Genomic DNA, 55,605 nt, shown 5'->3' with positions numbered 1-55,605 from the left:
TGCTGATCGGCCCGAAGGACGACCCCGCGGGCGTCAAGGGCCTCGACGTGCTGGGGGCGTTCCGCAAGCTGGCGGCCGCCAAGGCGCCCTTCGTCTCGCGCGGCGACCGCTCCGGCACGCACAACGCCGAGCTCCGCCTCTGGAAGAACGCCGGCGTCGACCTCGCGGCCGTGCGGGGCGATTGGTACCGCGACGTCGGCCAGGGCATGGGCCCGGCGCTGAACACCGCGTCCGCCAGCGACGCCTATCTTTTGGCCGACCGCGGCACGTGGCTCTCGTTCAAGAACCGCGGCGACCTCACGATCCTTGTCGAAGGCGACAAGCGCCTCTTCAACCAGTACGGCGTGATGCTGGTTAACCCCGAAAAGCACCCGACCGTGAAGGTCAAAGAGGGCCAGGCCTTCGTCGACTGGCTGATCTCGAAAGACGGCCAGAACGCGATCGCCGCCTACAAGATCGGCGGCGAGCAGCTGTTCTTTCCAAACGCCCAGGGATCCTAGAGGGCCCAGGCGTCCAGGGCGTCGTCCTGCAGCCAGGCGGTGTGGCCGCTCGACAGCCGACGCCGCAAACTCCGTCCATGGCCGGTCAGAACGACGGATTGCTAGAAAACGTTGGTAGCGGAGGAGGGACTCGAACCCCCGACACGCGGATTATGATTCCGCTGCTCTAACCAGCTGAGCTACTCCGCCCCGGCGCGTGCGCGGCGTTCCGCGGGCGGGCGGATATAAGGAGGGGCTCCGAAGGGTGTCAAGCGCGCCGGAAGCCGCCGCGCCGTCCGCCGTTCAGCGCTTGGCGCGGGGCGCGCGCGACGGCGTCGCGCCGGCGGGGTCGTAGCCGACCAGGATGCGCCAGCCCGCGAAGCGGTTCTCCGGGATCGGCACCACGATGTTGTCCTCGATATGCGAGAAGTCCGCCTGGGTCTGGCCGGCCGGGACTGTGACGTCGATCAGGTGGTTCTGCGAGTAGACCGGACGGTTCTGGTCGTCGACGATCGCGACCCTGAGCGGCAGCCGGAACGCGCCCGGCGCGCCCTTCGGGCCGAGGATGACGCGGCCGACCACGCCGATCCGCACACCCGCCTCGACGCCGAGGCTCGAACACTCCCGCGCCGTGTCGGCGAGCGTCGCCTGGTAGCGCAGCGCGAACGGGTCGGTCGAACCCGGCGTATCGTAGACCGGAAAAGCCGCGGCGCCCTGCAGCACCTCGACCGGCGGGCACTGCCGCTTGATCGCGAGATCCTCCGGCGGGGTGACCGGCGGAGGATTGGCGTTGCCGAGCAGCAGCTTGGTGGCGAAGCCCTCGCTCTTCTGGGCGGGCTTGCCGGCGTCGGCGTCGCCGCCGACTGTGCTGCAGGCGGCGAGCGCGGCGAGGCAGGCCGCAGCCGCCCCGGCGCGGGCGGTCTTCGCCAGGATTGCGTGAACGCGACGCATACGCATGCCCCCGGACTGGCGCCGCCGAACCGCGGCGCTGAGCGTTATAGCAACCGCCCCACGAGCTTGGAAAGGCGCTCGCGGCTTGACAGCGCGCCGGCCGGGTCGCCATCTCCGGGACAGCCGACCGGCCCTTGACGCGCCGCCAGCCGAGCGATCTCCCGATGACAGCAAAGCCGCCCCTCAAGGTCCTGCTCTGCGCGCCGCGCGGCTTCTGCGCCGGCGTGGTGCGGGCGATCGACGTCGTGGAGGCCGCGCTCGAGCGGTTCGGTCCGCCGGTCTATGTGCGCCATGAGATCGTGCACAATCGCTATGTGGTCGATGCGCTGAAGCGCAAAGGCGCGGTGTTCGTCGAGGAGCTCGACGAGGCGCCGGACGGCGACGCCCCCGTGGTGTTCTCGGCGCATGGCGTCGCCAAGTCGGTGCCGGAGGCGGCGCGCGCCCGCAACCTGATCGCGATCGACGCCACCTGCCCGCTCGTCACCAAGGTGCATCGCGAGGCCGAGGTGCATTTTCGCCGCGGCCGGCTCGTGGTGCTGATCGGCCATGCCGGCCATCCTGAAGTCGTCGGCACGATGGGCCAGCTGCCCGACGGCGCCGTGCTGCTGGTCGAGACCGAGGCCGACGTCGCCGCGCTTGGCGTCCCGGAGGGCCGCGAGCTCGCCTATGTGACGCAGACGACGCTCTCGATCGACGACACCGCCGCCGTGGTGGCGGCGCTCAAGACGCGCTTCCCGGCCATCGTCGGGCCGCACCGGGAAGACATCTGCTACGCCACCACCAACCGGCAGGAGGCGGTCAAACGCGTCGCCCCCGACTGCGACGCGCTGATCGTGGTCGGCGCCGCGAACTCGTCGAACTCGCAGCGGCTGCGCGAGGTCGCGGAGCGCGCCGGCTGCCCGGTGGCGCGGCTCGTCGCCCGCGCCGACGACATCGACTGGAGCGAGTTCGGCGGCATCCGCACCCTCGGCGTCACCGCCGGGGCCTCGGCGCCGGAGGTTTTGGTCGAAGAGATCATCGACGCCTTCGCGGCGCGCTACGCGGTAGAGGTCGAGACCGTCTCGACGGCGGACGAGAACGTGTTCTTCCCGCTCCCGCGAGAGCTTCGCCCGGCGGCGGAGTGACGCGGCCCGCGATGCGGCGCGACCCGGCGGCCGCCGGCGTTGCGGACGGGGTCTCGAGCCCGTAAGCAGCCCCGGTCCTCTCCGCGCGCTCCCGAGTCCCGCATGGCCGTCTACACCGAAGTTCCCTATGACGAGCTCGCGGCCTTCCTGCGCGCCTACGACATCGGCGACGTGCTCTCCTTCAAGGGCATCGCGGAGGGCGTCGAGAACTCCAACTATCTGCTCGACGCCACGCGCGGCCGCTTCATCCTGACGCTCTATGAGAAGCGGGTGAACCGCGACGACCTGCCGTTCTTCCTCGGCCTGCTGGAGCATCTGTCGGCGAACGGCCTGACCTGCCCGCAGCCGGTAGCGGCGCGCGACGGCCAGGCGCTGCGTGAGCTGTGCGGCCGGCCCGCCGCGCTCGTCACCTTCCTGGAGGGCGTCTCGGTCCGCCGGCCGACGGCGCGGCACTGCGCGGCGCTGGGGACCGCGCTCGCCCGGCTGCACGAGGCCGGCCGCGGCTTTCCGCTGAGGCGGCCGAACGCGCTTTCGGTCGGAGGCTGGCGGCCGATGGCGGAGGCGGCGCGCGGCCGCAGCCACGCGGTCGCGCCCGAGCTCGACGAGGCGATCGCCGCGGAGCTCGATTTCCTCGAACCCGCCTTCGCGGCGCTCGACCTGCCGCAGGGCGTGATCCACGCCGACCTGTTTCCGAACAACGTGTTCTTCCTCGGCGACGAGCTTTCGGGCCTGATCGACTTCTACTTCGCCTGCGACGACGCCTTCGCCTATGACGTCGCGATCTGCCTCAACGCCTGGTGCTTCGAGGCCGACCAGTCGTTCAACGTCACCAAGGGGCAGGCGCTGCTGTCGGCCTATCACGCGGCGCGGCCGTTCCTGCCGCAGGAGATCGCGGCGCTGCCGACGCTCGCGCGCGGGGCCGCGATCCGCTTCCTGCTGACGCGGCTGGTCGACTGGCTTGACACGCCGCCGGGCGCGCTGGTCAAGAAGCTCGACCCGCTCGAATATCTGAAAAAGCTGCGCTTCCATCAGAGCGCGGCGGACGCCTCCGCCTTCGGGTGGCGGCCGTGAGCGCGCCGGCCGCGACGCCCGACGCTCCGCTCTCGGCGCCGGAAGGCGCGCCGGTCACGCCGGGCGCGGTCGAGATCTTCACCGACGGCGCCTGCTCGGGAAATCCCGGCCCCGGCGGCTGGGGCGCGATCCTGCGCTTCGGCGCGGCCGAGAAGGAGATTTCGGGCGGCGAAGCGCTCACCACCAACAACCGGATGGAGCTTCTCGCCGCCATCACGGCGCTCGAGACGCTGACGCGGCCCTGCACGGTCGCGGTTCACACCGACAGCCAGTATCTGCGCGACGGCGTCACCAAATGGATCGCCGGCTGGAAGCGCAACGGCTGGAAGACCGCCGACAAGAAGCCGGTCAAGAACCAGGACCTGTGGATGCGCCTCGACGCGGCGCTCAAGACCCACCGCATCGAATGGCGCTGGGTGAAGGGCCACGCCGGCCACCCCGAAAACGAGCGCGCCGACGAACTCGCCCGCGCCGGCATGGCGCCCTTCAAGAAGAAGCGCTAGCGCGGGGCGGGAGGCCAGGCGGCTGCGCTTGCAGGACCCGCGCGCTCCTTCATCATCAGCGAATGGACTGGATCGCACATTTCCGCGCGGCGGCGCGCGGGCTCGAGGTCTCGCACGTCTGGCGCGGCTATGGCTCTGCGCTGTTCCTTGAATTCGGCTCGCTGACGCCTACGACGCGGCGGGACGGACGTCCTGGCAATCCTGACGGCGAACTCGGGCTGATGATCCAGTGGAGCTGGCGGATCGAGGACGGCCGGTCCATCGCGTGCGGCAGCTGGAGCAACGAGGCGCTGTGGCCGTCGATCTTCGCCCGCCTCGTCGGGCGCCGCGTCACGGACGTCTCCATATTCGGTCGCCTGCCCGAACTCCTGCTCTCGCTCGAAGGCGATCTGCACGTGGCGTCCTTCATGACGGCCGAGGGCGATCCGGAGTGGACCTTGTTCGACCGGCGCGGCGGCGGGTGCATCGCCGTGGGCTGCAAGTCGGGCTTGCTCGTCGCTGAATAGGAACGCCCCCGCCGCCCATCCTAGCGGTCAGGCGGCGCCGCGCGCGCCTTCCGCGGCGGGAGCCTCCTCCGTCGCCAGCGTCGCGCGGTTCTGCTCGCGGATCTTGGCGGCCGCGTCGTCGTAGAGGAACGGCAGGAAGGCGTAGCGCACGCCGCGCGTCACCCGCGAGACGGCGTGCAGATAGGAGCACGAGAACACCACCGCGCCGCCGGCCGGCGGCTTGAAGCTGCGCGGGCCGAATTCCGGAAAGCTCAGCTCTCCGCCTTCGAAATCGGAATTGAGGTTGACCGACACCGCGAAGCGGCGGTGCGCGGTGCCCGAAGTGGTGTTGTCGCGGTGGGCGCGAAAATGGCCGCCGTCCTCGGCCGAATAGCAGCCGACGATGTAGCGCTCCATGCGGTTCGCCACGAAGCAGTGCGCCTTGAGGATTTCCGGCGCCACGCGGCGGCGGATGCGCTGCTGGATCATCCGGACCAGCTCCGGATCGTCGATCTCGGCGTCCTTGCGGCGCTTGTGCGAGGCGTCGTGCATCGGAACGGTGCGGCCGTCGATCTGCCGCATGAAGCCGGATTCCTGACCGCCGCGGGCCTCGTAGTTTTCGATCAGGCGGCCGCAGAGCTCCGGCTCGAAAACATTCGGCAAAAACAGCACCGGCGCCTGCAGCTCGACGCCGGCGTGGCGCGCCGGCTCCGGCAGGGCGGCGACGAGGTCGAACAGGCGGGTCCTGTCGGAACCGTCGGGCGCGAACGGGATGCTGGCGATGACGCGCATCGTCGGGTCGAGCACCAGCCAGAAGCGGCGCGCCTCGACGGGCTCTTCGCGCGGCCGCGCCTCGCGCGGGATCGCGCCGTAGAGCCGGCTCACCGCGCCGTCGACGTCGAAGAAGTGACGCAGGCCCGGCAGCAGCATGCGGGCGCGGCCCTCGGACTCGTCGCGCGGGTCGAGGCTCACGCCGAAGAAGCAGGCGCGGACGTCGTCGAACAGCGCGCGGTTCGCCTCGACGGCCTCGATCGCGGCGGCCGACTGCGGGTCGGCGAGCGTGGCGTAGAAGCACATCACCAGATAGCGCCCGGCGGCGGTGTCGAAGGCATAGCGCGGATTGCCGGTGGCGCGCTGCGAGAACCAGGGGGCGGGGTCGCCCCGCGACAGCTGCACGAAGGAGCGCGGTTCGGACATCGGCGGGTCTCGGCGGCCGGTCCGGCGCCGGCGGGTCCGTCGCAGGATGTGGCCGATCGCGCGGGTGCGAAAGTCCGGGTTCACCCTTACGCGAAGGCCGGCGAGTTTCGGCCGGGCGCCTTTCGGCCGTGGACTGCCGCCGCCATATGCCGGTGCGGACGCGCGCAGCCGGGGGGATCACACGTGAGCGAAGCGAGCTTTCTGGGCGATCTGCTGCAGACCATCGCTGAGCGGGGCCGGCGGCTGCTGGCGCGCGGCGGCGGGCCAGATGACGGCCGGAACGGCGCGCTGGCGGCGCTCTGCGAGCGGCTGATCGCAAGCCGCGGCGAAGCCTCGAGCCTCGCGCTGTCGCAGGAGATTCTCGAACGCTGGGCGGCGCTGTCGGAGGCCGACCGCAGGGCCTTCATGACGATGCTGCTGGAGTCGTTCGGCCCGGACCGCGCGAAGCTCGACGCGGCGGTCGAGGCTTATCGGGGCGCGCCGACCCCGAAGGCCGCGCAGCGGCTGCACGAGGCGTCCGAGCCGCGCCGCCAGGAGCTGATCCGGCGGCTCAATTCGGCGCCCGACGGCATGGCGGCGCTGGTGCGCATGCGCGAGGCGCTGATCGCCCTGAAGGCGGACGACCCCGGCCTTGCAGTCGTGGACGACGATTTCGCGCATCTGTTCGGCTCGTGGTTCAACCGCGGCTTCCTGGTTCTGAAGCCGATCGACTGGGCGACGCCGGCCAATGTGCTGGAGAAGATCATCCGCTACGAGGCGGTGCACGAGATCCGCGACTGGGAGGAGCTGCGGCGCCGGCTGGAGCCGCCGGACCGGCGCTGCTTCGCCTTTTTCCACCCGCGGCTGGTCGATGAGCCGCTGATCTTCGTGGAGGTCGCGCTGACGACTGACATGCCCGCGACCGTCGCGGAGGTGCTGGCGCCGGACCGCGCGCCGATCGCGGCCGAGCAGGCGAGCGCCGCGGTGTTCTATTCGATCTCGAACTGCCAGGAGGGGCTGCGCGGCGTCTCCTTCGGCAATTTCCTGATCAAGCAGGTGGTCGAGGATCTCCGCCGCGATCTGCCGGAGCTCGCGACCTTCGTGACGCTGTCGCCGGTTCCGGGCTTCGCCGCCTGGCTCGCGCGCGAGCGGGAGGCGCCGGACTCCGAGGCGCTTAGCGCCGAGGACCGCGCGGCGCTCGCCGTCCTCGATGACCGCGGCTGGATGGACGACGCCGAGGCCGTCGAGACGGTCAGGCCGGCGCTGACCCGCGCCTGCGCCTGGTATCTGGTGAACGCCCGCACCAGCCGCGGCGCCCCCGTAGACCCGGTCGCGCGCTTCCATCTCGGCAACGGCGCGCGGCTCGAACGCGTCAATTTCCTCGCGGACCGCTCGCCGCGGGCGATGCGGCAGGCGCATGGCATGATGGTCAACTACCTCTACGAGCTCGACGACATCGAGACCAACCACGAGGCCTTCTTCGACCGCGGCGAGGTCGCGGCCTCGTCCTCGGTGCGGCGGCTCGCCCGTCGCGCCCGCGCCGCCGACGCGAAGCCGGCGGAGCTTCCGGCCAAATGAAGGTTGCGGACGCCGCGGACGGCGCCCAGATCGCGTAAGCGCGCCAACGGCGCGCAATCGCAGGCGAGGAGGCATCATGACCATGACGCGTGAGGACGTGATCGGCGTGATCGGCCCGGCCGACGACACGCTGGTCGCCGAGATCGTCGCCACCGATGCGACGCCGCAGGAGCTCGCCGAGGCCTGGGCGTGGCTCAATGCGGACGAAGCGCTGCTGAACGAGGGCCGTCCCCTGCCGACTGCGCGGGTCGCGGCGCTGGCGGAGCTGCTGCGGCCGGACGAAGACGAGGCCTGATCCGGCCGGGAGTGCGTCAACGCAAGCGGCCATCCGCGCGCAGCGCCCATGGACGAAGCGGCGGCGCGCGTCTATCTGCGCGCCATGCCGGTCATTTCGATCTCCAATCTTTCCAAGACCTACGCCTCGGGGTTCGAGGCGCTGAAGAGCGTCAACCTCGCCATCGAGCGCGGCGAGATCTTCGCGCTGCTCGGCCCGAACGGCGCCGGCAAGACGACGCTGATCAGCATCGTCTGCGGCATCGTCAACGCCAGCTCCGGCACGGTCGTGGTCGACGGCCATGACATCGTCGCGGACTTCCGCGCCGCGCGCTCCGCCATCGGGCTCGTGCCGCAGGAGCTGACGACGGATCATTTCGAGACCGTCTGGGCGACCGTGAACTTCAGCCGCGGCCTGTTCGGCAAGCCGAAGAACCCGGCTTATGTCGAGAAGATCCTGCGCGACCTGTCGCTGTGGGAGAAGCGCGACTCGAAGATCCTGACGCTGTCGGGCGGCATGAAGCGGCGCGTGCTGATCGCCAAGGCGCTCGCCCACGAGCCGCGCGTGCTGTTCCTCGACGAACCGACCGCCGGCGTCGACGTCGAACTCAGGCGCGACATGTGGGCGCTGGTGCGGGCGCTGCGCGAGACCGGCGTCACCATCATCCTGACGACCCACTACATCGAGGAAGCCGAGGAGATGGCCGACCGGATCGGCGTCATCAGCAATGGCGAGATCATCCTGACCGAGGACAAGGCCGTGCTAATGTCGAAGCTCGGCCGCAAGCAGCTGACCCTCAACCTGTCCGAGCCGCTGCAGCGCGTGCCGCCGGAGCTCGCGGGCCACAATCTCGAACTCGCCGACGAGGGCTGCTCGCTGGTCTACACCTATGACACCCACGCGGAGCGCACCGGCATCACGGGCCTGCTGACCGACCTCGCCGCCGCCGGCATCCGCTTCAAGGACCTGCAGACGCGGCAGAGCTCGCTCGAAGAGATTTTCGTCGGACTTGTGAGGGCGCGGCGATGAACCTGCGCGCGATCCGGGCGATTTATCTGTTCGAAATGGCGCGCGCCTGGCGCACGCTGCTGCAGAGCATCGTGTCGCCGGTGCTGTCGACCTCGCTCTATTTCGTCGTGTTCGGGGCCGCGATCGGCTCACGCATCCAGCAGGTCGACGGCGTGCCGTACGGCGCCTTCATCGTGCCCGGCCTGATCATGCTCTCGCTGCTGACCCAGAGCGTCTCCAACGCCGCCTTCGGCATCTATTTCCCGCGTTTCGCCGGCACGATCTACGAGGTCCTGTCGGCGCCGGTGTCCTATGTCGAGATCGTCATCGCCTATGTCGGGGCCGCGGCCAGCAAGTCGATCCTGCTTGGCCTGATCATCCTCGCCACCGCGTCGCTGTTCGTGCCGCTGCAGATCCAGCACCCGTTCTGGATGATCTCGTTCCTGATCCTCACCGCCGTGACCTTCAGCCTGTTCGGCTTCATCATCGGCATCTGGGCGGACGGCTTCGAGAAGCTCCAGCTGGTGCCGCTGCTGATCGTGACCCCGCTCACCTTCCTGGGCGGCAGCTTCTACTCGATCGACATGCTGCCGCCGTTCTGGCGCGGCGTCACGCTGTTCAACCCGGTGGTCTATCTGGTCAGCGGCTTCCGCTGGAGCTTCTACGGCCGCTCCGACCTCGGCGTCGAACTCAGCCTCGGGATGACGCTGGCGTTCCTGCTCGCCTGCCTGCTGGCGGTGCGCTGGATTTTCAAGACCGGCTACCGCCTGAAGGCCTGACCGGCTTCACCAGGGGTCGGTCATCTCGGGCGCGGCGCGACCCTGCTCGCGGCGGGTCTCGCGCTCCTGCGCGAAACGCTGGCGGATGAAGACGCCCGGGTCGTCCGGCAGGGTCTCGAGCCACTGCCGCGAGGCATAGATGGTCTTGTACATGATGCTGTCGCTGTGCAGCGCCGGCTGGTCCGGCGTCTGGCGCGCGACGTTCATGAAGGCGTCGCCGGTGCGCCCCGCCCCCTGGGCCGAGCCGATCGAGCCGCTCGCCTTGCCGGCCTCCGATTTACGACCCTGATCGGCGCGGCTGACGCGCAGCGCCTTGCTGGCGCCGGCGCCCTCGGCCTGCTTGCCGGAATCGCGGTCGCCGGCCGCGCCCTGGCCTTCGGACTCGACGTCGTTCTCCGCCTCCGCCGCCGCGTCCCCGCCCCGCTTGTTCTGGGTCGCCGTAGCCTGGGCGCCATTATGGGCGTCCGGGCCGTCGCCGCGCTTTGCGCGGATCAGTGATTCGACCAGCGCGAGATTGTAGCGGGCGTCCTCGTCGTTCGGGTCGCGGTTCAGCGCCTCGTCGAACGCCTCGACGGCTTCCTTCAGGCGCCCGGCGCGGGCGAGCGCCGTCCCGAGATCGTAGGCCTGTCCTGGGAAGGACGCCTGCCGGAACGCGTCGGCCGCTTCGGCGTAGCGGCCGTGCTGATAGAGCGCCGCGCCCTGCCAGACAGGTCCGCCCAGCACGACGGCGGCGACGCGCGGCAGGCCGGCGTCGAACAAAGCGCGGCCGATCCGCTGGCGCGAATCGGTCAGGCCGAGGGCTGCGATGATCAGGCCGACGAGGATCAGGATCCGGAACACGAGCGCTCCCGGGGGAAACAGACGCCGGCCATGCTAGCGCGACGCGCGGTCGCCGTCGCTAGCCCGATCCGGATATGGCCAAGGGCGCTCGGCGGCGCCATTCTCGCGCGCGACCTTCCGGATGCTCCCACAGATGCCGCCAATGATCCGAACCGCGCTCCAACTTCTGGCGGCGCTCGTCCTGATGGGGATCCTGTTCACGACCGCCTTCATCCTGTCCACCACCACGCCGCAGGTCCATGTCGGCTGGTTCTTCGGCGGCGCCGGGATGGTCTATTCGATGCTGGTGCTGCTCTACCTCAACCGCTGAGCGCGCGCCTCAGCCGCGCTCCCGTTCGAGGAGCGCGCGCTTTCGCCCCGGCCCCCAGCGGTAGCCCGAAAGCCCGCCGTCGCTCCGCACCACCCGGTGGCAGGGGATCGCGACGGCCAGCGCGTTCGCCGCGCAGGCGCCGGCGACCGCCCGCACCGCCTTGGGCGCGCCCATCCGACGGGCAAGCTCGGCGTAGCTGACGGTCTCCCCCGGAGGGATGGCGGCGAGCGCGGCCCAGACCCGTTGCTGGAACGCGGTGCCGCGGATGTCGAGCGGCAGGTCAAGCCCGGCCGAGGGTTGTTCGACGAGCGACACGATCCGGCCCATCGCCGCCGCGAAGGCGTCCCCGGCCTCGGTCACATCGGCGCTGGGAAAGCGCCGGCGGAGCTCGGCCACGAGCTGATCGGTCGCGTCGCCCAGCAGGATCGCGCAGACGCCCCGCGCGCTCTGCGCCGCGAGCACGAGGCCGAGCGAGCATTTCGCGACCGCGTAGCGGATGCCGGCCCCCTCGCCGCCCGCGCGATACTGCGACGGCGTCATGCCGAGCAGCCGGTCCGCCGCCTCGTAGAACCGGCCGCTCGAGCCAAAGCCGGCCTGGTAGATCGCCTGCGTGACCGAGGCCTCGCCGCCGCCCAGCGCCTCCCGCAACCGCGCCGCCCTCAGAGCATCCGCATAGGCTTTCGGCGTCATGCCGACGACGGACCGGAACAGCCGGTGGAAGCGCGAGGCGCTGAGGCCCGACGCGCGGGCGAGCGCCGCAAGGTCAGGCGGCTCGTCGGCGGCGGCCTCCAGCGTGCGGCAGGCCCGCGCGACGAGCGCCGCTGCCTTCCGCCGCGCCCCTTCCGCCTCGGGCGCGCAGCGCCGGCAGGGCCGGAAGCCCGCGCGCTCCGCATCGGCGGGGCCGGCGAAGAAGCTGACGTTTTCGGGCTTGGCGCGCCGCGCCGGGCAGGACGGCCGGCAGTAGATCCCGGTGGTGCGCACCGCATAGACGAACGCGCCGTCCTGCGCGGCGTCACGCGCAGCGACCGCGAGCCAGCGCGGATCATCCTCAGTCAGGGCGCGGATCGTCATCATGACCATGGTCGCCTCCTCTTCGAACGGCTTCAAGGCGCCATGATCTATCCGCCAGACACCGGCGCGCGCTCCGGTCCTTGCCGTCAAACTCCGACTTCTCAGCCGCCATAGCGCTCGGTGCGGATCAGCGGCGGCGCGATCCCGGCATCGAGCAGCGCAGCCGCGGCGGTCTCGACAAAGGCGTTGGAGCCGCAGACGAACACATGCGTCGGCGCGGCCGGCAGCAGAACCAGCGCCTGCGCCATCATCGGACCGTCCACCCGCCGCCCTTGATCGCCCGGCCGGCGGGGCGGCTCGCGGCTCGTCGCGATCACGAGCCGGAAGCCGTCGCCACGCGCCTCGAGCGCGATCAGCTCGTCGCGAAACAGCGCGTCTGCCCAGGTGCGGCTCGCGAGCAGCAGCAATGCGGGCGTGAGGGCCCCCTGCGCGGCGCGATGGCGGACCATCGCCATCAGCGGCGCGACGCCGGAGCCCGCCCCGACCAGCAGCAGCGGTCCGCCGTCGGCGATGTCCCAGAGAAAATGGCCGCCGATCGGCCCGCGCAGCTCGATCGCGTCGCCTACCTCGGCGACCTCATGGAGGAAGGAGGACACCTCGCCGCCGTCGAGCTTCTCGACCGCGAGCTCGAGCCGCTCCGGCCCGTCCGGCGCAGAGGCGATCGAATAGCTGCGGCGCGCCTGATAGCCGTCCGGCGCGGTGAGCCTCAGGTCGACATGCTGGCCGGCCCTGAAGACGAATGGCCGCTCGGGCGTGAGGAAGAAGCTTTTTACGCGGACCGTGCGGGAGACGATCTCCGCGATGCGCGCGGTCTGCCAGCCGGTCGGGACCGTCACGGGTCGTCGTGATAGCGCTGCTCGCGCCACGGATCGCCATACATGTGATAGCCGCGCAGCTCCCAGAACCCGGCGGTGTCGGTCTCGGTGAACTGCAGCCCACTCAGCCACTTGGCCGACTTCCAGAAATACAGGTGCGGCACGAGCAGCCGCGCCGGGCCGCCATGGTCCGGGGCGATCGGCGCGCCGTCATAGCTCAGCGCCACCATGGCCTTGCCGCCGACGAGATCGGCCGCCGGCACGTTGGTGGAGTAGCCGTCGAAGCCATGCGCCAGCACGAAGGGCGTCGGCGGCGCGCCGAAGCCCGCGGCGGCCAGCAGGTCGTCGACCGTGACGCCCTCCCAGTCGGTGTCGAGCTTGGACCAGGTCGTGACGCAGTGGATGTCGCGCGTGACGCGGGTGCGGGGCAGCGCGTTGAAAGCTTTCCAGTCCCACTTCGCCAGCGGCCGCGGCCCGACCTTGAGGGTGAAAGACCAGTCCTCCAGGCTGACGCGGGGCGTCGGCCCGGCGGACAGCACCGGAAAATCGGTCGTCAGCGCCTGGCCGGGCGGGATGCGGGCCGCCAGATCCGCCGGCGCGCGTCGTCCTCCGAACCCTCGCGTGACCATCAGCACCGCCTCCGTTGCGCCGCAGCGAGACTAGCCGGCGCCGGCTCGAAGGCAAGCGGCGCTTGACCTCGGGGGCCGCGCGCCGGAGACCATGCGCCTGCGCTCCGGCCGGGACCCTCCATGCTGCTCACCTTGCTTCGCTCGCGCCGCTTTGCGCCGCTGTTCGCCTGCCAGCTGTTTGCCGCTTTCAACGACAATTTCATCAAGAACGCGCTCGCGATCCTGGTCCTGTTCAGGCTCGGCGGCTCGAACGGACCGCTGCTGGTGACGCTCGCCGGCGCCCTGTTCATCCTGCCGTTCTTCGTGCTGTCGGCGCTCGGCGGCGAGCTCGCCGACCGCTACGACAAGGCGCGGGTGGCCCGCGCCACCAAGCTCGGCGAGATCGGCGTCGCGGCGATCGCGGCCGTCGGCTTCCTGCTGCCCTCGACCGTGCTGCTGTTCGGCGCGCTGTTCCTGACCGGCTGCCTGTCCGCCCTGTTCGGCCCCGTCAAATACGGCATCCTGCCGGACCATCTGGCGCGCGACGAGCTGGTCGCGGGCAACGCGCTGATCGAGAGCGCGACCTTCCTGGCGATCCTCGCCGGCACGCTCGGCGGCGGGATCATGGTGGCCGAGGCGAGCCCGCTGGCGATCGCGGCGGTGACGCTCGCAATTTCTGTCATCGCTTATCTGTTCTCGACCAAGATTCCGCCGAGCGGCGAGCGCGCGCCGGATCTGAGGATCGAGCCCAATGTCTGGCGCAGCACCTTCGCGCTGCTGCGCGACCTGAAGCGCCAGCCGCGGCTCTGGACGGCGGCGATCGCGGTCAGCTGCTTCTGGCTCGTCGGCGCCGTGGTGCTGTCGCTGCTGCCGCCGCTGGTGAAGCAGGCGATCGGCGGCCGCGAGAGCCTCGTCACGCTGTTCCTTGTCGTGTTCACCGTCGGCATCGCGATCGGATCGCTCGCCGCGGCCCGCCTTAGCCGGCGACGCATCCGGCTGGCGCTGACGCCGGTCGGCGGCGCGCTGGTCGGGGCGTTCGCGCTCGACCTCGCCTTCGCGACCGCCGGCATGACGGCCGCCGCGCCGGCCATCGGCTGGAGCGACTTCCTGCGCTCAGCCGGCGACCTACGCATCGTGGCGGACCTGCTCGGCATCGCGGCGGGCGGCGGGCTGTTCGTGGTGCCGGCCTTCGCCTTCCTGCAGGCCGAGGCCGGAGAGGACCACCGCGCCCGCGTGATCGCCGCCAACAACGTGCTGAATGCCGCCTTCATCGTCGCGGGCTCGCTCGCGCTGCTCGGGCTCCAGGCGGCCGGCTTCTCGACCTCTACGCTGATCGGCCTCGTCGGCGCGCTCTCGCTCGCCGGCGCGCCGCTGATCGGCCATGCGCTGACCGGCGCCGTGCGCCGCGGCTCCGGCGCCGCCGCGCGCTGACGCGCGGCCGCCGGCTCTACGTTGTCTTACGGATGCCGGCCGGTCGATGTCCCCTGCATAGTACCGCAACGCGGGGGCAAGATGATCGGGCGATCATTCGGTGAGGGTGGGGTTGAGGCATGGTCTATTTCCCGGGGACGCCAGGAAACGACAGCCCGACCGCCAGCGACGACTATGACAGCCTCTACGGCCAAGGCGGCGCCGACACGCTGAACGGCCTCGGCGGCGACGACATTCTTTCCGGCGGCAATGACAACGACTCGCTGATCGGCGGCCAGGGAGACGACGACCTCTATGGCGGCGACGGCGCCGACACCATGCTGGGCGGCGACGGCGCGGACGACTTTTCGGTCTACGGCTACGAGACCGGCGCTGACGTGATCGACGGCGGCGCCGACGTCGATCGGCTGTATCTCGACAGCAGCGCGACGACCGCCGACATCACGCTCAACGTCAGCGACCCGCAGGTCACCCAGATCCTGCCGGACGGCACGACGATCGTCCGCGTCGAGGTTCTGAGCTTCACCGGCGGCGGCGGCGACGACACCGTCGTCGGCGGCGCCTACAGCGACAACATCAGCGGCGGCGGCGGGAACGACAGCCTGTCCGGCGGCTCCGGCGGCAACGACGCGCTGCGCGGCAATGCCGGCGACGACGTTCTGCGGCTCGGATCCGCGATCTATGGGACGCTCGACGGCGGCGCCGACCAGGACACGCTCTTCGGCGGCGACGCCGACGATTATCTGTATGGCGGGACCGGCAACGACTCGATCCTCGGCGGCGGCGGCCAGGACCAGATCTATGGCGACGCCGGCAACGACACGATCGACGCCGGCGCGAACGACGACGACATCTATGTCCGCTACGACGACGGCTATGACAGCATCGACGGCGGCGCCGGCCTCGACTATCTGAGCCTCGACCGAACCGCCTCGCTCGTGGGCCTGACGATCAGCCTCGCCAGCCCCAGCACGCTGCAGACGCTGGCCGACGGCACGCGCATTATCCGCATCGAGCAGATCGCCTTCACCGGCGGCGCCGGCACTGACAGCGTCACCGGCGGCAATCTGACCGACCGGCTGCACGGCGGCGAAGGCGCCGACACGCTGAGCGGCGGCGGGTCGGGCGGCGACTACGACGATCTCCATGGCGACGCCGGCGCGGACAGCCTGATCGGCACCTCGGGCTACGACTATCTCTATGGCGGGACCGGGAACGACCGGATCCAGATGAGCGCCGACGGCGACTACGCCTATGGCGACGAGGACAACGACACGATCGTCGGCAGCGGCGGGCTCGACTACATCGAGGGCGGGACGGGCGACGACAGCCTCTCGGGCGGCGGCGGCGACGACCGCATCACGGTCCGCGCCGGCGACGGCTTCGACACGATCGACGGCGGCGCCGGCACGGACATCCTCTACTTCGCGCGTGAGACCGACGTCGCGCTGACCTTCTCGATCGCCGATCCCACGGTCACCCAGTTCCTCGCCGACGGCTCGCGCATCGTCGGAATCGAGCGGATCGACTTCGACGGAGGCGCCGGCGGCGACGTGGTCACCGGCGGCGCGCTGGTCGATACGCTGAACGGCGGCGACGGGGACGACAGGCTCGACGGCGGCGAGGGCGACGGCGACACCGTCAACGGCGAAGCCGGGAAGGACACGCTGATCGGCGGCCTCGGCATCGACTACCTGTCCGGCGGCGCCGACGACGACCTCATCATCCTGTCCGGCGACAGCGACTACGCCTCCGGAGAGGACGGCGACGACGTCATCCAGGGCTCCGACGTCGCCGACGCGAATCTCAACGGCGGCGCGGACAATGACAGCATCTTCGCGGCCGGCGGCGCCGACTATCTCTATGGCGGAACCGGAGATGACTCGCTCGATGGCGGGACCGGCGACGACCGCATGTATGGCGACGCCGGCGACGACACCTATGTGGTCGACAGCCTGAACGACCAGACCTTGGGCGAGACCGCCGAGGGCGGGATCGATCTGGTCCAGTCGTCGGTCGCCTGGACGCTTGGCGATTTCCTGGAGAACCTCACCCTCACGGGCGCGGCAAACATCCACGGGACCGGCAACGCGCTCAACAACCGCATCATCGGCAATGTCGCGACGAACACGCTGCTCGGCCTCGGCGGCGCCGACACGCTCGACGGCGGCGGCGGCGCGGACCGCATGGAAGGCGGAACCGGGAACGACGTCTATTATGTCGACAATTCCGGCGACAAGGTCATCGAAGCCAAGGGCGCCGGAACCGACCTCGTCTACAGCAGCGTCAGTTTCGCTCTGACGGGCCAGTACATCGAGAAGCTGACGCTGACTGGGGCCGCGGACATCAACGCGACCGGCAACACGCTGGACAACCTGATCACCGGCAACAGCGGCGCCAATATCATCGACGGCGGCACGGGCGCCGATACGATGCAGGGCGGCGCAGGCGGCGACACCTATTATGTCCAGAACGCCGGCGACCGGGTGATCGAGGCCAATGTGGCCGGCTACGACACCGTGTTCTCGTCGGTGTCCTATTCCCTGAAGGGTCAGTATGTCGAAGCGCTGACGCTCACCGGATCGGCGAGCGTCAACGCGACCGGCAACACGCTCGCCAACGTGCTCACCGGCAACTCCGGAGACAATGTGCTGACGGGCGGCAAGGGCGACGACACCTATTACGTTCAGAACGCCGGCGATCGCGTGGTCGAGGCGAAGGGCGAGGGCCTCGATCAGGTGTTCAGCAGCGTCTCATACTCGCTCGCCGGACAATATATCGAGAACCTGACCCTGACCGGCGCGGATGACGCTGTTGCGACCGGCAACACCCTCGCCAACAGGCTCGTCGGCAACTCCGGCGCCAACACTCTCGATGGCGGACGAGGGGCCGACACCATGGAGGGCGGCTCCGGCGACGACGTCTACAATGTCGACTCGCTCGACGACCGGGTGATCGAGGCGAACGTCCAGGGCTTTGATCAGGTCTATTCGTCCGTCTCGTTCTCGCTTGCTGGCCAGTATGTCGAGCAGCTTCTTCTGACCTCGAACAGCGCCGTGAACGGCACCGGCAACAGCCTCGCAAACGGCATCATCGGCAACCTGGCGGCCAACGTGCTCGACGGCTGGACAGGCGCCGACACCCTCACGGGCGGAGCTGGCCAGGACACCTTCTCCTTCGCGACCGCGCTCGGCGCCTCGAACGTCGACACCATCACCGACTTCACGGCGGTGGACGACGCCATCCGGCTCGAGAACAGCGTCTTCAAGGGGCTTGCGGCCGGCGCGCTTGGGGCGGGCGCGTTCTACGCCGGAACCGCGGCGCATGACGCCGATGACCGCATCATCTACGATCAGGCGTCGGGCTCGTTGTTCTTCGATCGCGACGGCAGCGGCGGGACCTACGCCGCAGTGCGCTTCGCAATCCTGAGCAACCACGCGTCGATTACGGCCGACGACTTCACGATCGTCTGAAGGTTAGCTGCGGCTTAACGATGACCCCGGCTTTCTAGCTACAGGCCTTCACCTTCGCGTATGGTTCCGAGCGTATCCTGTGATCAGGACACTCTCGGGAAAGTCGGCGAAGATGACCGCCAGCGCACGCGACCCATCCGCGATCAAGCCGCGCGTCGACTGGGTCGACGTCGCCAAGGGCATCTGCATCGTCATGGTGGTGATGATGCATTCCACGCTCGGCGTCGAGAAGGCGGCCGGCGCAGAAGGCTTCATGCACTACGCGGTCTCGTTCGCCCGGCCGTTCCGCATGCCCGACTTCTTCATGATCTCGGGGCTGTTCCTGGCGCTGGTGATCGACCGCGACTGGCGGCTCTATCTCGACCGCAAGGTGGTGCACTTCGCCTATTTTTACCTACTCTGGCTGGTGATCCAGGGCGCGTTCAAATGGCCGGGTCTCGCGCTGGACGAAGGCGCGGGCGCGGTCGTGCACCAGTTCCTGCTCTCGCTGATCGATCCGTTCGGCACGCTCTGGTTCATCTATCTGCTGCCGATCTTCTTCGTCTTCGCAAAGCTCGTCCGGCGCGTTCCGTGGCCGCTCGTGCTCGGCTTCGCGGCGCTGCTCGAGTCGCTCCACGTCGAGACCGGCTGGATGGTTCCGGACGAGTTCTGCGCCCGGCTGTTCTACGTGATGCTCGGCTGGTACGCGGCGCCCGCGATCTTCAGGATCGCCGACTGGGCGCGCGACCATCGCGGGCTCACCCTGCTTAGCCTCGTGGTCTGGGCGCTGGTCAACGGCGCGGCGGTGTTCGGCGGCGTCGCGACCCTCCCGGGGATCAGCCTCGCGCTCGGAACGGCGGGCGCGCTCGCGATCGTCAGCGTCGCCGCGCTGATCGCGGGCTCGGCCGGGGCCGAGCCGCTGCGCTATGCGGGCGAGCGCTCGATCGTCGTCTACCTCGCCTTCTTCCTGCCGATGGCCGCGACCCGGGCGGTCCTGCTCAAGACCGGCGTCATCCAGGACATCGGCTGGATCTCGCTCATCGTGACGGCGGTCGGCGTCGTCGCGCCGCTCGCCCTGCACTGGATCGTGATGCGGTCCGGCTGGGGCACGTTCCTGTTCGTCCGGCCGCGCGCCTTCCACATCGACCGGCCGCGCGGCGCGCCGGGCGCGCGGCTGCAGCCGGCGGAATAGCCGGCTGCGACGGCCGACCTGTAGGTCAGCGAAGCTGATCCATAATAAGTATAAGGTTCTCGTCCGCGCCCTGCGCGGCCGGAGAGTCCGCCCTAAGATCTTCGTCCGACGCCGCTGACCAGGATGGAGATGCCGGATGAAACGTTGGGCATTGCTTTTGGGGCTGTTCTACGTCGCTCTTGCCGGGTCGGCCCTGGCCGAACCGGGCCCATTCACCGATCAGCAGGCGAATGACGGAAAAACCAAGTTCAACAACCAGTGCGCCACCTGCCATCGACCCAACCTCGAGGGCGGCCAGGGACCGGCTCTTACGGGCGACGCGTTCAAGCAGAAGTGGGCCGGCAAGCCCGTGGCCGAGTTGCGCGACTACATTCATAAGACCATGCCCCCCACGGCCCCAGGGTCGCTGACGGACGACCAGCTCGACCCGATAACCGCCTACATCCTGTCGAAGAACGGCGTGGGCCCGGGCGACGCGCCGCTGTCTGCGGGGAACGCCAGCGCGCCGTTCCCGAAGTGAGGCGGCGCGATTTCGATCCGCCGGCTGACGAGTCGCCGCACACACCATGGTACCGAGCGCCGGAAGGCGCCATATTACCTCTCAGGGCGGCGGAGCGGCGTTTTGTCTCCCTGGAATTCGTACAAAGTCGGGGTCATCACGCCTTCGCAATAGGACGCAATGTCCTATAGCTACGGGCCTTGCTGCCTCACCAAAGGCGACGGAGGAGAACGCTTGATGAGCGTTAAGACGATTGTTGCGGGCCTGTTCGTCGGCTCGGCCCTGTTCGCGGCGCCGGCCTTCGCGGGCGAAGGCCCGTTCACGGACGCTCAGGTCAAGAAGGGCCTGACCGAGTACAATACCCACTGCCGCACCTGCCATGCCAAGGATGGCAATGGCGCGCTCGGCCCGGCGCTGCATGGCGACACCTTCAAGGGTCGTTTCGGCGGGCAGAGCTGGGCGGACATCCGCAACTGGATCCACGAGAACATGCCCCAGACCGCCCCGGGCACGCTGTCGGACGACCAGCTCAACGTGCTGACGGCCTACATCATGACCCTGAACGGCTACACGGCCGGGCAGACCGAGATGTCGCCCGACGCCGCCAAGTCGGTCACGCTCGAGAAGTGATCTCCTTGCGAAGGGAGCGGCTTTGGCCGTTCCCTTCGCCTGTGAGGCGCCTATAGTCCGGGCGAAACTTCGCCCGGATTTTTCTTCATGCCCAGCCGTTCGGTCGCCAAAGGCGACCATGTCGTCCTCGTCGACGGCTCCTCCTACATTTTCCGCGCCTATCACGCGCTGCCGCCCCTCACCCGTCCGTCGGACGGGCTGCCGGTCGGCGCGGTGTCGGGCTTCTGCAACATGCTGTGGAAGCTGCTGCGCGACGCGGGCTGGGTCGATCCGACCCATCTCGGCGTGGTGTTCGACAAGTCCGAGGTCACGTTCCGCAAGGAAATCCACGAGACCTACAAGGCGAACCGCTCCGAGCCGCCCGACGACCTGATCCCGCAGTTCCCGCTGATCCGGAAGGCGACCGCCGCGTTCTCGATCGCCTGCCTCGAACAGGGCGGCTATGAGGCGGACGACCTGATCGCGACCTATGCGCGGATCGCCGCCGAGGCCGGCGCGGAGGTCACCATCGTGGGCTCCGACAAGGATCTGTTCCAGCTCGTCGGCGGCGGCGTCACGATGCTCGATCCGGTCAAGGACAAGCGCATCGGACCTGACGAGGTGTTCGAGAAGTTCGGCGTCCGTCCCGAGAAGATGATCGACCTGCAGGCGCTCGCGGGCGATTCGGTCGACAACGTGCCGGGCGTGCCGGGCATCGGCGCCAAGACCGCCGCGCAGCTGCTCGACCAGTATGGCGACCTCGAGACGCTGCTCGAGCGCGCCCACGAAATCCCCCAGCCGAAGCGGCGCGAGAACCTGATCGCGCACGCCGACCTCGCGCGGGTCTCCAAGCGCCTCGTGACGCTCGAGACCAACGTCCCGCTCGACACGCCGCTCGAAGAACTCGCGGTCCACGAACCGAACCCGACGCGGCTCGTCGCCTTCCTCAAGGCGATGGAGTTCAACACGCTGACCCGGCGCGTCGCCGAGGCGACCGGGATCGACGTCTCGAGCGTCGCGCCCGACGCCGACATGATGTCGGCCGGGCGCGCCGAGCGCGAGGAGATCGCAGCCCCCTCCCCCGACGGCGCGCCGGCCGCCGCGCGGCCGCAGGGCGCGCCGCGCCCCGCCCCCGCCTCGGGAGCGTCGGCGGAGGCCGCAAGCCCGCAGGCGCTCGCCGAGAAGCTCCGCAAGGAGGCGGCCTCCGGCGCGGTCGACCGCTCGACCTACGAGACCATCACGGATGTCGGCCGGCTCGGGGAATGGATCGAGGACGCCTGGGAGCAGGGTTTCGTCGCCATCGCGCTCGAGACCACCGGCCCCGACGTGATGCAGGCCGAGCTCGTCGGCGTCTCGCTCGCGCTCGCGCCCAACCGCGCGGCCTATGTCCCGCTCGGCCACATCTCGGCGGCGAGCGACCTCCTGTCCGAAAACCCCTCCGAGCTCGGCGACGTGCTGGAGCGCCAGATCCCGGCCAACGAAGCCCTCACGCTGCTCAAGGAGCTGCTGGAGGACGACTCGATCCTCAAGATCGGCCACGACGTCAAATACGGCCTCACCGCCTGGTCCCGCCTCGGGATCACGCTCCGGACCTATGACGACGTCATGCTGATGTCCTACGCGCTCGAATCCGGGCTCGGCGGCCAGGCGCTCGACGACCTGTCGCGCCGCCACCTGGGCCACGCCTGCATCGCCTTCGAGGAGGTCACCGGCACGGGCCGCGCCCGGCTCAACTTCGCCCAGACGGCGATCGACCGCGCCGCCGCCTATTCGGCCGAGCGCGCCGACGTCAGCCTCCGCCTCTGGCGCCTGTTCCGCCAGCGGCTCGTCGCCGAGGGCATGACGACCGTCTACGAGACGCTCGAGCGGCCGATGCCGGCCGTGCTCTCCGCCATGGAGCGCGAAGGCGTCGCGATCGAGCGCTCGCTGCTCTCGCGCCTGTCGGGCGAGCTCGCGCAGCGCATGGCGGCGCTCGAGGCCGACATCCACGCGCTCGCCGGCGAGCCGTTCAACCTCGGCTCCCCAAAGCAGCTCGGCGACATCCTGTTCGGCAAGATGCAGCTGCCGGGCGGCAAGCGGACCAAGACCGGCGCCTGGGCGACGCCCGCAAGCGCGCTCGACGAGCTCGCCGCCGCCGGGATCGAGCTCGCCGGCAAGGTGCTGGACTGGCGCCAGCTCGCCAAGCTCAAGGCGACCTACGCCGACGCGCTGCCGACCTATGTGCAGCCCGAGACGCGCCGCGTGCACACCACCTACCAGCTCGCCGCCACCACGACCGGCCGGCTGTCCTCGACCGAACCGAACCTGCAGAACATCCCCGTCCGCACCGAGGAGGGCCGAAAAATCCGCCGCGCCTTCGTGGCGCCGGAGGGCAAGAAACTGGTCTCGGCCGACTACAGCCAGATCGAGCTCCGAATCCTCGCCCACATGGCCGACATCCCGCAGCTCGTTCAGGCCTTTGCGGACGGGCTCGACATCCACGCCATGACGGCCTCAGAAATGTTCGGCGTGCCGATCGAGGGCATGGACCCGAACACCCGCCGCCGCGCCAAGGCGATCAATTTCGGCATCGTCTACGGCATCTCGGCCTTCGGCCTCGCCAACCAGCTCGGCATCGGCCGCGAGGAGGCCGGCCTCTACATCAAGACCTATTTTGAGCGGTTTCCCGGCATCCGGGACTACATGGAGGCGACAAAACAGGCCTGCCGCGACCAGGGTTTTGTGACCACCATCTTCGGCCGCAAATGCCACTACCCGCAGATCCGCGCCAAGAACCCGGCCGAGCGCGCCAATTTCGAGCGCGCCGCCATCAACGCCCCGATCCAGGGCTCTGCGGCCGACATCATCCGCCGCGCCATGATCCACATGACGCCGGCGCTGAAGGAGGCGGGCCTCTCAGCCAAGATGCTGCTGCAGGTCCATGACGAGCTGATCTTTGAGGTCGACGAGCGGGAAGTCGAAGCGACGCTGCCGGTCGTCCGCCGCGTGATGGAGCAGGCCCCGCTGCCAGCCCAGGCGCTGAGGGTCCCGCTGCAGGTCGACGCGCGGGCGGCGGACAACTGGGAGGAGGCGCATTGAGGGGGGTTTAGGGCAGCTCCTGACCCATAGGCGACCTAGGGAATGGCGCGTCGGCATAACGATGGCCCGTGAAGGCTAAGGATTTCCACAGGTTCGCGGGGAATCCGAATCGTTGCGAAGTGGTTTTTCGTGCAAGCTCTAGCGCATTGCCTCGGGCTTACGCGGTCCTCGATGTCGTACTTTTCGCAAAACTATTCGAAGCTCGCCTTCCCTATCGGCACAGACGCTAGCGACGGATTCCGCCAAGCGCAGCGTGGCGCGCTGTTTTCGCTCGGAGCGCATTTCTCGCTAAGAAGCGAGCCCGCAATCGTCACGATGCCAACTGGATCCGGGAAGACCGCCGTTCTTCAGGCGGCGGCATTTCTGCTATGCGCGCAACGGGTGCTGGTCGTCACGCCTAGTCGGCTCGTCCGCGAGCAAATCTTTGATGATTTCAAAGAGCTGAAGGTATTGAAGCGTCTTGGAGCTCTGCCGGCCGATCTCGACTGCCCTTCAGTCTTCAACGCCGACGCAAAGATTACCGATTGGGAAAGGCTTCGAGACCACGACGTCATTGTGGCGACGCCAAACAGCGCGAGTCCGGCTGTCGTTGGTGTCGCTCGTCCTCCCGTGGACTTCTTTGACTTGATCCTGGTCGACGAAGCGCATCACAGCCCCGCCTTCACGTGGACCCAACTGCTTTTAAGCTTTCCCAACGCCAAGCGGGCTTTGTTCAGTGCGACCCCATACCGCCGGGACGAGTTGGAGATCAAAGGCCGCCTGACCTTCTCATACGATCTCAAGCATGCATATGAAGATAGAGTCTTCGGCCAGATCGAGTTCCGTCCCGTCGACGGTTTCCCCGATGGAGGAGAGGACGCCGCGATTGCGCGAGAGGCAGAACGAAAGCTCCGAGAAGACCAAGCGGAGAACTTGGCGCATCGGTTGATGGTTCGAACCGACGGCCAGGCTCGCGCAAAGGAGCTGATCGCGCTTTATCAGCGATCCACGAACCTCAAGCTAAAGAAGGTTACAAGCGAGCACTCGGTTGGGCATATCAAAAATATTATAAACGCGCTCAAATCAGGCGAATTGGATGGCATAGTCTGTGTCAACATGTTGGGCGAAGGGTTCGATCTTCCGAACCTGAAGGTTGCGGCCATCCACTCACCGCACAAGTCGCTAGCAGTGACCCTCCAATTCATTGGGCGCTTCGCGAGGACGGCCGGCGAGAACCTCGGCCGCGCAACATTCATCGCTGCTCCATCCAGCATCAAGGTCGAGGCCGAAAAGCTTTACGCCGAGGGCGCGACTTGGAGTGAGATCGTCCCGAACCTGAGCGCAACGCGGGCCTTGCGAGAAGAGCGTGCGAGAGAAATCCTCGAATCGTTCGAAGGCGAACAGGAGCGCGACTATGATTTCGACGAGCTGTCACTCTACAGCCTTACCCCGTACATGCACGTTAAGGTATGGCGGCTCGAACAAGACATCCGAATCGACGAAGACATTGAGCTGCCGTCGGAGTTGAACGTCGTGTTTTCGCGGGCGAGCGAGAACTTTAGGACCGCCGTATTTGTGGCTCGGGAATATCAGCGCGTTCGGTGGTCCGATGATGACCGGCTTACGGACGTCAGAAATCATCTTTTCATCATTCATCTAAACCGTGAAAAAGGATTGCTCTTCGTGTGCGCTTCCAAGCGTCTGGATGGCACCTATCAGAGACTAAGTGAATCTATTGCCGGGAGATCTCTCAAAGGTCTCTCTACCGATGTGCTTAACCGCGTCCTCCTGGATCTAGAGGATATGAAGCTATTCAATATTGGTATGCGGAACAGAGCGGCGAACAGCACTGCCTCCGCCTACCTCACGAAAGCGGGCGGCTCGGTCGAGCGAACAATTGGCGTGGCCGAAGGACAACAGTACACCCGCGGACACTTCTTTGGCGGAGGTGTTCGTGACGGCGTCGACATAACGATCGGCGTGAGCAGCGCTTCAAAAATCTGGCAAAATAGTTCCGCACGGCTCTTCGACTTAATCGACTGGATGGATGACCTCGCCGAGCGCCTTTCAAGCAATCGTGCCGTTGTTACACACTCCGGCCTTGACCTTCTAACAACCACAACTGAGGTTAATCACCTACCGGCACCGATTTTCGCCGCTGATTGGGACAAGGATGTCTATCTTCACCCTTGGTCCGTCCTAGTCCAGGAAGGGCATCGGCGCGCTGTGCCACTCACTGATTTCGACGTGATAGTGGACCATCAAAGGTGCTCAGAGCATGAGGTGCCGGTTCGGATTGTGGGTCACGGCGTCGATTTCGGCATGATCTTCGACGTCCGCGGCGAGCCATATTTTAGGCCCGTGGCGCTGGGCGAGCCTGTCATCGTAGAACGGCACGGCGAAACGACATCGCTCGTCGACCATCTCAACGAACGCCCCTTGTCTTTCTATACGGTCGAACTCGGCCACATCCGCGGAAGCGACTACAGCCCACCGCCCGACCCTGACCAGGCTCCGTTCGATCCCGAATGCGTCGAGCCTGTGGACTTTATTGGATCGAACGTCTGCATCAACACCGAAGTCGGCAACGCTGAAGGCGGAAAGGTCTCAGTTTTTCAGTTCATCGCCAATCGATTGATCATTGGTCCGGCCATAGTCGTATTTTGTGATCATGGAAGCGGCGAGATCGCCGACTTCGTGGAGATGAATGAAGACGGCGACGAGACGTTCATCGACGTGTTCCATTGCAAAAGCACTCGGGAAGCAGCTCCCGGGGCTCGCGTCGCGGACGCCTACGAAGTCGTTGGTCAAGCCATCAAGTCTGCACGTTGGTGCGACCGGAAGCGGATTCGCGAGCGAATAGAGCATCGCATGAGAGGCGATGGTGTTAGTCGCTTTCACAAAGGCAGTCATGCCGATGTGGAGCGACTTCTGAGCAAACCACGGCCGCCAGTATTCCGAGTGACGATCGTTCAGCCCGGCTTCGCAAGCGGCCGACTGTCACCAGAGCTGAAGCAGCTCTTTGCTTCCGCGAATCTTCATCTCACATACGCCGAAGTGAAGGCTTTTAGAGTGATGGCAAGTTCTTAGGCAAGCGTCTGGACTGGGATCCGACGGTCGTAGCGTAGGACGCAGGCGCTTCCAGCTTGGCCTGCGCGGGGAGGTTCGGCGGCCAGTGCTGAGCGCACCCCCACCCGACCGCGCTCCGCGCGTCCACCCTCTCCTCTGCCAGAGAGGGAGAAGAGCGCGCTTCGGCCGAGTGCGGCACCTCTTATCCCTCCTCGCGTCCGGCGCGGACGCGCCGGGCGCGATGGATGCCCGGGTCAGGCGCGGGCATGACGCGGGAGGTTCGGGCGGGTGATCCTGAGGACACCCCACCCGGCCGGGCTTGGCCCGGCCACCCTCCCCTCTGCGAGGGAGGGAGAAGGAAGGGGCGCGCGTCTCCCTCCTCGCGGCGAAGCCGTGGGGAGGGTGGCCCCTCGCGCAGCGAGGGGGCGGGTGGGGCCTTGGGCGTAGCGCTCCACCTCGCGTCCCGGCCTTGAGCCGGGACCCAGAACCGAACCCGGCCAAAATCGCGCTCCGACGCCGCCGCCTCGTTCTGACCCCTCGGCGCGTCTGGGTTCCGGCTCAAGGCCGGAACGCGAGCGCGGCGCGCGTTCATCTCGCCGTCATGCCCGCTTGCGGGCATCCACGACTTCCTTCACGTGCTGCGACCTCGGGTCCGAAGTCGTGGATGCCCGCGCGAAGGCGCGGGCATGACGCGGGAGGATCGGCGGCTTTTATCTGCGGCCACCCCACCCGGCCGGGCTTCGCCCGTCCACCCTCCCCTCTGCGAGGGAGGGAGAAGAGCGCCCTCACCGCTTTGCGGAATAAATTCCTTGACAAACCTCCTCCGCTCCCGCACCCTCCGCTGATCCCCGCCCGCGGGGAAGCGCGTCTTCCGGAGGCGTCTGGCGATCGCGGGGGCGGGGAGCGGCGTCTGCGGGGGGTTACGCGAACCTCCCCCGGACGGCGTCGCGTCGGGGGCTTTGTCGGAGACGGCGGGGCCTCTGCTCCCGTCCGCCCGGCACTACGACCGGGACGCGAGTTGGAATCGCCTTAAGGCCGCGCGGAGCTTTCGCCTCCGCGCCGCCGGAGAGCGGGGACGCGACGCACCAAACACCGCGCGCGGGACGCCGGGAGGCCGGCATCCCCACTACCCCCAGAGCGGCGACCCGACGTCCCGCGCCTTCCCCCTCCCCGGAGGGGCGATTTTCTCGACCGGCCCAACCGCGCGTCTCCGCGCGGGCCGCGGACGCATGTCCGCCGTTCCGGCGCCCAGCCGCCAGGGCCGGCGGCGGGCTCAGTCCTCGTGGTCCGGAATCTTCAGCAGATGGCCGCAGGCCTTGCAATGCACCGCGTCCGGCTCGTGGCGCATCAGCGCGCATTGCGGGCAGGCGAAGGTCACCTTGCGGGGCCGAAAAATCGCCTGCGCCAGGCGCACGAACAGCGAGATGCCGACGATCATCGCCACCACCGAGGTGAGCCGGCCCCACGGGCCCGGCAGCGTGACGTCTCCAAAACCGGTGGTGGTCACGGTCGCGACCGTGAAGTAGAGCGCGTCGATATAGCCCGCGATGCCGTCGGCGCGGTTGGCGAAGAAGGTGTAGACGAAGCCGGTGGTGACGAACAGGAAGGTGGTGAGGTTGACCACCGCCCGCGTGGCGTCCTCCCAATGCGCGTAGCCGGCGCGGCGCATCGGCCGCCACACGACCGGGCTGCGCGACAGCGTCCACAGCCGCAGCACCCTCAGAAAGCCGAGATTGACGATCCACAGCGGCGCGAGCAGCGTGACAAAGATGAAGCCGTCGACCCAGACGTCCGGCCGCCTCAGCCAGCGTTTTGGATCGTCCGCCGCGAGCGCCCGCGCGGCGAGGTCGAGCCCGACCAGAAGGGCGATCGAGTAGTCGAGCCACAGGAAGATCGGGCCGTCGCCGAGCAGCGGGGTGGCGAGGAAGAAGCCGATGATCGCGAGATCGACGGCCACCACCGCGCACTGGAAGCGCAGCGCGTCGGGCGTCTCGCCGTGATAGAGCCGGTTCAGCCGCCGCCGCAGGCGCGAGCGCGGCGCCGCGCGGACCGGGGCGCGTTCGGAAAGCGATGCCATCGGGTCTGAGCTACAGGCGCGCGCTTCCGCCGCCACGCATTATCGCCGCAACCGCGATCAAGCCGCCGTGAACGGCGGCCTAAAGGACGGGCGGAAACGGGAAGCGGCCGGCCGCTCCCCGCTTTTTCGCCTCAGCCGGCGGGCTTACTGGCGCCAGCCGAGCCGCGACGGCTCGCCATTGCGGGCCTGGCGGGCGGCGCGCGCGTCGCGGGCGTTCTCGCGGCGCTCGGAAACCGCGCCGACATAGCCGCTGTCCTGCGTCCGGACGACCGGCGCCTGGCCCGGATAGGTCTCCTGGACGCGCGCCCAGTTGATGCCCGGATCCGCGAGCGCCGCAGTGGACGCCAGCGCGAGCGCGCCGGCGGCGATGACAAGGGTCTTCATGACCTTCTCCTGTTGTGTGGCGGCGTGAACCTCACGCGGCCAGTTCCGCCTAGTTAGTCAAGCCGCCTGACGCCGGAATAGGCGCAGCCGCCTAACCTCGTTGCATTTTTGCGCGGGCCGAGAATATCGCGTCATTTGAGCAAAGCAACGGATGATGCGCTAAAGCATCATCTGCGACTATTTTAATCGCAGATAGATTATAAGCATTCTGGGCGCCGGCTAAGCTTTGGGCGTGGCGCTTTCCACGCCGCCTGGGCAGGCGATCAGTCGACCACGCGCAGCGGCCGCGCGCCGAGCGGCGCGCCGGTCGCCGCGTCGACCGCCACGGGGCGGACCTCGGCGCCGGTCTCGGCGTCGACCAGCCGCGTCATCGGCGCGCCGCCCCCGTGGTGCTTGCGGGCCCATTCGCCGAGCAGCTGCAGCACGGGCAGGAAGTCGCGCCCGGCGGCGGTCAGCACATATTCGTCGCGCGGCGGACGCTCGCTGTAGCGGCGCTTCTCCAGAAGGCCATCCTCGGTGAGCGCCTTGAGGCGGCGCGACAGGATGTTGGGCGCGACGCCAAGACTGGCGCGGAACTGGTCAAAGCGCGTCGCGCCGAGCGCCGCGTCGCGCAGGATCAGCATGCTCCAGACGTCGCCCACCCGCGCCAGTCCGCGGCCGATCGGGCATGGCCCGCAGGAAAGTTTCTCAGTGTCCATTGCAAAAAGATATCTACTCGCTATCATATTGCAAGCGACACGTGCGCGTCGCCTCACAGGAGACTTTCCATGAATGCGGCAGTCAAAGGAACGGCGCTCGTCACCGGCGCCTCGAGCGGCATCGGCGCGACCTATGCGGAGAAGCTTTCGGCCCGAGGCTATGACGTGATCCTGGTCGCCCGCGACGCGGCGCGGCTCAACGCGCTGGCCGAGCGGATCGCGGCGGCGACCGGACGGCGCGCGGAGGTCCTTCGGGCGGACCTGACCGATCGCGCGGACCTCGCCGCCGTGGAGCGCCGGCTCGCCGAAGACGCGGCGATCACGCTGCTGGTCAACAACGCCGGCATGTCGCTGAACGGCGGTCTGCTCGACAACGAGCCTGCGGCGATCGAACGGCTGATCGCCCTCAACATCACAGCGCCGACGCTGCTGGCTTCTGCCGCCGGCAAGGCGTTCGTGGCGCGCGGCCGCGGTGGGATCGTCAATGTCGCTTCGGTGCTGGCGCTCGCGCCGGAGATGTTCGACGGCGTCTACAGCGGCTCCAAAGCCCACCTGCTGAACCTGTCGCTGTCGCTCGCGGCGCAGGTCGAGGACAAGGGCGTCCGCGTCCAGGCGGTGCTGCCCGGCGCGACGCGAACCGAAATCTGGGAGCGTTCGGGCAAGGACGTGAACGCCTTCCCGCCCGAGATGGTGATGGAGGTCAACGATCTGGTCGAGGCGAGCATTGTCGGATTCGAACGCGGCGAGACCGTTACGATCCCGCCGCTCGCCGACGAAGCCCAATGGGCAGCCTTCAACCAGGCGCGCCTTGCGATGGGCCCGGGCCTGTCGCGCCGCGAGGTTGCGGCGCGCTACCGTCGGCCGGCGGAAGCGAGCGCGGCCTGACGGGCCGTCAGTCTGTGGAGGTGAGACGTTTGCGCTCGGCGCGCGAAAGGCCGGAGTTCAGCCGGGTCACAACATAGACCACGAGCGCGACGCCGAAGCCGGCCATCAGGAACAATTCGAGCATGCCCATCACGTGTACTCCCCTGTCTGAAGACCGGCGTTGACAAGCCAGCCTTCCGCCAACGCTCTAAGGGAGCTTGGGCCGTGCGCCATCAAGACAAGCGCACGGCCGCCAATGTGGTTTCGGAAGCCATAATTTTCTTGCGCGGGCTTCGGCGCGTGTCCCGTACAGGGACGCCACAGGCGGCCTTAAGGCCGCCTGTGGACGACGGCTACTCGGCCGCCTGATCCATCGCCTTGCCGCCGGTATGGCCCGACAACACCTCTTCGGCGGTCGCGCGATGGTTCTTCACCGAACTCGTCCACTGGCCCCAGACCGCGCCGTCGATCTTGTCGCCGTTCTGGCCGAGGCTCTTGAGCCGACGCTGGTCTTCGTCGGTCAGCACCTGCTTGGGAAGCGGCGGGAGATGCGCGACGTCCGCCGCCGTCATCCCAAGCCCCTCTGCGACGCGGCCGCCATACTGGTCGTGGATCAGGAAGAAGTGCCACAGCATCCGTTCCTGCACGTCGCGCTCGCACTGGCTGAGCTGGTCGATCATGTTGTGGACGAGGTCGTCGCGCTCCCAGTCCATCATGGTGCAGAAGCGGGCCCGCGCCTGAACGTAGTCGTTGCGCCGATCGATGACGCTGCGCGTCAGCCGGCCATGGATCTCCGGCGGGTTGTTGGGCGCGTCCTCCCGGCTCTCGCTCAGGCCATTATGGATCGACGGCTCGAAATTGACGTGCGGGTTCTGCCCGGGCGCGACGTCGCGGCGGTAGGACATCTGGCCGCCGGTGAGATTAGTGGCGACGTTGGCGTGTTTGGGCTGGTTGACCGTCAGCTGGAGATAGTTGGTGCCGACCCGGTAACGCTGCGTGTCCGAGTAGGAGAAGGTCCGGCCGACCAGCATCTTGTCGTCCGAGAAGTCGAGCCCGTCGACCAGCACGCCGGTGCCCATCGCGATCTGCTCGTTCTCGTTGTGATGGTCCTCGACGTTGCGGTTGAGCGTCATGACGCCGACATGGCGGAGCGGGAAATCCTTCTCCGGCCAGATCTTGGTGTCGTCGAGCGGGTCCCACTCGAGCTCCGGATGATCATGGTCCTCCATGATCTGGACGTACATGTCCCACTGCGGGTAGTCGCCGCGCTCGATCGCGCCGTAGAGATCCTTGGAGGCGGAACCGAGATCCTTGCCCTGCACCTTCTCGGCTTCCGCCGCGGTCAGGCTCGCGACCCCGCAGCGCGGGTGGAAATGGTACTTCACCAGCACGGTCGCGCCTTCGGCGTTGACCATCTTGTAGGTATTGACCCCGAAGCCCTCCATGTGCCGGTAGCTCGCCGGTATGCCGCGCGGGCTGAACAGATGCGTCAGCATGTGCATCGATTCAGGCGTCTGGCTCATGAAGTCGAAGATGCGGTTCGGCTCCTGCCGGAAGGTGACCGGGTCCGGCTTCAACGAGTGGATCACGTCCGGGAACTTGATCGCGTCCCGGATAAAAAAGATCGCAAGGTTGTTGCCGACCAGATCCCAGTTGCCGTCCTCGGTGTAAAACTTGACCGCGAAGCCACGCGGGTCGCGAGCGACTTCCGAGGAGTCGCGGCCGCCGATGACGGTCGAGAAGCGGATCGCGAGCGGCGTCTTTTTGCCGGCTTGGTTGAACAGCTTGGCGCGGGTGTATTTGGACGCCGGTTCGTCGCCGAGCTTGCCGGTGACTTCGAGCTCGCCATAGCAGACGAAGCCGCGTGCATGGACGACCCGCTCCGGAATCCGCTCGCGGTCGAAATGCGTGATCTTCTCGAGGAACTGGTAGTTCTCGAGCGTGGCGGGACCGCGCGCGCCAACCGTCCGCTGTGACTGATTGTTGTGGATCGGGTGGCCTTGCCGGTTCGTCAGGGTCTCGCCCTGGCCCGCGTCACCCGTGCGATTGCGATCATCGCCCATCTCGTTCCTCCGTTGTGCGAGCTTTTCGTCTTCCGCCCAATCCCCTTGCGGCGGTTTTCGAGGCCGGATCGCCCGACCCAATCCAGAGGGAACGCCGGTTCGTCAGCTTTGTTTCCGCCTGCCTGAATCGTGATCTGGCCAGTCGCGCGGCGACCGGCTAAGTCCGGCCGGAGCGGGAAGACACCCATGAGCGCCGGCGTGCCAGACCTCCATACCGTGGTCCGCGAAATCGCGGACGACATGCGCGGACGTACGGACCGAGGCGAGGTCGCGAGCTACATTCCGGAGCTCGCCCGGGTCGATCCCTCGGCGTTCGGAATCGCGGTGATCGACGCCGAAGGCGAGGTCGCGGCCTGCGGCGACAGCGACACGCCGTTCTCGATCCAGAGCATCTCGAAGGTCTTCACCCTCACGCTTGCGCTCGGCAAGGCCGGCGACCGGCTGTGGCGGCGCGTCGGGCGCGAGCCGTCGGGCAGCCCGTTCAACTCGATCGTGCAGCTCGAGAACGAGCGCGGCATCCCGCGCAACCCCTTCATCAACGCCGGCGCGATCGCGGTCACGGACCTGATCCTGTCGGGCCATCAGCCGCGCGAGGCGCTCGGCGAAATCCTGCGCTTCATGCAGTTTCTGGCGGACGATTCGACCATCACGATCGACAAGGCGGTCGCGGCTTCCGAGCAGCGCACCGGCTTCCGCAACGCGGCGCTCGCGAATTACATGAAGTCCTTCGGAGTGCTCGACAATCCGGTCGCGTACACGCTCGGCGTCTACTTCCATCACTGCGCGATTGCGATGTCGTGCCGGCAGCTCGCGATGGCTGGACGCTTCCTGGCCTATGCGGGCCGCAATCCGTCGACCGGGCTCACGGTGGTGCCGCCGGAGCGCGCCCGCCGCATCAACGCGATCATGCTGACCTGCGGGCATTACGACGGCTCCGGCGAGTTCGCCTACCGGGTCGGCCTGCCGGGCAAGAGCGGGGTCGGCGGCGGCATCCTCGCGGTCGCGCCCGGCAAAGCCTCGATCGCCGTGTGGGCGCCCGGACTGGACGCCTGGGGCAACTCTCACCTCGGCCGGATCGCGCTCGAGATGCTGGCGAAGCGCATGGGCTGGTCGATCTTCGGCGCCTGAGCCGCCAGCGCTTTGATCCGGATCAACGCGGCTCGTCTGGCGCGTCGCCAGCATGCGCTTCCCAGCAGCGGAGAGGCGCGTGAACGAGAGTGTAGCCCCCGGCGCGTTCGCCGAACGCCAACCCCTGTCGCCGGACGCATTCGAGGCCGCGATCCGAGCGGTCGGCGCCGAGCGCTACCACGACAAGCACCCCTTCCACCGACTGCTCCACGGCGGCCGCCTCGACCGCGACCAGGTGCGGGCCTGGGCGCTGAACCGCTACTGCTATCAGGAGGCGGTGCCGCGCAAGGACGCGGCCTTCATCAGCCGCGTCCACGACCGCGAGCTCAGGCGCGAGTGGATCCACCGCATCCACGATCATGACGGGCTCGGCGAGGAAGCCGGTGGCATCGAGCGGTGGCTCGTGCTGACCGACGCGCTCGGCCTGTCGCGCGACTATGTGACGTCGCGGCGCGGCGCGCTGCCGGCGACGAAGTTCGCCGTCGAAGCCTATGTGCGTTTCGTCGTCGAACAGCCGCTGGTGGTGGCGGTCGCCTCGTCGCTGACGGAGCTGTTCGCGCCGGCGATCCACCGCGAGCGCATCTCGGGCATGCTGGCGAATTACGACTTCGTCGACGAGCGGGCCGTCGCCTATTTCAAGCGCCGGCTGCAGCAGGCGCCGCGGGACTCCGGCTTCGCGCTGAACTTCATCAAGACCAACGCACGGACGCGCGCGGAGCAGGACGCCTGCGTGGACGCGGTCCGGTTCAAGTGCGACGTGCTGTGGGCGCAGCTCGACGCGCTGCACCATGCCTATGTGACGCCCGGAATCACGCCGCCGGGCGCCTTCCGACCGGGCGGCGCGACAGACTGACGGAAACCCGCCGCGACTGTCCTTTGCAAGCTTCTTCACCGCCGTATGCTGGACGCGGCGGCGCCTATGCCCGCCCAACGAAGAAGGACAAGTGAGGACATGCTCAAGCAATTGTTTTCGGCCGCAGCGCTGGTCGCGCTCGCCGGCTCGCCGGCGCTCGCCGCCGAGGTCACGGAGGCGACGCCCGTCAACGCGGCGCCGGAGAAGGTGTGGGCCACGATCGGCGGGTTCTGCGGAATTGGAACCTGGCACCCGGCGGTCGAGGCCTGCGCGCTCTCGACACAGGGCGGCAAGAACATCCGGACGCTCAGCCTGAAGGGCGGCGGAACCATCGTCGAGGAAGAGGTCGGTCGCGACGACGCCCGCATGGCGTATAGCTACCGCATCCTCGAAAGCCCGCTGCCGGTGGCGAACTATGTGTCGACCATCCAGGTCGAACCGTCGGGCTCGGCCGGCTCGAAGGTCACCTGGACCGGCTCGTTCGAGCCGAAAGGCGCGAGCGAGGCCGAGGCCAAGGCCGTCATCGACGGCATTTACGTGAAGGGCCTCGCCGCCATCGTCGACAAGAGCACCTGAGCTTGGCGGCCGGAGCGCGCCGCGCTCCGGCCGATCACCCCCCGCTTAGCCGCCGCGGAAGATCTCGCGCTTGCCGGCGTGGTTCGCCGCGCCCACGATGCCTTCCTGCTCCATCCGCTCCATCAGGGAGGCGGCGCGGTTGTAGCCGATCTGCAGCCGGCGCTGGATGTAGGAGGTCGAGGCCTTCCGATCGCGCAGCACGACCGCGACCGCCTGCTCGTAGAGGTCGCCGGACTCCTCGCTGAATTCGCCGGCGTCGAACACGGCGGCGTCGGGCTCCTCGCCATCGCCGATGGCCTCCTCCTCGTCGGCTGTAACCGCCTCGAGATATTCGGGGCGGCCCTGCAGCTTGAGGTGATCGACGACCTTCTCGACCTCGGCGTCGGACACGAACGGCCCATGCACGCGGGTGATCCGCCCGCCTCCGGCCATATGCAGCATGTCGCCTTGGCCGAGCAGCTGCTCGGCGCCCATCTCCCCCAGAATGGTGCGGCTGTCGATTTTTGACGTGACCTGGAAGGAGATGCGGGTCGGGAAGTTCGCCTTGATGGTGCCGGTGATGACGTCGACCGAGGGGCGCTGGGTGGCCATGATCAGGTGGATGCCGGCCGCGCGCGCCATCTGGGCGAGGCGCTGGATCGCGCCCTCGATGTCCTTGCCCGCGACCATCATCAGGTCGGCCATCTCGTCGACGATGATGACGATGTAAGGCAGCGGAGACAGGTCCATGACCTCGTCTTCGTAGATCGGCTGGCCGGTCTCACGGTCGAAGCCGGTCTGGACCTGGCGCGTCACCGTCTCGCCGCGCGCCGTCGCCTCGGCGGCGCGGGCGTTGAAGCCGTCGATGTTGCGCACGCCGAGCTTCGACATCTTCTTGTAGCGGTCCTCCATCTCGCGGACCGCCCATTTGAGCGCGATCACCGCCTTCTTGGGATCGGTGACCACCGGCGTCAGGAGGTGCGGGATGCCTTCATAGACGGAGAGCTCCAGCATCTTCGGGTCGACCATGATCAGCCGGCACTTCTCCGGCCGGTGCATGTAGAGCAGCGACAGGATCATGGTGTTGATCGCCACCGACTTGCCCGAGCCGGTGGTGCCCGCGACCAGCAGATGCGGCATCTTCGCGAGGTCGGCGATGACGGGCTCGCCGCCGATCGTCTTGCCGAGGCAGAGCGCGAGCTTGTGCTGGGTTCCCCCGAAGGCCGGGCTCTCCAGAAGTTCGCGCAGGAACACGGTGTCACGCCGGGCGTTCGGCAACTCGACGCCGATCACGTTTCGGCCCTCGACCACGGCGACGCGCGCCGAGATCGCGGACATCGAACGGGCGATATCGGAGGCGAGCGCGATGACGCGGCTCGACTTCACGCCGGGCGCAGGCTCGAGCTCGTAAAGCGTCACGACCGGACCCGGATTGGCGTCGATGATTTCGCCGCGCACGCCGAAGTCCTGCAGGGTCTGCTGCAGCTTCACCGAGTTGCGCTCGAGCGCCTCCTCGGAGTGTTCCTCGTTCGGCTCGTTTTCGGCCGGGCGGGCGAGCAGGTCGAGCGGGGGGAGTTCGTAGACGTCAGAGGCCTTCGCGGAGGATCGCGGCGCGCTCGGCCGCGCGACTTGCGCGGGCGCGACCGGAGCGGCGGTCTCGGCCTCTTTGGCCTCCACGGCGGCGACCGGCCGGCGCGCCGGGGTGGCGCGCGCAGGGCTCGCGGCCGGGGCCGCAGGCGGCGCGACGGCGGGCCGCGGCGGCTCCGCCCAGCCGAAGGACGCCCTGTAGGTCACCGGCGCGAAGCTCGCGAAGGGCTGCCCGAGCGAGCCGGTCAGGAAGGAGCCGACGGTCGCGCCCGCCTCCGCGGCCGGATCTTCTTCCGGGGCGGAGCTGCGCCGGTTGTCCTGAATCTCGGTCCGGAGCGGCGCCGGCGGCTCGCCCACGCGGATGGTGTGCTTCAGCCGGCGGATCGTCTGCGGCGCTGCGCGGACGGGGCCGGCCTCGCCCTCGAACGCCATGCCGGACATCGCTTCGGCGGCGGCTTCCGGTTCAATCGGGTGGGCCGCCTCGGGAATCGTCGGAAGGCGATGGCGGCCGCGGAGGATGCTGTCCGGCGTGCGGGTGAAGCGCGTGTTGGGGCCGCTGGCGAACGGCCGAAGCCAGCTCGGGATCGGCAGCGAAGGCGCGCTGGGCTCGGCCGGCGGCGTGACCGCTTCGGGCGCGGGGTCTGCGGATCGCCGCTGGCGCAGCATCGCGTCGGGCGTGCGTCCCACGCGGACCTCGCCGGGCGCTCTCCCGACCGCCGACTCGACGTCTTCGGAAGCTGGCGGCCGCCCGGTGAAACGCATGACTCGCAACCCTTCTCGAAGCGGCCTCTGCGCCGCTTTTTCCGTCGCTCCATAAGGAAGGGTCAGCGTTAACGAAGGATGGACCGCGGCCGCTTCGCGCCGGCTGTCCACAGCGGCGAGCCGTTCATTCGGCGCTTCTGGGAATTGGAAGAATTCAAATAGCGCGCAATATCTCCTTCGCGCGGAGATCCGCGCGAAGAGCGGCCGATCGCGCAAGACGGTCGGCGCGACAGCCCGGCTACGTCCGCGGGCGCGGCCGACACAGGGAGGAGCTACGGGATGCTACGTTCACTTGCGCTGGCGGCGGTTGCGCTGGCGGTCTCGTCCGGCTGGGCGATGGCCCAAGACGCCGCCGCAGGACAGAAGGTGTTCGCGCGCTGCAAGTCGTGCCACGAGGTCGGGCCGGACGCGAAGGCGAAGGTCGGCCCGCCCCTGCAGGGCGTCGTCGGACGGCCTGCAGGAAGCGTCGAGGGCTTCGCCTATAGCGACGCCATGAAGGCGAAGGCGCCTGAGATCGGCGCCTGGGATGAGGCCAAGCTGTCGGCGTATCTGACCGATCCGAGCGCCTATCTCGGCGGACCGAGCAAGATGACGCTCAAGCTCGCGAACGAGAAGGACCGGCAGAACGTCATCGCCTATCTGGCCACCCAGAAGTAGCCGACGGCGCGACGATGGGATCCGTCACGGTCGGCGCGCCGGCCGTGACGCCTCACGCCATGCGGTCGACAGTCTGACCAGTATCGGGCGGCGTCTGCGCCTTGGCCGTCTCTGCGGTCTGGGCCACGAAAGCGGCCATCGCCTGCTGCTGCTGGTTTGCGACCTTCAGCGCCGCGACCGCGAAGCCGTCGCGGGTCTGCTGCGCTATGCCGGCGACCGCCGAGGCGGCGAGAGAACTCGTGTCCATCCGGGCCGCTTCATGCGGTGACGTCCGGACGTTGATACTGCGCCTGTTAAGGAATGCTGAAGCGGCGGAAGCGCGCCTCGCCCGTCGGATCAGCGCGTCGGGACCGGGTGCTCGCCGCGGTAGTCGTAGAAGCCGCGCTGCGTCTTCCGCCCGAGCCAGCCGGCCTCGACATATTTCACCAGCAGCGGACACGGCCGGTACTTCGAGTCCGCCAGGCCGTCATGCAGGACCTGCATGATCGACAGGCAGGTGTCGAGCCCGATGAAATCGGCGAGCTGCAGCGGCCCCATCGGATGGTTCGCGCCGAGACGCATCGCCGTGTCGATGGCGTCGACCGAGCCTACGCCTTCATACAGCGTGTAGATCGCCTCGTTGATCATCGGCAGCAGGATGCGGTTGACCATGAAGGCCGGAAAATCCTCCGACACCGCAACCGTCTTGCCGAGCTTGTCGATCAGCTGCTTCGCGGCCTCGAAAGTCTCGTCCTCGGTCGCGATCCCGCGGATCAGCTCGACGAGCTGCATCAGCGGCACCGGATTCATGAAGTGGATGCCGATGAAGCGCTCGGGCCGGTCGGTCGAGGCGGCCAGCCGGGTAATCGAGATCGACGAGGTGTTGGTGGCCACCATCGCGTCCGGCTTCAGCGACGGGCAGAGATCGGAGTAGATCTTGCGCTTGATCTGCTCGTCTTCCGTCGCGGCCTCGATGACGATGTCGCAGTCGCCCAGCGCCTTGAAGTCGCTGGCGAGCGCAATCCGCTTCAGAGCCGCCTTGCGATCCTCGTCGCTGATCGCGCCCTTGCCGGCCTGGCGCTGCATGTTGGAGTCGATCAGGGACAGGCCCGCCTGGGCGCGTTCAGGCGAGATGTCGTTCAGCGTGATGTCGAGGCCCGCGAGCGAGCAGACATGCGCGATGCCGCTGCCCATCTGCCCCGCGCCGATGACGCCGATCTTGCGAATTTCCATCGGCTTGATGCCCGTCTGACCGTCACTGCTACCCGCGCCGAGGCGATGGCCCCGGCGGGGCGCGATCTTACGTGCCGCGCCGCACAATGCCAGCGCCGCGACCGTCGTTCCTACCAAAGTCTGGCGCCTGGTGCGCCAGACGCGTCACTTGCCGGCCTTGGCCAGCTCCTCGCGAAGCTCCGGAACGGCCTGGAAGAGATCCGCCACCAGCCCGTAGTCCGCGACCTGGAAGATCGGGGCTTCCTCGTCCTTGTTGATCGCGACGATCACCTTGGAGTCCTTCATGCCGGCGAGGTGCTGGATCGCGCCTGAAATGCCGAGCGCGATGTAGAGCTCAGGCGCCACCACCTTGCCGGTCTGGCCGACCTGCTGGTCGTTCGGCGCGTAGCCGGCGTCCACCGCTGCGCGGCTCGCCCCGATCGCCGCGCCGAGCTGGTCGGCGAGCGGCTCGATGACCTCCTTGAACTTGTCCGCCGACCCCATGGCGCGCCCGCCGGACACGATGATCTTCGCCGAACCGAGCTCCGGACGGTCGGACTGCGTCAGCTCCTCGCCGACGAAGCTCGAGAGGCCCGGGTCCGCCGCCGTCGCGATCTCCTCGATCGCCGCCGCGCCGCCCTGCCCGGTCGCCTGGAAGGTCGAGGTCCGCACCGTCACGACCTTCTTCGGGTCGGTCGATTTCACCGTCTGGATTGCATTGCCGGCATAGACCGGCCGCTCGAACGTATCCGGCGCCTCGACCTTCGAGATGTCGGAGATCTGCATCACGTCGAGCTTTGCCGCGACGCGCGGCAGCACGTTCTTGCCGGTGGTGGACGACGAGGCGACGAGCGCGTCATAGCCGTCCATCAGGCCGAGGATGAGCTCCGCGACCGGCTCGGCCAGCCCATGCGCGTAAATCTCGTCCGAGGCGATCAGCACCTTCTCGACGCCCTCGAGCGCCGCGGCCTGCTCGGCGGCGCCGCGGGGCGCCTTGCCGGCGATCAGGATGTGAACCGGCTCGCCGATCTGGCGGGCCGCCGTCAGCGCCTTGGCGGTGGCGTCGCCGAGCGCGTCCTCGTGATGATCTGCGAACAGCAGGGTCGCCATGTCAGATCGCTCCCGCTTCGTTCTTGAGCTTCTCGACGAGTTCGGCCACCGAACCAACCTTGGCGCCGGCCTGTCGCTTGGGGGGTTCAGCCGTCTTCAGCACCTGGAGGCGCGGCGTCACGTCGACGCCCAGATCGGCCGCCGACTTCTCGTCGAGCGGCTTCTTCTTCGCCTTCATGATGTTCGGCAGCGAGGCGTAGCGCGGCTCATTGAGGCGCAGATCCGTCGTCACGACGGCCGGCAGCTTCAGCGAGACGGTCTGGAGCCCGCCATCGACCTCGCGCGTCACCTGGACGCTGTCGGCCTCGGGCGAGACCTTCGAGGCGAAGGTGCCCTGCGGCCAGCCGAGCAGCGCGGCCAGCATCTGGCCCGTCTGGTTACAATCGTCGTCGATCGCCTGCTTGCCCATGACGACCAGGCTGGGCTGCTCTTCCTCGACGATCTTGGCCAGGAGCTTGGCGACGCCGAGCGGCTCGGTCGGACCGTCGGTCTTCACCAGGATGCCGCGGTCGGCGCCCATCGCGAGGCCGGTGCGGATCGTCTCGGCGGCCTGGGCGGGACCAATGGAGACGATGACGATCTCGGTCGCCTTGCCGGCTTCCTTGAGCCGGAGCGCCTCCTCGACGGCGATCTCGTCGAAGGGGTTCATCGACATCTTGACGTTGGCGAGCTCGACGCCCGAGCCGTCCGGCTTCACCCGGATCTTGACGTTGTAGTCGACCACTCGCTTGACCGGCACAAGTACCTTCATCGGGCCTCTTCACCTCGGGAGGATGATCGCGCAGCAACGCCGGAACGCATCGGCCGAAGCCGCGCGGGCGCGCGGCCGCCTTCAGACGACGGGCGGGCGAAAGCGCGCGGACAGTAGGAGCCCGGCCGCGCCCAAGTCAACGCGCGACGCGACCGCAGAAAGTCTAGGCCGGTCCTTCCATGGCCTCGTCTCCGCGGCGCTCTATGCGCGCCGCGAGGTCCCGGTCGAACAGCCTCACCTCGGGCCGCTTCAGCGCGACGACCAGCACCGCGCCGGTGAGGAAGCCGCCGACATGCGCCCACCACGCGACCTGCTCCTGGCCCGCGAGCAGCGCGTTGCCAGCCTGGAACACGACCCAGGCGCCGATGATCCAGAACGCGCGCAGGCGCACCGGAAACCGGTAGAACACCAGCACCCAGACCTTCACCTGCGGATGCAGCATCACATAGGCGGCGATCACGCCCGCCACGACGCCCGAGGCGCCGACCAGCGGCGCGTCGCCATTGGCGGCGCCCATCGCGTGAGCAAGGCCCGCGCCGACGCCGCACAGCAGCAGAAAGACGATGTAGCGCAGATGCCCGAGGTCGTCCTCGACATTGTCGCCGAAGGCCCTGAGGAACAGCATGTTGCCGACGAGGTGCAGCAGCCCGCCGTGCAGGAACAGCGAGGTGACGAGGGTCGTCCAGGCGGGCGCAACCGCATAGCCCTCTGGCAGCACCGCTTCCGAAAACAGAACGCTCGGAATCAGCCCGAATGACACCACCGCCCCCGGATGCGCGGGGAGGATCCATCCGGACTGAACGAAAACGTAGACGAGGATGCACGCGGCCATAAAGCCGTAGTTCACCCAGGGCAGCCGGATTCGGCGGACCGGGGCGTCGTCCAGGAGAGGGACGAACATGGCGGCGTCTCGTCTTCCAGGCGCGATCGCCTGCGTCATCCGGAATATGAAGACGCCGGGCGCCGGCTCCAAGGGCCGGCGCGGCTTCGACGCCCGATCCTGGCTCTAGCGTGTCTTTCCGGGCGCCCAAAGCACGTCGCCGGCGCCGAGATTGGCGACGCGCGCGGCCACGAACAGGTAGTCGGAGAGCCGGTTGACGTAGCGCAGCGCCGCCGACGAGACGGCTTCGCGCGCGGCGAGCGCCGTCATCAGCCGCTCGGCCCGCCGCGCCACGGTGCGGGCCATGTGGAGATGCGCCGCAAGCGGCGTTCCGGCCGGCAGAACGAAGGATTTCAACGGCTCGAGCCGCGCGTTCAGGGCGTCGATGTCCTGTTCGAGCCGAGCGACCTGGCTGTCCACGATGCGCAGCGGCTCATAGCCGAGGTCCTTGCCGTCCTCCGGCGTGGCGAGGTCGGCGCCGAGGTCGAACAGCTCGTTCTGGATGCGCGCCAGCGCCGCGTCGATCTCAGGCTCGGCGGCCGCATGAAGCCGCGCCAGGCCGAGCGTCGCGTTGGTCTCGTCGACCGCGCCATAGCTCTCGACCCGCAAATCGTGCTTCGGCCGGCGCGGGCCGGCGGCGAGGCCGGTGGTGCCGTCGTCGCCGGTGCGGGTGTAGATCTTGTTGAGCTTGACCATGGCGTCAGCGGCCCATCGCCCAGACGGTGATCATGATCACCACGATCGCCACGAACTGCAGGATGACGCGCCAGCGCATCAGCTTCTGCGACAGGTTCGGGCTGCCGCCGCGGGTCATGTTGAACAGGCCGATGAGCAGGACGATCGCCACCGCGCCAACGGCGACCGGCACGGCGAAATTGGCGAGGAACGTGGACATCGCGGCACTCTCGGGAGGCGGAAGGGCGAGGCGCGGCCGGAAAGCCGCCTCAACCGTTGAGGTAGAGGATCGACCCGTTCAGGACGGCCGCGAAGCTCACCCAGGCGAGGTACGGATAAAGCAGCGCCGCGGCCGGACCGTCTATCCGACGAAAGCGCGCGATCGTCCAGACGATCGCCGGCAGCAGCAGAAGGATGTCGACGAGCCCGAGCAGCGGGCTCCGCGCCGTGAAGAAGGCGAACGACCAGCCGATGTTGAGCGCGAGCTGGACGCCGAACGCCATGAGCGCAGCGCGTAATGCGCCGCCCGAGCCGCGCACGCAGACGCGCCATAGCGCAAGCGCCATCAGGGCGAACAGCAGAGTCCAGGCGATCGGAAAGGCGACGTTGGGCGGATTGAAGGGCGGCTTCCGCAGCCCCTCGTACCAGGGCGCGATGTTGGGCGTTGTGGCGACGGAGCCGAGCCCGGCGGCGGCGAAGCAGACGGCGAGCGCCGCGGCCAGGATCAGCAGGGAGCGCGGCGAGAGCCAGGCCGAGCCTCTGGCGGCCGCCGGAGTCATTCGACCGCTCCGCCCGGCCGGAGCGTCGCGGTCACGTCCGCACCCCTTCCGCGGTCACTTCGGCCTCCGGCTCCTCCCGGTCGAGCGAAGGCAGCGGCTCGCCATAGATCACGGCCTCGAAGGCCCGCAGACGCTTGTAGACCGACAGCAGCTCCACGATCGTGGTCCAGGAGTTGATGAGATACTGGAACGAGCTCCGCACCTGCTCGAAGGCGCTGAGGATCTGCTGCATCGGCCCCAGCGTGATCTTGCCCGCCACGATGGTCGGGGCCAGCACGATGTAAGGGAAGATGTTGTCGACCTGCAGGTAGGAGATGCGGGCGACGTTGAAGTAGGCGTAGTGGAAGTACAGCCGGAAGTAGTTGTGCCGAACCCAGGAGAACAGCTCACGCACGGTCTGCGGCTGCGCTCGCTCGGGATCGTCCTCGCCGTAGACGAGCTCCTTGCGGTAGGCGGCTTCCACGCGCTGGTTGCGGAACTGCAGGCCGGGCAGCTTGATGCCGATGAGGGCGAGGAAGCCGGTGCCGACGATCGACCAGAGCAGCGCCATCACCACCAGCGGATGTGGCACGGCGCCGATGAGCGGAACCTCGGTGACCGGCGCGGACAGCCTGACCAGCACAGGCAGGAACGCGATCAGCGTCATGATCGAGTCGACGAAGCTGACGCCGAGGCCCTCGACGATGGTCGAGAAGCGCATGGTGTCTTCCTGCACGCGCTGCGAGGCGCCCTCGATATGTCGCAGCCGGGGCCAGTGCTCCATGTAGAAGTCGTTCATCGCGGTGCGCCAGCGGAAGATGTAGTGGCTGACGAAGAACCGGGTCAGCACGCCGACCAGGACGGCGATCATCGCGATGCCCATGAAGGCGATGAGCTCGCTGTAGAATTCGCCGAGCGTGACCGGCCGCGCCTTCGACAGCGCGGCCTGCACGAGGTCGTAGAACGGGCCGTACCAGGCATTGATGGCGACGGAGACCTGCACCTGGAAGTAGGTGGTGAACAGGATCAGGGCCGAGCCGAGGATCGACCACGGAGCCCACGGGTGCGGCGACAGCGTCATCCATGCGGCGGCGAACAGCCCGACCGCGGCGGCGTAGTAGATGTAGAACCAGATGAACGGCCCGGTGACGAACACCGCCGGTCCGATCACGGGCGGCGCGCCCGGCGCCGGATAGGAGAGGCCGATGACCCTCCCGAGCTCCGAGCCGCCTGCGAACCAGACCCCGGCGGCGATCGCCGTCCAGATCACGACGGACAGGAAGAACGGGCGAGGGTTGGGGAAGAACGATACGAACACGTCGGCGCCGAGCCTCCGGTGAGAGCAGCGCACCGCGATAGACCTGCTGAAGGGCGAGGGCAAATCACGCGCGGACGACCGGTCCGGCCATGAGGATCGTGGCGCAGGATGAGGTGCGCGGCGTGATCGGCCGCGGCCGGATCGCCACCGTCTACGAGCTCCCCGACGGGCGCGCGCTCAAGGCCTATCCGTCGCGGATCAAGCCCGCCTTCGTGGAGCGCGAATACGCCGTGACGCGCGCCGTGCGGGACGCGGGCGGCCCGGCGTGGCGGGTGGACGAGATGGTCGCGTGCTTCGGCGGCCTTGGCATCGTGGGCGAGCGGGTGGTCGGCGAAACGCTCGGCGCGCGCGCCCGGCGGTCGCTGACGGAGGCCGTCCGGGTCGCGGCGGCGCTCGCCGAGGCCAATGTCCGGGTGGCGCGCACGCCGCTCCTCGACGCCGCTCTCGTCGAGCGCCGCTGGCGGCGCGAGACCTATCTGAAGATGGGGACCTACGGCGCGCGCGTGATGGCCGACATCGGCCTCTGCCACGGCGACCTCAACCTGAACAACGTGATCGTCCGGCCGGACGGCGCCCTGGTCGTGCTGGACTGGGCGCTCGCCTTCCGGGGCCCTGTGGTGGCCGACATGTGCCGGTCCAACCGCAGCCTCCGCAAGACCCTGCTGCGCGGCGAGACGGGCCGCCTCGCCGGCGGGGCGAAACGCGCGGTCGCGCTGTGGCACCAGATTCTGGTCTGCCGCCGCATGCGCTGGCCGATGCTGAAGCTCTGAAGCGCCGCCCGTGCGCAATCGCCGCGGGGGGGGTCGCCGTCCGGCGTCAGCCCTCCAGCAGCCGCCGCGCGATGACCTGCGCCTGAATCTCGGCCGCGCCCTCGAAGATGTTGAGGATGCGGCTGTCGCAGAGCACGCGGCTGATCTGGTACTCGAGCGCGAAGCCGTTGCCGCCGTGGATCTGCAGGGCGTTGTCGGCGGCCGCCCAAGCGACGCGCGCGGCGAGCAGCTTGGCCATGCCGGCCTCCAGGTCGCAGCGGATGTCGCTGTCCTTCTCGCGCGCCGCGAAATAGGTGATCTGGCGCGCGATCTGAACCTCGGCCGCCATCATCGCGAGCTTGTCCGAGACCCGTGGAAAGTCGGCGAGCGGCTTCTTGAACTGGATGCGCTCCTCCGCATAGCGCAGGCCGATGTCGAGCGCCGACTGGGCGACGCCGACCGCGCGCGCCGCCGTCTGGATGCGCGCGCTCTCGAAGGTCTTCATGAGCTGCTTGAAGCCCTGCCCCTCGACGCCGCCGAGCAGGTTCTCGGCCGGGACCTCGAAGCCGTCGAAGGAGATTTCGTACTCCTTCATGCCGCGGTAGCCCAAAACCTCGATCTCGCCGCCGGACATGCCCTGCGCGGGGAACGGGTCCTCGTCGGTGCCGCGCGGCTTCTCGGCGAGCAGCATCGACAGTCCGCGGTGGCCCGGCTCGTTCGGGTCGGTGCGCACCAGAAGCGTCATCAGGTCGGCGCGCACCGGATGGGTGATCCAGGTCTTGGCGCCGTTCACGCGGTAGACGTCGCCGTCGCGCGCCGCGCGCGTCTTGAGGCTCGCGAGGTCGGAGCCGGTGTTCGGCTCGGTGAACACCGCCGTCGGCAGGATCGAGCCGTCAGCGAGCTTCGGCAGGTATTTCTGCTTCTGCTCTTCGGTCCCGCCGCCCAGGATCAGTTCGGCGGCGATTTCCGACCGCGTTCCGAGCGAACCCACGCCAATATAGCCGCGGCTGAGCTCCTCGGAGACGACGCACATCGCCTCCTTGCCGAGGCCGAGGCCGCCATATTCCTCCGGAATGGTGAGGCCGAAGACGCCGAGATCGGCAAGCTTCTGGATCGTCTCGAGCGGGATATAGGCGTTGGCGAGGTGCCAGGCGTGCGCGTAAGGCGCGACCTCCGCCTCCGCGAAGCGCCGCATCTCGTCGCGGAACTGGCCGTGCGTCTCGTCGAGACCGGAGTCCCCGAAGCCAGAGCGCCCGTCGGCCTGCCGCATCAGCTTGGCGAGCTCAGCGCGCGCCTCCGCGGAGCCGCCGTCCGCGATCAGCTCACGGCCCGCCTCGCCGAGCAGTTCGGCCGGGCGGGCGGGATCGAGCCCCAGATCCTGCGCGCGCACGATCTCGCCCTGGTTCATCGGAATGCCGCCGATCACCTGCGCGAGATATTCGGCCGCGCCGACCCGCAGGATCGCCTCCTCGATCGCGCCGTAGCGGCCTTCCTTGGCGAGCCGCTCGCTCCAGTGCAGCAGTTCGCGCAGCGCCATCCGATAGGTGGCGAGCCAGGCGAGCCCGTGGCCGGCGCGCTGTTCGCGCTCAAAGGCCTCGCCGTCGATCTTGCCGTTCTGGACCACCTTGGCCCGCACCGCCTCCGTCGCTTCCGCCAGCAGGATGTCGAGAGCGGGCAATACAGCTTGAAGGCGGGCCGCCGGCGTCTCGGTCGAGGCGGCGGCGGCGGGCTGTGCGGCGGTCATGAATGTCGCTCCGGAAGGGTGCGCAGCCGGCCGCGAGGGGGGTCAGGCGGGCCGGCGCAACGGTTCGGCTGCATCCTCGTCATCGCGGGCCGCTGCGGCAATGCACCCTTCGGCGGACGCCGGAGCGCCATTCGCGTTGGCCAGCACGACGCCAACCGCAGCAAGCGCCATGCCAAAAAGCTGCACCGCCGAGAGGGTTTCGCCGAACAGCAGGAAGGCTTCCAGAGCCGCCACCGGCGGAACCAGGAAGATGAGCGTCGCCACCCGCGAAACGTCGCCGCGCTTGATCATCGCGAGCATCAGCAGGATAGCGCCGATCGACAGAACCAGCACCGACCAGGCGAGCGCGAAGATCGCCGACGGCGTCCAGTCCACCCGTAAATCCTCCGCGAGCCATGCCGCCGGGGCGGTCAGCACGATCGCTCCCGCGTATTGAAGCGCGGCGAGCGCTCTCAGATCCTGGCCGCCGAGAGAGCGCTTCTGGTGGAGCGTCGCGGCCGCGACTGCGACCATCGCGAGCACATTGACGCCGAGCGGCAGCAGCGCCGGCTGCAGCCCATCCGTCGCCGCGAGCTTCGGCGCCACCACCGCGGCGACGCCCAGGAAGCCAAGCCCGACGCCGAGCCAACGTCGGCCGCTCAGGCGCTCGCCGAGCAGCGGCCCGGCCACGACCACGGTGAGCAGCGGCTGCAGGGCGGCGATCAGCGCCGAGACGCCTGCCGGGACGCCATGGGCGATCGCCCACCAGACGCCGCCCAGATAGAGCCCGTGAAGCATCATCCCGTTGACCAGCGCGCCGCCCCACTGCGCGGAGCCGCGCGGCCACCGGGCGCCGCTGAGCAGAGCGACCGGCGCGAGCAGCATGAGCGCGGCCGCATAGCGCAGCGTCAGAAAGGTCAGAGGACCGGCGTGCGGGGTCGCGAGCTTGGCGACCACCCAGCCGGTCGACCACATCAGAACGAACAGCGCGGGCGCAAGCAGGGCGGGCATAGACGGGATCCGGAGAAGCCGCGCTTCTCGCGCGCCGCGGCGGCGGGCGCAAACGCCTAATCCTAATGGCCACATCAGCGCCTCTGATGTGGCCATCAGGAATCGCCTGCGCCGCTTGCGATCGGACTCCACGCCTGACGCCGTCGCGCTACATTGACGCCATGATCGCCAAGCCTCGCGACACGACCTGGAAAGTCGCGGCCATCATCTGGGAGGCGCTGAAGCGCTTCGACCGCGACGACGGCTGGGCGATCTCGGCGCATATCGCCCTGAACGCGCTGCTCGCGATCTTTCCGTTCCTGATCTTCGTCACGGCGCTTGCGGCCTTCCTCGGCGCCGGGCAGATGTCGGGCCAGGTCGTGCACATCATCTTCGACACCTGGCCCCAGGCGGTCGCGGCGCCGCTCGCCAGCGAAGTCGACAAGGTGCTCACCACGCCGCGCGGCGGCGTCCTCACAATCGGCGTGCTGCTGACGCTGTGGGTGTCCTCCTCGGCGGTGGAGTCGCTGCGCATCGCGCTCGGCCGCGCCTATCACTGTCCGACGTCGAAGCCGATCTGGCTGTCGCGCCTGCAGAGCATGTGGTTCGTGGCGCTCGGGGCGCTCGGGCTGGTGGTTGTCGCGGTGTTCATCGTGCTGTGGCCGATCCTCTGGGACTTCGCCATCAACCACCGCTATCTCTCCTGGCTGGCGGCGTTCGAGTTCGCCAGCGACGTGCTGCGCTATGCGCTGACGGTCATCGTGCTCGCGATCGCGCTGCTCGCCGCGCATCTCTGGCTGCCGGGCGGGCGGCGGAAGGTGGCGGACGTGCTGCCGGGGGTCGTCGCCACGATCGTCCTGTTCATCGCCGGCGCGACCATGTTCTCGATCTACATCGCGCGATTCGCGAATTACGCGTCGACCTATGCGGGACTCGCGGGCGCAATGACGGCCGTGGTGTTCCTCAATGTCAGCGCGGCGCTGTTCATCTTGGGCGCGGAGTTCAACGCGGTGCTGGTCGAACGCCGCAAGGGCAGAGCCGCGGGGTGCTCGAACCCGAAGAGCCGGGCGGCGGCAGATCGCATCGGCGCCCGCGGACGCCCCCGCACCGCGTCGGCGTGACCGCCGGTCCGTGCGCCGGCCCGCAAGCTAGCCGCGCGCGAGCCGGAGCTTGCGGGTCTTGGCGATCTTAGCCTCCAGGGCGCGGATGCGCGCCTCATGCGCCGCCCAGAACCGCTCATTGTCCGCCGCGGTGTGCCGGCCGGGCCGCCATCCCAGGTAGGGCCCGGAGCGCCGCGACGACGGCGGCTTCGTCGGCTCCGCCGCGACCGCGACCTCCGCGACGGGACCGGCGCCGGCCGCGAGAGGCGAGCCGAGCGCCGCCAGATAAGCCTTGGCGCGCGCGCAATAGGTCGACGAGAGCGGCGTCATGCGCTCTTCGCGGTGACCGGCGCGGTACTTCATCAGCGCGCGGCAGACGTCGCCGCCCGCAAGCCGCCAGGCCTGCGCCAGATAACGCACGGCGAAACGCGCATTGGTCGCAGGATCGAACAAGCCGAGCGCGCCGCCCGAATGGCCGAGCATCTCCGCCGTCGGGGGCCGGATCTGCATCAGTCCGATCTCCCCGACGCCGCCGACTGCCGAGGGGCTGTAGCCGCTCTCGATCTCCGCCACCGCCTCGGCGAGCTCCGGCGGAACGCCCTGACCGACCGCCTCGCGCCGCACGAGTTCGACCAGCGCGGCGCGGTCCGTCGCCGGCTGCGAGGGACCGGCGGACGATGACGCCTCCTGCGCGAGGCCGGGGGCGGCGATCAGAAGGAGGGCCAAAGCGAGAAGCGTGAGGCGCATCGCACCTGTCTCCGCGAAGCCCGCAGAATATGCGAGCGGCCGTTAAGAACCCATAGCCTGACATTGGCGGCCGTCTTCGCCGCCAATGTTCCCTTATTGTTCTTGACAGCCTCCGGCGCGCCGCTACTCTCGGGGCCAGCAGGAGCCGAGGGCTGCGGCATGGTCGTATGGGTCTCCACCGTCGCCTTCGAGGGCATCGAGGCCCGGGCGGTCGACGTGCAGGTCCAAGTGGCGCCCGGGCTGCCCGCCTTCTCGATCGTCGGCCTCCCCGACAAGGCGGTCACGGAAGCGCGCGAACGGGTGCGGGCGGCGCTCACAGCGGCCGGGCTCGCGCTGCCGCCGCGGCGCATCACGATCAACCTCGCGCCCGCCGATCTGCCCAAGGAAGGCGCGCATTTCGACCTGCCGATCGCGCTCGGACTGATGGCGGCGATTGGCGCGGTGCCGCATGACGCGCTCGCAGGCTGCACCGTGCTTGGCGAACTCGCGCTCGACGGCACGATCGCGCCGGTCGCCGGCGCGCTGCCGGCGGCGGTGGCGGCGCATGCGCGCGGCCATGCGCTGATCTGCCCGGAGGCCTGCGGGCCGGAGGCGGCCTGGGCGAGCGCCGACCTGCCGATCGTCGCGCCGCGCTCTCTGATCCAGATCGCCAATCATCTCAAGGGCGTGCAGATCCTCGCGCGGCCACGACCGGGCCTTCCGGAGCCGAGCGGCGCGATCCCCGACCTGCGGGAGGTGCGCGGCCAGGAGACGGCCAAGCGGGCGCTCGAGATTGCGGCCGCCGGCGGGCACAATCTGCTGTTCTGCGGGCCGCCCGGCGCCGGCAAGTCGATGCTGGCGAGCCGGCTGCCCGGTCTGCTGCCGCCGCTGGAGCCGAAGGAGCTGCTGGAGGTGGCCATGGTGCGCTCGGTCGCCGGCGAGCTCGCGGGCGGGCGGCTGACGAACCGCCGGCCGTTCCGCGCGCCGCATCACTCCGCCTCCATGGCGGCGCTGGTCGGCGGCGGCGCCCGGCCGCGCCCGGGCGAGATCGCGCTCGCCCACCACGGCGTGCTGTTCCTGGACGAACTGCCGGAGTTTTCCGCGCAGGCGCTGGACGCGCTGCGGCAGCCGCTCGAAAGCGGCGAGGCCGTGATCGCGCGCGCCAACCACAGGATCTCCTATCCGGCGCGGTTCCAGCTGGTGGCGGCGATGAACCCGTGCCGCTGCGGCGGCGGGGACGGCCACGCCTGCCGGCGCGGCCCGCGCTGCGCGGCGGAGTATCAGTCACGGGTGTCCGGGCCGCTGCTCGACCGGATCGACCTGCGGCTCGACGTGCCTGCGGTGAGCGCCGCCGACCTGATGGCGCCAGGCGCCGGAGAGGACAGCGCGACCGTGGCCGCCAGGGTTCTGGAAGCGAGACGGCGCGAGGCGGCGCGGCGGGAGCGGCTCGGCGTCACGGGCTCCTTCCTCAACGCCCACCTGCCGGTCGCCGCGGTGGAAGACGCGACGCGGCCGGACGCCGCGGGCCGCAAGCTGCTCGTCGAAGCGGCCGACGCGTTGCGGCTCTCGGCGCGTGGGTATCACCGCGTGCTCAAAGTGGCCCGCACCATCGCCGACCTCGACGGCGTCGACGCGGTCGGGCGCATCCATCTTGCGGAGGCGCTCGCCTACCGCGCCTCGCCGGAGCCGCAGGCGCGCGCCGCCTGAGCCGCAGCCTCACAGCCTGAGGACGAGCCCCTCGTCGGCGCGAAGCCGCAGCGGGCCTGCGGGTTCGGGTCCGCTGCGGTCGAGATGGGTGGAAAGCAGCGTCTCGGCGGGCTGTCCCAGGTCGACCTCCGCAGGCGCCGAGCCCAAATTCAAGGCGACGAGCAGGTCCTCGTCTCCCAGGCGCCGGCGGAAGGCGAGCACGTCCCCCTCGGTTCGTCCTGATTCGTAAAGGCCGGCCGCGAGAGCGGGATGGCTACGCCGCAGCGCCAGAAGCGCGCGGTGCAGGCGGAGCATGGAGCGCGGATCGGCCTCCTGCGCGGCGACGTTGAGCGCACGCGTGTCGTTGAGCGGCAGCCAGGGGCGGCCGGTGGTGAAGCCGCCCGTCGGCGTGTCGTCCCACGGCATCGGCGTGCGCGCCGGATCGCGGCCATGGCCAGGCTCGTTTTTCTCCCACGGGTCCTGAGCAAGCTCATGCGGCACGAACACGTCCGCGAGGCCGATCTCGTCCCCGTAATAGATCGTCGGCGTCCCGCGCAACGTCAGCAGCAGCATCGCGGCGACCCGTGCCTGGGCGGGTCCGATCCGGCTCGCGATGCGCCTCTGGTCATGATTGCCGAGCACCCAGTTGGGCCAGCCGCCGGCCGGCAGGGCGCGCTCATATTCGTCGATCAGCCGTGCGATCTCCGGTGCGTGCCACGGCGCCAGGATGAGCTGAAAATTGAACGGGAGATGGACGCCCGAAAGCTCAGGTCCGTAATAGGCGACGAGTCGCTCCACCGGCAGATAGATTTCCCCGATCAGCACGCGGTCCTGGTAGTCGTCGACCACCGCCCGCATCTCACGGATCACGTCCAAAACCTCCTCCTGGTCGGCGGAGTGGACCTGCAGCAGCCGCGCGATGTCAGGCTCGCCGGGCGTGAAGGCGGGATTGGGCGGGTTGTCGCGGAATAGCGCGTCCTTCATCAGGTGCCAGATCACGTCGACCCTGAACCCGTCGACGCCGCGGTCGAGCCAGAACCGCATGACCTCCGCCATGGCGGCGCGCAGCTCGGGGTTGCGCCAGTTCAGGTCCGGCTGCTGCTCCAGAAAAGCATGGTGGTAATACTGGCCGCTCGCCGGGTCGAAGGCCCAGGCGCTGCCGCCGAAATTGCTCATCCAGTTGTTGGGCGGGCCGCCGTCCGGCGCGGGGTCGCGCCAGATGTACCAGTCGCGCTTCGGGCTCGCCCGGCCGCTGCGGCTCTCGACGAACCACGGATGGGCTTCCGAGGTGTGATTGGGAACGAAGTCGAGGATCAGCTTCAGGCCGCGGGCGTGCGCGTCGTCGATCAGCCGGTCGAAATCCTCCAGCGAGCCGAAAATCGGGTCGACGCCGCAATAGTCGGCGACGTCATAGCCGAAATCCGCCATGGGCGACGGGTAGATCGGCGACAGCCAGACGGCGTCGACGCCGAGCCGGACCAGATGGTCGAGCCGTCGCCGCACGCCCTGAAGGTCGCCGATGCCGTCGCCATTGGTGTCCTGGAACGAGCGCGGATAGACCTGATAGACGACGCCGCGCTGCCACCATGCCAAGCCGTGCATCGATCAGATGTCGCTGCGGTTGAGCAGGTAGTTGAGCCCGCCGGCGCGGAACCAGCGATAGCCGAAGCCTTCGAGCACGATCGTGTGCCGCCCGTCCGCGTCGGCCTCGCTGTGGTTCTGGGCGAGCAGATTGACGAGCCTGTTCGGCTCTCCGTGCATCGGGCCGACCTCGAAGGAGACCTCCTTCGGCTCGGGCGCCAGATTGTGCAGGATGATCACCGCGTTGTTGCGCCAGTCGTAACGAAGGGCCAGCACGGCCTTGTCGCGCGTGGAGAGCGTGACGCAGTCGCCCCAGCCGATTTCCGGCAGTTCCTGACGCATGCGGATGATGCGCTCCATCCAGTTGAGGAATGAGTCCGGATCGCGCCGCTGCTGGGCGACGTTGACGGTCTGGAAGCCGAAACCGCCGCCTGAGATCACCGGCAGGAACGTCTTCTCGGCCTTGCTGAAGCCGCCCTGCTGCTCGCTGGACCACTGCATCGGCGTGCGCGCGCAGTTCCGCTCGGGCAGCGACAGGTCGTCGCCCATCGCGATCTCGTCGCCATAGCGCAGCACCGGCGTGCCCGGCAGCGTGAACATCAGGCTATAGGCCAGTTCGAGGCGCCTGCGGTCTCCGCCCAGCATGGCCGCAAGCCGGCGGCGGATGCCGCGGTCGTAAAGCTGCATCGACTTCTCGGGGCCGAAGGCGTCGAACACCGCCTGACGCTGCTCGGGCTCCAGCCGCCCGAGGTCGAGCTCGTCGTGATTGCGCAGGAATATGCCCCACTGCGCGGTGTCGTATTTAGGCTTGGTCTCCTTCAGCGCCTTGGCGAGCGGCCGGGCGTCCGCCGAGGCCATGGCGTAAAACAGCCGCTGGTTGACGTGGAAGTTGAACATCATCTGCATCCGCGCGCCGTCCGCGCCGAAATACTTCATGTCGTCGTCCGGCAGCACGTTCGCCTCTGCGAGAATGACGCTGTCGCCCTTGCGCCATTGCAGGAACTCACGAAACGTCCGGAGCATCTCGAACTGCTCCGTCGGCGCCCCGGTCACGTCCGGCCCCTTCTCGGCGATCACGAACGGCACCGCGTCCATCCGGAAGCCGCTGACGCCGAGCTGTATCCAGAAGCCCATGATCTTCAGGATTTCGGCCTGCACATGGGGGTTTGACGTGTTCAGGTCAGGCTGGAATTCGTAAAAACGGTGGAAGTAGTACTTCTTGGCGACAGAATCGTAGGTCCACGTCGTCTTCTGAACTCCGGGGAAGACCATTCCCTGATCGGCGTTCTTCGGCTTCTTGTCGGACCAGACATACCAGTCGCGATAGGGCGAAGCCGGATCTGAACGAGCCGACTTGAACCAGGGGTGCTGGTCGGAGGTGTGGTTGACCACGAGGTCGATCAGGACGCGCATTCCGCGCTGCTTCGCGGCGTGCGTGAACTCGACGAAGTCGCCGAGCGTGCCGTAGCGCGGATCGACGCTGTAGAAGTCGGAAACGTCGTAGCCGTCGTCGCGGCCGGGCGAGGCCTGGAACGGCATGAGCCAGACGGCCGTGACGCCGAGGCCGTGAAGATAATCCAGCCGCCGCGTCAGCCCTCGGAAGTCGCCGACGCCGTCGCCATTCGAGTCCATGAAGCTTTCGACGGACAGGCAATAGACAACGGCGTTCTTGTACCAGAGATCGGAGATCATCGCGCTTGCCCGGTTGCGCCCCCCGGGGGCAACGCGGCGCCGCCCGGCGCGTTCCCGCCTCGGTTTTTTCAGCGCATCAGCCCGGCCGCCCTGAGGGCGCGCTCGATCGTCCCGCCGACATCGCCGCCAGGGAACCGACGGGGCCGTTCGGCCTTAGGCGGCGCCGACGCATCGCCGGCACGCTGGGCGGCGGGCCGCGGCCGCTCGACGTCCGCGCGCTCGGCCTGTCGGTCCGGTTCGGCCGCAGCCTCCGAAAGCCCCCAGAAACGGGCGATATGGCGGGTGGACGAGACGCCGACGTCGAGCATGAAGGGCCCCTTCCGCTCGCCGAGCCTGCCGTCGAGCGGCACGCCGTGTCCCATGCCATCAATCACGTGAAGCTCGACGACATCGCGGCCGCCTTGACGCCAGACGCGCCGACGCCGCCCGGCCCCGGACTCCTCATGAAATTCCTCCAAGGCGGCCCCGTGTACGTCGACCCACTGCTTCACCAGGTGTTCGGCGTTCTTCGGGACCACCGTCGAGTCCGCGGCGCCGTGCCAGATCGAGATCCGCGGCCATGGCCCCTGATGGGGAGAGCCTGCCCGGACCATGTCGCCGAGTTCCTGCGCGGAGCGGTCGCCCGGACGCGACATGGCCTCGAAGGCCTCCGGAATGCTGCGCGCC

The 55,605-nt window shown here is 68.6% G+C and carries 52 protein-coding genes and 1 tRNA gene (2 of these 53 running past the window's edge); 25 read left to right on the top strand and 28 right to left on the bottom strand.

Annotated elements, in window-relative coordinates; all coding sequences use genetic code 11:
- Positions 1 to 500, top strand: partial view of an extracellular solute-binding protein gene (locus VM780_RS14690; protein ID WP_325448595.1) — the 3' portion only. Its footprint begins 331 nt before the window's first position; the window shows 500 of its 831 coding nt (coding positions 332–831); the start codon falls outside the window, past its left edge; it ends in the stop codon at positions 498 to 500.
- A gap of 112 nt (positions 501 to 612) precedes the next feature.
- Here the strand turns inward: VM780_RS14690 and VM780_RS14685 are convergent.
- Both VM780_RS14685 and VM780_RS14680 read right to left on the bottom strand, forming a co-directional pair.
- Positions 613 to 689: transfer RNA gene (locus tag VM780_RS14685), tRNA-Met, on the bottom strand.
- A gap of 93 nt (positions 690 to 782) precedes the next feature.
- Positions 783 to 1,430, bottom strand: a complete 648-nt coding sequence (locus VM780_RS14680) for a hypothetical protein (protein WP_325448593.1) — start codon at positions 1,428 to 1,430, stop codon at positions 783 to 785.
- A 164-nt stretch (positions 1,431 to 1,594) separates the two neighbouring features.
- Here VM780_RS14680 and ispH point away from each other — a divergent pair, with 164 nt between their 5' ends.
- From ispH to VM780_RS14660, 4 genes are all read left to right on the top strand, one after another.
- Complete coding sequence (gene ispH, locus VM780_RS14675) at positions 1,595 to 2,554, top strand: 4-hydroxy-3-methylbut-2-enyl diphosphate reductase (protein WP_325448591.1); 960 nt, start codon at positions 1,595 to 1,597, stop codon at positions 2,552 to 2,554.
- Positions 2,555 to 2,656: 102 nt separating this feature from the next.
- Positions 2,657 to 3,625 (top strand): homoserine kinase, encoded by a 969-nt coding sequence (locus VM780_RS14670; protein WP_325448589.1) that lies wholly within the window; start codon positions 2,657 to 2,659, stop codon positions 3,623 to 3,625.
- A 74-nt stretch (positions 3,626 to 3,699) separates the two neighbouring features.
- Complete coding sequence (gene rnhA / locus VM780_RS14665) at positions 3,700 to 4,128, top strand: ribonuclease HI (RefSeq protein ID WP_325448810.1); 429 nt, start codon at positions 3,700 to 3,702, stop codon at positions 4,126 to 4,128.
- Between the two features lie 62 nt (positions 4,129 to 4,190).
- Positions 4,191 to 4,634: a hypothetical protein gene (locus VM780_RS14660; protein WP_325448587.1), complete on the top strand. Its 444-nt coding sequence runs from the start codon at positions 4,191 to 4,193 to the stop codon at positions 4,632 to 4,634.
- A gap of 27 nt (positions 4,635 to 4,661) precedes the next feature.
- Here VM780_RS14660 and VM780_RS14655 read toward each other — a convergent pair whose 3' ends face one another.
- Positions 4,662 to 5,810: a 2OG-Fe(II) oxygenase gene (locus VM780_RS14655; RefSeq protein WP_325448585.1), complete on the bottom strand. Its 1,149-nt coding sequence runs from the start codon at positions 5,808 to 5,810 to the stop codon at positions 4,662 to 4,664.
- Positions 5,811 to 5,993: 183 nt separating this feature from the next.
- Between VM780_RS14655 and VM780_RS14650 the strand changes: the two genes are divergently transcribed.
- The 4 genes from VM780_RS14650 to VM780_RS14635 all read left to right on the top strand — a co-directional run bounded on the left by VM780_RS14650 (position 5,994) and on the right by VM780_RS14635 (position 9,428).
- A complete protein-coding gene (locus VM780_RS14650) occupies positions 5,994 to 7,367 on the top strand; it encodes a malonyl-CoA decarboxylase (RefSeq protein ID WP_325448583.1) in 1,374 nt (457 codons plus the stop codon).
- Between the two features lie 76 nt (positions 7,368 to 7,443).
- Positions 7,444 to 7,662, top strand: coding sequence for a hypothetical protein (locus VM780_RS14645; RefSeq protein WP_325448581.1), 219 nt, complete (start codon positions 7,444 to 7,446; stop codon positions 7,660 to 7,662).
- A gap of 84 nt (positions 7,663 to 7,746) precedes the next feature.
- On the top strand, positions 7,747 to 8,670 hold the full coding sequence (locus VM780_RS14640; protein ID WP_325448808.1) for an ABC transporter ATP-binding protein: 924 nt from the start codon (positions 7,747 to 7,749) through the stop codon (positions 8,668 to 8,670).
- Positions 8,667 to 9,428: an ABC transporter permease gene (locus VM780_RS14635; protein ID WP_325448579.1), complete on the top strand. Its 762-nt coding sequence runs from the start codon at positions 8,667 to 8,669 to the stop codon at positions 9,426 to 9,428. Before VM780_RS14640 ends, VM780_RS14635 begins: the two co-directional genes overlap by 4 nt.
- A 6-nt stretch (positions 9,429 to 9,434) precedes the next feature.
- Here the strand turns inward: VM780_RS14635 and VM780_RS14630 are convergent, their stop codons facing one another.
- Positions 9,435 to 10,268 (bottom strand): tetratricopeptide repeat protein, encoded by an 834-nt coding sequence (locus VM780_RS14630; protein WP_325448577.1) that lies wholly within the window; start codon positions 10,266 to 10,268, stop codon positions 9,435 to 9,437.
- A gap of 142 nt (positions 10,269 to 10,410) precedes the next feature.
- Here VM780_RS14630 and VM780_RS14625 point away from each other — a divergent pair, with 142 nt between their 5' ends.
- The gene (locus VM780_RS14625; RefSeq protein ID WP_325448575.1) at positions 10,411 to 10,578 is read left to right on the top strand and encodes a hypothetical protein; all 168 of its coding nucleotides are present in this window, start codon (positions 10,411 to 10,413) and stop codon (positions 10,576 to 10,578) included.
- 9 nt (positions 10,579 to 10,587) lie between these two features.
- Here the strand turns inward: VM780_RS14625 and ada are convergent, their stop codons facing one another.
- The 3 genes from ada to VM780_RS14610 all read right to left on the bottom strand — a co-directional run bounded on the left by ada (position 10,588) and on the right by VM780_RS14610 (position 13,093).
- Positions 10,588 to 11,658 (bottom strand): bifunctional DNA-binding transcriptional regulator/O6-methylguanine-DNA methyltransferase Ada, encoded by a 1,071-nt coding sequence (ada, locus tag VM780_RS14620; RefSeq protein WP_325448573.1) that lies wholly within the window; start codon positions 11,656 to 11,658, stop codon positions 10,588 to 10,590.
- Positions 11,659 to 11,750: 92 nt separating this feature from the next.
- Positions 11,751 to 12,485, bottom strand: a complete 735-nt coding sequence (locus tag VM780_RS14615; protein WP_325448571.1) for an FAD-binding oxidoreductase — start codon at positions 12,483 to 12,485, stop codon at positions 11,751 to 11,753.
- A complete protein-coding gene (locus VM780_RS14610) occupies positions 12,482 to 13,093 on the bottom strand; it encodes a sulfite oxidase-like oxidoreductase (RefSeq protein WP_325448569.1) in 612 nt (203 codons plus the stop codon). The genes VM780_RS14615 and VM780_RS14610 overlap by 4 nt, the downstream gene beginning before the upstream one ends.
- A gap of 120 nt (positions 13,094 to 13,213) precedes the next feature.
- Here VM780_RS14610 and VM780_RS14605 point away from each other — a divergent pair, with 120 nt between their 5' ends.
- The 7 genes from VM780_RS14605 to VM780_RS14575 all read left to right on the top strand — a co-directional run bounded on the left by VM780_RS14605 (position 13,214) and on the right by VM780_RS14575 (position 26,402).
- Positions 13,214 to 14,503: an MFS transporter gene (locus tag VM780_RS14605; protein WP_325448567.1), complete on the top strand. Its 1,290-nt coding sequence runs from the start codon at positions 13,214 to 13,216 to the stop codon at positions 14,501 to 14,503.
- Between the two features lie 119 nt (positions 14,504 to 14,622).
- Positions 14,623 to 17,976, top strand: coding sequence for a calcium-binding protein (locus VM780_RS14600; protein WP_325448565.1), 3,354 nt, complete (start codon positions 14,623 to 14,625; stop codon positions 17,974 to 17,976).
- A 112-nt stretch (positions 17,977 to 18,088) separates the two neighbouring features.
- Positions 18,089 to 19,147, top strand: coding sequence for an acyltransferase family protein (locus VM780_RS14595; protein ID WP_325448563.1), 1,059 nt, complete (start codon positions 18,089 to 18,091; stop codon positions 19,145 to 19,147).
- 136 nt (positions 19,148 to 19,283) lie between these two features.
- Entirely contained in the window at positions 19,284 to 19,667 is a 384-nt protein-coding gene (locus VM780_RS14590) for a cytochrome c (protein ID WP_325448561.1), read from the top strand.
- 216 nt (positions 19,668 to 19,883) lie between these two features.
- The gene (locus tag VM780_RS14585) at positions 19,884 to 20,276 is read left to right on the top strand and encodes a cytochrome c (RefSeq protein WP_325448559.1); all 393 of its coding nucleotides are present in this window, start codon (positions 19,884 to 19,886) and stop codon (positions 20,274 to 20,276) included.
- Positions 20,277 to 20,363: 87 nt separating this feature from the next.
- Positions 20,364 to 23,333, top strand: a complete 2,970-nt coding sequence (gene polA, locus VM780_RS14580; protein ID WP_325448557.1) for a DNA polymerase I — start codon at positions 20,364 to 20,366, stop codon at positions 23,331 to 23,333.
- A gap of 171 nt (positions 23,334 to 23,504) precedes the next feature.
- The gene (locus VM780_RS14575; RefSeq protein ID WP_325448555.1) at positions 23,505 to 26,402 is read left to right on the top strand and encodes a DEAD/DEAH box helicase; all 2,898 of its coding nucleotides are present in this window, start codon (positions 23,505 to 23,507) and stop codon (positions 26,400 to 26,402) included.
- A 1,252-nt stretch (positions 26,403 to 27,654) separates the two neighbouring features.
- On the opposite strand, the gene VM780_RS14570 is transcribed toward VM780_RS14575, so the two are convergent.
- From VM780_RS14570 to VM780_RS14560, 3 genes are all read right to left on the bottom strand, one after another.
- Positions 27,655 to 28,458, bottom strand: coding sequence for a potassium channel family protein (locus tag VM780_RS14570; RefSeq protein WP_325448553.1), 804 nt, complete (start codon positions 28,456 to 28,458; stop codon positions 27,655 to 27,657).
- 144 nt (positions 28,459 to 28,602) lie between these two features.
- Positions 28,603 to 28,842: a hypothetical protein gene (locus tag VM780_RS14565; RefSeq protein WP_325448551.1), complete on the bottom strand. Its 240-nt coding sequence runs from the start codon at positions 28,840 to 28,842 to the stop codon at positions 28,603 to 28,605.
- Positions 28,843 to 29,105: 263 nt separating this feature from the next.
- Positions 29,106 to 29,540 carry a helix-turn-helix domain-containing protein gene (locus tag VM780_RS14560; protein WP_325448549.1) on the bottom strand — a complete coding sequence of 145 codons (435 nt, stop codon included), beginning with the start codon at positions 29,538 to 29,540 and terminating at the stop codon, positions 29,106 to 29,108.
- Positions 29,541 to 29,609: 69 nt separating this feature from the next.
- On the opposite strand from VM780_RS14560, the gene VM780_RS14555 reads away from it, so the two are divergent.
- Complete coding sequence (locus VM780_RS14555) at positions 29,610 to 30,425, top strand: SDR family oxidoreductase (protein WP_325448547.1); 816 nt, start codon at positions 29,610 to 29,612, stop codon at positions 30,423 to 30,425.
- A gap of 7 nt (positions 30,426 to 30,432) precedes the next feature.
- Here VM780_RS14555 and VM780_RS14550 read toward each other — a convergent pair whose 3' ends face one another.
- Together VM780_RS14550 and VM780_RS14545 are read right to left on the bottom strand one after the other, a co-directional pair.
- The gene (locus tag VM780_RS14550) at positions 30,433 to 30,555 is read right to left on the bottom strand and encodes a hypothetical protein (RefSeq protein ID WP_325448545.1); all 123 of its coding nucleotides are present in this window, start codon (positions 30,553 to 30,555) and stop codon (positions 30,433 to 30,435) included.
- Positions 30,556 to 30,757: 202 nt separating this feature from the next.
- Complete coding sequence (locus VM780_RS14545; protein ID WP_325448544.1) at positions 30,758 to 32,467, bottom strand: catalase; 1,710 nt, start codon at positions 32,465 to 32,467, stop codon at positions 30,758 to 30,760.
- A 186-nt stretch (positions 32,468 to 32,653) separates the two neighbouring features.
- Here VM780_RS14545 and VM780_RS14540 point away from each other — a divergent pair, with 186 nt between their 5' ends.
- From VM780_RS14540 to VM780_RS14530, 3 genes are all read left to right on the top strand, one after another.
- Positions 32,654 to 33,595: a glutaminase gene (locus VM780_RS14540; protein ID WP_325448542.1), complete on the top strand. Its 942-nt coding sequence runs from the start codon at positions 32,654 to 32,656 to the stop codon at positions 33,593 to 33,595.
- Between the two features lie 79 nt (positions 33,596 to 33,674).
- A complete protein-coding gene (gene pqqC, locus VM780_RS14535; RefSeq protein WP_325448540.1) occupies positions 33,675 to 34,448 on the top strand; it encodes a pyrroloquinoline-quinone synthase PqqC in 774 nt (257 codons plus the stop codon).
- 99 nt (positions 34,449 to 34,547) lie between these two features.
- On the top strand, positions 34,548 to 35,024 hold the full coding sequence (locus VM780_RS14530) for an SRPBCC family protein (protein ID WP_325448538.1): 477 nt from the start codon (positions 34,548 to 34,550) through the stop codon (positions 35,022 to 35,024).
- Between the two features lie 45 nt (positions 35,025 to 35,069).
- On the opposite strand, the gene VM780_RS14525 is transcribed toward VM780_RS14530, so the two are convergent.
- Positions 35,070 to 37,352 (bottom strand): DNA translocase FtsK, encoded by a 2,283-nt coding sequence (locus VM780_RS14525; RefSeq protein WP_325448536.1) that lies wholly within the window; start codon positions 37,350 to 37,352, stop codon positions 35,070 to 35,072.
- 279 nt (positions 37,353 to 37,631) lie between these two features.
- On the opposite strand from VM780_RS14525, the gene VM780_RS14520 reads away from it, so the two are divergent.
- A complete protein-coding gene (locus VM780_RS14520; protein WP_325448534.1) occupies positions 37,632 to 38,009 on the top strand; it encodes a cytochrome c family protein in 378 nt (125 codons plus the stop codon).
- A gap of 52 nt (positions 38,010 to 38,061) precedes the next feature.
- Here the strand turns inward: VM780_RS14520 and VM780_RS14515 are convergent, their stop codons facing one another.
- The 9 genes from VM780_RS14515 to sbmA form a co-directional block, all read right to left on the bottom strand.
- Entirely contained in the window at positions 38,062 to 38,256 is a 195-nt protein-coding gene (locus VM780_RS14515) for a hypothetical protein (RefSeq protein ID WP_325448532.1), read from the bottom strand.
- Positions 38,257 to 38,345: 89 nt separating this feature from the next.
- Positions 38,346 to 39,221, bottom strand: a complete 876-nt coding sequence (locus VM780_RS14510; RefSeq protein ID WP_325448530.1) for a 3-hydroxybutyryl-CoA dehydrogenase — start codon at positions 39,219 to 39,221, stop codon at positions 38,346 to 38,348.
- A 144-nt stretch (positions 39,222 to 39,365) separates the two neighbouring features.
- Positions 39,366 to 40,310, bottom strand: a complete 945-nt coding sequence (locus tag VM780_RS14505; protein ID WP_325448528.1) for an electron transfer flavoprotein subunit alpha/FixB family protein — start codon at positions 40,308 to 40,310, stop codon at positions 39,366 to 39,368.
- A 1-nt stretch (position 40,311) separates the two neighbouring features.
- A complete protein-coding gene (locus VM780_RS14500; RefSeq protein WP_325448526.1) occupies positions 40,312 to 41,061 on the bottom strand; it encodes an electron transfer flavoprotein subunit beta/FixA family protein in 750 nt (249 codons plus the stop codon).
- A 163-nt stretch (positions 41,062 to 41,224) separates the two neighbouring features.
- Positions 41,225 to 41,962 carry a rhomboid family intramembrane serine protease gene (locus VM780_RS14495; RefSeq protein ID WP_325448524.1) on the bottom strand — a complete coding sequence of 246 codons (738 nt, stop codon included), beginning with the start codon at positions 41,960 to 41,962 and terminating at the stop codon, positions 41,225 to 41,227.
- 105 nt (positions 41,963 to 42,067) lie between these two features.
- Positions 42,068 to 42,637, bottom strand: a complete 570-nt coding sequence (locus tag VM780_RS14490) for a cob(I)yrinic acid a,c-diamide adenosyltransferase (RefSeq protein ID WP_325448522.1) — start codon at positions 42,635 to 42,637, stop codon at positions 42,068 to 42,070.
- Positions 42,638 to 42,641: 4 nt separating this feature from the next.
- Positions 42,642 to 42,836 (bottom strand): twin transmembrane helix small protein, encoded by a 195-nt coding sequence (locus VM780_RS14485; RefSeq protein WP_325448520.1) that lies wholly within the window; start codon positions 42,834 to 42,836, stop codon positions 42,642 to 42,644.
- 49 nt (positions 42,837 to 42,885) lie between these two features.
- Entirely contained in the window at positions 42,886 to 43,395 is a 510-nt protein-coding gene (locus tag VM780_RS14480) for a TspO/MBR family protein (RefSeq protein WP_325448518.1), read from the bottom strand.
- A 31-nt stretch (positions 43,396 to 43,426) separates the two neighbouring features.
- Positions 43,427 to 44,692 (bottom strand): peptide antibiotic transporter SbmA, encoded by a 1,266-nt coding sequence (gene sbmA / locus VM780_RS14475; RefSeq protein WP_325448516.1) that lies wholly within the window; start codon positions 44,690 to 44,692, stop codon positions 43,427 to 43,429.
- Positions 44,693 to 44,781: 89 nt separating this feature from the next.
- On the opposite strand from sbmA, the gene VM780_RS14470 reads away from it, so the two are divergent.
- Positions 44,782 to 45,462: a phosphotransferase gene (locus tag VM780_RS14470; RefSeq protein ID WP_325448514.1), complete on the top strand. Its 681-nt coding sequence runs from the start codon at positions 44,782 to 44,784 to the stop codon at positions 45,460 to 45,462.
- Positions 45,463 to 45,508: 46 nt separating this feature from the next.
- Here the strand turns inward: VM780_RS14470 and VM780_RS14465 are convergent, their stop codons facing one another.
- Positions 45,509 to 47,185 carry an acyl-CoA dehydrogenase family protein gene (locus tag VM780_RS14465; RefSeq protein WP_325448512.1) on the bottom strand — a complete coding sequence of 559 codons (1,677 nt, stop codon included), beginning with the start codon at positions 47,183 to 47,185 and terminating at the stop codon, positions 45,509 to 45,511.
- Between the two features lie 42 nt (positions 47,186 to 47,227).
- Positions 47,228 to 48,175 (bottom strand): DMT family transporter, encoded by a 948-nt coding sequence (locus VM780_RS14460; RefSeq protein ID WP_325448510.1) that lies wholly within the window; start codon positions 48,173 to 48,175, stop codon positions 47,228 to 47,230.
- 161 nt (positions 48,176 to 48,336) lie between these two features.
- Between VM780_RS14460 and VM780_RS14455 the strand changes: the two genes are divergently transcribed.
- Complete coding sequence (locus VM780_RS14455) at positions 48,337 to 49,275, top strand: YihY/virulence factor BrkB family protein (protein WP_325448508.1); 939 nt, start codon at positions 48,337 to 48,339, stop codon at positions 49,273 to 49,275.
- 27 nt (positions 49,276 to 49,302) lie between these two features.
- Here VM780_RS14455 and VM780_RS14450 read toward each other — a convergent pair whose 3' ends face one another.
- Positions 49,303 to 50,001: a lytic transglycosylase domain-containing protein gene (locus VM780_RS14450; protein ID WP_325448506.1), complete on the bottom strand. Its 699-nt coding sequence runs from the start codon at positions 49,999 to 50,001 to the stop codon at positions 49,303 to 49,305.
- Positions 50,002 to 50,160: 159 nt separating this feature from the next.
- Here VM780_RS14450 and VM780_RS14445 point away from each other — a divergent pair, with 159 nt between their 5' ends.
- On the top strand, positions 50,161 to 51,687 hold the full coding sequence (locus VM780_RS14445) for a YifB family Mg chelatase-like AAA ATPase (RefSeq protein WP_325448504.1): 1,527 nt from the start codon (positions 50,161 to 50,163) through the stop codon (positions 51,685 to 51,687).
- Between the two features lie 9 nt (positions 51,688 to 51,696).
- Here the strand turns inward: VM780_RS14445 and VM780_RS14440 are convergent, their stop codons facing one another.
- The 3 genes from VM780_RS14440 to VM780_RS14430 all read right to left on the bottom strand — a co-directional run.
- Positions 51,697 to 53,268, bottom strand: a complete 1,572-nt coding sequence (locus tag VM780_RS14440; protein WP_325448502.1) for an alpha-amylase family glycosyl hydrolase — start codon at positions 53,266 to 53,268, stop codon at positions 51,697 to 51,699.
- A gap of 3 nt (positions 53,269 to 53,271) precedes the next feature.
- The gene (locus tag VM780_RS14435) at positions 53,272 to 54,939 is read right to left on the bottom strand and encodes an alpha-amylase family protein (RefSeq protein WP_325448500.1); all 1,668 of its coding nucleotides are present in this window, start codon (positions 54,937 to 54,939) and stop codon (positions 53,272 to 53,274) included.
- A 68-nt stretch (positions 54,940 to 55,007) separates the two neighbouring features.
- Positions 55,008 to 55,605 carry the 3' portion of a PHB depolymerase family esterase gene (locus VM780_RS14430; RefSeq protein WP_325448498.1) on the bottom strand. Its footprint extends 548 nt past the window's final position, so 598 of the gene's 1,146 nt are visible here — the last part of the coding sequence; the start codon falls outside the window, past its right edge; its stop codon occupies positions 55,008 to 55,010.

Origin of the sequence: Hansschlegelia sp., assembly GCF_035538955.1 — a bacterium.
Lineage (GTDB): Bacteria > Pseudomonadota > Alphaproteobacteria > Rhizobiales > Methylopilaceae > Methylopila.
The sequence above is the reverse complement of the archived record's forward strand: the minus strand, read 5'-3'. Positions and strand labels throughout refer to the sequence as shown.

Excerpts from the sequence above, each read along its gene's own strand:
- VM780_RS14485 (WP_325448520.1), bottom strand. The coding sequence starts at position 42,836 with ATGTCCACGTTCCTCGCCAATTTCGCCGTGCCGGTCGCCGTTGGCGCG.
- VM780_RS14555 (WP_325448547.1), top strand. The coding sequence starts at position 29,610 with ATGAATGCGGCAGTCAAAGGAACGGCGCTCGTCACCGGCGCCTCGAGC.
- VM780_RS14645 (WP_325448581.1), top strand. The coding sequence starts at position 7,444 with ATGACCATGACGCGTGAGGACGTGATCGGCGTGATCGGCCCGGCCGAC.
- VM780_RS14490 (WP_325448522.1), bottom strand. The coding sequence starts at position 42,637 with ATGGTCAAGCTCAACAAGATCTACACCCGCACCGGCGACGACGGCACC.
- VM780_RS14455 (WP_325448508.1), top strand. The coding sequence starts at position 48,337 with ATGATCGCCAAGCCTCGCGACACGACCTGGAAAGTCGCGGCCATCATC.
- VM780_RS14585 (WP_325448559.1), top strand. The coding sequence starts at position 19,884 with ATGAGCGTTAAGACGATTGTTGCGGGCCTGTTCGTCGGCTCGGCCCTG.
- VM780_RS14465 (WP_325448512.1), bottom strand. The coding sequence starts at position 47,185 with ATGACCGCCGCACAGCCCGCCGCCGCCGCCTCGACCGAGACGCCGGCG.
- VM780_RS14565 (WP_325448551.1), bottom strand. The coding sequence starts at position 28,842 with ATGAAGACCCTTGTCATCGCCGCCGGCGCGCTCGCGCTGGCGTCCACT.
- polA (WP_325448557.1), top strand. The coding sequence starts at position 20,364 with ATGCCCAGCCGTTCGGTCGCCAAAGGCGACCATGTCGTCCTCGTCGAC.
- VM780_RS14500 (WP_325448526.1), bottom strand. The coding sequence starts at position 41,061 with ATGAAGGTACTTGTGCCGGTCAAGCGAGTGGTCGACTACAACGTCAAG.
- VM780_RS14515 (WP_325448532.1), bottom strand. The coding sequence starts at position 38,256 with ATGGACACGAGTTCTCTCGCCGCCTCGGCGGTCGCCGGCATAGCGCAG.
- VM780_RS14440 (WP_325448502.1), bottom strand. The coding sequence starts at position 53,268 with ATGCACGGCTTGGCATGGTGGCAGCGCGGCGTCGTCTATCAGGTCTAT.
- VM780_RS14635 (WP_325448579.1), top strand. The coding sequence starts at position 8,667 with ATGAACCTGCGCGCGATCCGGGCGATTTATCTGTTCGAAATGGCGCGC.
- VM780_RS14540 (WP_325448542.1), top strand. The coding sequence starts at position 32,654 with ATGAGCGCCGGCGTGCCAGACCTCCATACCGTGGTCCGCGAAATCGCG.
- VM780_RS14445 (WP_325448504.1), top strand. The coding sequence starts at position 50,161 with ATGGTCGTATGGGTCTCCACCGTCGCCTTCGAGGGCATCGAGGCCCGG.
- VM780_RS14510 (WP_325448530.1), bottom strand. The coding sequence starts at position 39,221 with ATGGAAATTCGCAAGATCGGCGTCATCGGCGCGGGGCAGATGGGCAGC.
- VM780_RS14435 (WP_325448500.1), bottom strand. The coding sequence starts at position 54,939 with ATGATCTCCGATCTCTGGTACAAGAACGCCGTTGTCTATTGCCTGTCC.
- VM780_RS14470 (WP_325448514.1), top strand. The coding sequence starts at position 44,782 with ATGAGGATCGTGGCGCAGGATGAGGTGCGCGGCGTGATCGGCCGCGGC.
- VM780_RS14520 (WP_325448534.1), top strand. The coding sequence starts at position 37,632 with ATGCTACGTTCACTTGCGCTGGCGGCGGTTGCGCTGGCGGTCTCGTCC.
- VM780_RS14450 (WP_325448506.1), bottom strand. The coding sequence starts at position 50,001 with ATGCGCCTCACGCTTCTCGCTTTGGCCCTCCTTCTGATCGCCGCCCCC.
- VM780_RS14590 (WP_325448561.1), top strand. The coding sequence starts at position 19,284 with ATGAAACGTTGGGCATTGCTTTTGGGGCTGTTCTACGTCGCTCTTGCC.
- VM780_RS14545 (WP_325448544.1), bottom strand. The coding sequence starts at position 32,467 with ATGGGCGATGATCGCAATCGCACGGGTGACGCGGGCCAGGGCGAGACC.
- VM780_RS14570 (WP_325448553.1), bottom strand. The coding sequence starts at position 28,458 with ATGGCATCGCTTTCCGAACGCGCCCCGGTCCGCGCGGCGCCGCGCTCG.
- VM780_RS14660 (WP_325448587.1), top strand. The coding sequence starts at position 4,191 with ATGGACTGGATCGCACATTTCCGCGCGGCGGCGCGCGGGCTCGAGGTC.
- ada (WP_325448573.1), bottom strand. The coding sequence starts at position 11,658 with ATGGTCATGATGACGATCCGCGCCCTGACTGAGGATGATCCGCGCTGG.
- VM780_RS14480 (WP_325448518.1), bottom strand. The coding sequence starts at position 43,395 with ATGACTCCGGCGGCCGCCAGAGGCTCGGCCTGGCTCTCGCCGCGCTCC.
- VM780_RS14495 (WP_325448524.1), bottom strand. The coding sequence starts at position 41,962 with ATGTTCGTCCCTCTCCTGGACGACGCCCCGGTCCGCCGAATCCGGCTG.
- VM780_RS14610 (WP_325448569.1), bottom strand. The coding sequence starts at position 13,093 with ATGGTCACGCGAGGGTTCGGAGGACGACGCGCGCCGGCGGATCTGGCG.
- VM780_RS14525 (WP_325448536.1), bottom strand. The coding sequence starts at position 37,352 with ATGCGTTTCACCGGGCGGCCGCCAGCTTCCGAAGACGTCGAGTCGGCG.
- VM780_RS14575 (WP_325448555.1), top strand. The coding sequence starts at position 23,505 with ATGTCGTACTTTTCGCAAAACTATTCGAAGCTCGCCTTCCCTATCGGC.
- VM780_RS14605 (WP_325448567.1), top strand. The coding sequence starts at position 13,214 with ATGCTGCTCACCTTGCTTCGCTCGCGCCGCTTTGCGCCGCTGTTCGCC.
- VM780_RS14560 (WP_325448549.1), bottom strand. The coding sequence starts at position 29,540 with ATGGACACTGAGAAACTTTCCTGCGGGCCATGCCCGATCGGCCGCGGA.
- VM780_RS14680 (WP_325448593.1), bottom strand. The coding sequence starts at position 1,430 with ATGCGTCGCGTTCACGCAATCCTGGCGAAGACCGCCCGCGCCGGGGCG.
- VM780_RS14550 (WP_325448545.1), bottom strand. The coding sequence starts at position 30,555 with ATGGGCATGCTCGAATTGTTCCTGATGGCCGGCTTCGGCGTCGCGCTC.
- ispH (WP_325448591.1), top strand. The coding sequence starts at position 1,595 with ATGACAGCAAAGCCGCCCCTCAAGGTCCTGCTCTGCGCGCCGCGCGGC.
- VM780_RS14505 (WP_325448528.1), bottom strand. The coding sequence starts at position 40,310 with ATGGCGACCCTGCTGTTCGCAGATCATCACGAGGACGCGCTCGGCGAC.
- VM780_RS14530 (WP_325448538.1), top strand. The coding sequence starts at position 34,548 with ATGCTCAAGCAATTGTTTTCGGCCGCAGCGCTGGTCGCGCTCGCCGGC.
- VM780_RS14655 (WP_325448585.1), bottom strand. The coding sequence starts at position 5,810 with ATGTCCGAACCGCGCTCCTTCGTGCAGCTGTCGCGGGGCGACCCCGCC.
- VM780_RS14640 (WP_325448808.1), top strand. The coding sequence starts at position 7,747 with ATGCCGGTCATTTCGATCTCCAATCTTTCCAAGACCTACGCCTCGGGG.
- VM780_RS14600 (WP_325448565.1), top strand. The coding sequence starts at position 14,623 with ATGGTCTATTTCCCGGGGACGCCAGGAAACGACAGCCCGACCGCCAGC.
- VM780_RS14595 (WP_325448563.1), top strand. The coding sequence starts at position 18,089 with ATGACCGCCAGCGCACGCGACCCATCCGCGATCAAGCCGCGCGTCGAC.
- VM780_RS14670 (WP_325448589.1), top strand. The coding sequence starts at position 2,657 with ATGGCCGTCTACACCGAAGTTCCCTATGACGAGCTCGCGGCCTTCCTG.
- VM780_RS14460 (WP_325448510.1), bottom strand. The coding sequence starts at position 48,175 with ATGCCCGCCCTGCTTGCGCCCGCGCTGTTCGTTCTGATGTGGTCGACC.
- VM780_RS14625 (WP_325448575.1), top strand. The coding sequence starts at position 10,411 with ATGATCCGAACCGCGCTCCAACTTCTGGCGGCGCTCGTCCTGATGGGG.